Genomic DNA, 57,671 nt, shown 5'->3' on the forward strand with positions numbered 1-57,671 from the left:
TGATCCAGCGCTACCAGCTTAAAGAAGCAGACTTCCGCGGCGAACGCTTTAAAAACCATTCTTGCGACCTGCAAGGTAATAATGACTTACTTAACATTTCGCGGCCCGACATTATCAAAGCCATTCACACGGAATATTTCAAGGCGGGCGCGGATATCATCGAAACTAACACTTTCAGCACACAACGTATTTCCCTGGCCGATTACCAGATGGAAGAGTTGGCCTATGAACTCAGCTTCGAGGGCGCACGTTTAGCTAAGGAGGCTGCTGCAGAATTTATGTCAACTAATCCGGGCGTACCGAAATTTGTCGCCGGAGCAATTGGCCCAACCAATCGTACGGCATCTTTGTCGCCGGATGTAAATGATCCTGGTTTTCGTGCGGTTATATTCGACGACCTTGTTGAGGCTTATTACGACCAGGTTCGTGGTTTAGTTGATGGAGGTGTCGACTTACTTTTGATAGAAACAATTTTTGATACGCTTAATGCCAAAGCGGCGATTTTTGCGATTAAGAAATATGAAAACGAACTGAATTCAGAATCCGGCGATAAGCGAAAGCTGGAAATCATGATTTCGGGCACTATTACCGATGCGTCCGGAAGAACACTTTCCGGGCAAACTGTCGAAGCTTTTCTGAACTCAGTGAACCACGGCGATCTGTTAAGCATCGGTTTAAATTGTGCGCTGGGAGCTAAAGAAATGCGTCCTCACATAGAGGAGCTTGCCGCAAAAGCTGGCTGCTATATTTCAGCCTATCCCAACGCGGGTTTGCCAAATGAATTCGGTGCATATGACGAAGTTCCTCATGAAACAGCGCATTTGGTCGAAGACTTTATTGCAAGCGGTTTTGTAAATATTGTTGGTGGGTGCTGCGGAACTACACCGGATCACATCCAGTGCATTGCGGAAAAAGCTGCAAAATACCCGCCAAGATCAATTCCGTTTATCGAGCCTTATCTTCGCTTAAGCGGACTGGAACCGGTGACCATCACTCCGGAAAGTTTCTTCGTTAATATTGGTGAACGTACTAACGTTACCGGTTCGCCAAAATTTGCGAAGCTGATTCTCAATGGAAATTTCGAAGAGGCTTTAGCTGTCGCACGTCAGCAGGTTGAAGGCGGTGCACAGGTGATCGACATCAACATGGACGAAGGCATGCTTGATTCGGAGGCCGCAATGACGCGTTTCCTCAATCTCGTAGCTTCTGAACCCGACATATCAAAGCTGCCGATCATGGTCGATTCCTCGAAATGGACAGTAATAGAAACCGGGCTAAAATGCATCCAGGGAAAGGGAATTGTAAACTCTATTTCCTTAAAAGAAGGCGAGGAAAAATTTAAAGAATACGCCCGAAAGATCATGCAATACGGTGCAGCAACTGTTGTGATGGCATTCGACGAAACCGGCCAGGCAGATAACTACCAGCGACGTATTGAAATATGTAAAAGATCTTACGATATTCTTGTAAACGAAGTTGGTTTTCCTCCGCAGGACATAATTTTCGATCCGAACATCTTAACGGTTGCAACCGGGCTCGAAGAACACAATAACTATGCAGTAGATTTTATTGAGGCCACCAGATGGATTAAACAAAACCTCCCTTACGCAAAGGTAAGCGGCGGCGTTTCCAACATTTCTTTTTCTTTCAGGGGAAACAATGTGGTCCGTGAGGCAATGCACTCGGCATTTTTGTATCACGCCATTAAAGCGGGACTGGATATGGGCATTGTTAATGCCGGTATGCTGGAAGTTTATGAAGAAATACCAAAGGATTTACTCGAGCGCGTGGAAGACGTTCTTTTAAATCGTCGACAAGACGCAACTGAACGGTTAGTTGATTTCGCCGAAACAGTAAAAAGCAAAGGAAAAGAAATTATAAAGGATGAAGAATGGCGCAAAGGATCGGTCCAGGAACGCCTGTCTCATGCCCTGGTAAAAGGCATTATAGAATACCTGGATGCCGATGTTGAAGAGGCAAGGCAGCAATACGCCAGGCCACTTGAAGTAATTGAAGGTCCGTTAATGGACGGAATGAACATTGTGGGCGATTTATTCGGCGCAGGAAAGATGTTCCTGCCGCAGGTTGTAAAATCTGCACGTGTGATGAAGAAGGCGGTTGCCTATTTACTGCCTTTTATTGAAGAAGAAAAAGCGAACAACGCTGATGCTGATCAGCGGAAAAATGCCGGCAAAGTTCTGATGGCAACCGTAAAGGGCGACGTTCACGACATTGGTAAAAACATTGTCGGCGTGGTATTAGCATGCAACAACTTCGAGGTTATCGATCTTGGAGTAATGGTTCCTGCACAAAAAATCCTTGATGAAGCCAAAAAACACAACGTTGATATCATTGGATTAAGTGGATTGATCACGCCGTCACTTGACGAAATGGTTCACTTCGCTAAAGAAATGGAACGGGAAGGTTTGAAAACTCCCCTGATTGTAGGCGGAGCAACCACTTCCCGAATACATGCTGCCGTTAAAATTGCGCCTTGCTATTCAGGACCAATGGTTCACGTGCTGGATGCATCCAGAAGTGTGGGTGTTTGTAGCAGCTTATTGCAAGCTGACCAAAAAGATGAATATGCCGCGAAAATCCGCCAGGAGTATGATGCCGCACGAGAAGCGCATTTGAATAAACGATCCGACAAACGTTTTAAATCTATTTCCGAGGCTCGCGAAAACCGATTTCAAATTAACTTAAACGGATCTATTGCACCGAAACCTAAGTTTTTAGGCACAAAGGTATTTACTGATTATCCGCTGGAAGAGCTGGTTCCTTATATAGACTGGACACCGTTTTTTCATACATGGGAACTGCGGGGTAGCTATCCTAAGATTTTCGACGATCAATATGTTGGCGTTGAAGCAAAAAAATTATTTGACGATGCTCAGGCGATGCTGCAAAATGTTGTTTCCAACAAATTGCTGAAAGCAAACGGCGTAATTGGATTCTGGCCGGCAAACTCTATAGGTGATGACATTGAATTGCAAGTCGCAGGTTTAGATACAGTTACCATTCATACGCTTCGTCAGCAAGCCGAAAAGCCTGCAGGAGAACCATATTATGCCCTTTCTGATTTCATCGCGCCAAAAGAAACCGGTATAAGTGATTACTTCGGAGGATTTGCCGTAACAACCGGCATCGGCATTGATGAACTGGTTGCTGAGTTTGAAAAAAATCATGACGATTACAGCAGCATCATGATTAAGGCAATTGCCGACAGGCTTGCAGAAGCCTTCGCAGAAAAGATGCATGAGCTGGTTCGTAAAGAATATTGGAGCTATGCACAGGATGAAACGTTAAGCAATGATGAGCTGATCAAGGAAAAATATGCTGGTATCCGTCCCGCGCCAGGTTACCCTGCCTGCCCGGATCATACCGAAAAAGCAACGTTGTTTAGCTTACTCGATGCCGAAAAAACAACTGGTATTCACCTGACCGAAAGCTTCGCAATGTTCCCGACAGCTGCTGTAAGTGGATTCTATTTCGCTCATCCTCAGTCGCGTTACTTTGGCCTTGGCAAAATAAACAAGGACCAGGTTGAAAACTACGCGGTCCGAAAGAATATGCTAGTAGAAGAAGTTGAAAGATGGCTGGGACCGAATTTGGCGTATTAAAATATCGTCATTTTGGGCACGAAGGATCCCCAGCGATGCAAACTGGCGATAACCAAATACAGCAATAATTAATTATTCATATTATTAAGAACTAATATGCAACAGGAAAAGGATGCTTCGTTCCTCAGCATGACAGAATAGTGGACAAACAATGAAAATAACCGAACATATCTCCAACGCTAAAGGAAAAACACTCTTCTCTTTCGAGCTGCTGCCGCCGATAAAAGGTCAGAGCATCCAGGGAATTTATGACGCGATTGATCCGCTTATGGAATTTAATCCGCCATTTATTGACGTCACCTCTCTTCGCGAGGACTATATTTATAAAGAAAAGGAGAATGGCTTACTGGAAAAAGTTGCTTACCGCAAGCGCCCCGGAACTATCGCTATTTGTGCGGCCATCATCAATAAGTATAAGGTTGACGCCGTGCCGCATCTGATCTGCGGAGGGTTTACCAAGGAGGAAACCGAGAACGCTTTAATCGATCTCCAATTTCTAGGGATAGACAATGTGCTGGTTTTGAGAGGAGATGCACGCAGAGCCGATTCGGCCTTCATTCCAACTCCCGGCGGCCACTGCTATGCTACCGACCTTTTGCAGCATGTTAAGAATCACAACAACGGAAAATTCCTGCATGAAGATGTGGAAGTTGCTTATAAAAGCGATTTCTGTATCGGCGTAGCAGCCTATCCGGAGAAACATTTCGAATCGCCGAACTTGAAAACCGACTTCAGATATCTTAAACAGAAAGTCGATATGGGAGCTGATTTCATCGTCACCCAAATGTTTTTCGACAATACTAAATACAAAGAATTTGTAAACCTTTGCCGTGAGAATGGAATCAACGTTCCGATCATACCGGGATTGAAACCAATCACCTCGTCTAAACAATTGGTTAGTCTGCCGAAAGTTTTTCATATCGACATTCCCGAAGATTTAAGTGAAGCCGTACTGGCCTGTAAATCGGAAAAAGATGTAAAAGAAGTTGGGATAGAATGGATGATCAACCAATGTAAAGAACTGGTAGATTTTGCGGCTCCGGTACTTCATTTTTACACAATGGGTAATCCTGAACCAACCAAAAGGATCGCAAGAGCTGTATTTTAAGTTGTGTAATCTAATTAATACAAAACCGGTTTAAACATTTTAGGCTCATCTGAGTTTGTGGTTAAATTAAATACCTCAAATAGATACTATGAATATTAAGAACCTATTAGTCCTTTTCGTATTTTTTGCTCTTAGCGGAAATTTAGCGTTCTCACAATCCAGAGGAGGCTCATCTTACAGCACAGCGGCTGGTCTGCGTGTTGACTTTGGAACAGGCTGGACAGGCGTTGGACCAAACATCAAACATTTCTTCAATTCGCATGACGCTATCGACGCATCGTTATTGTTTTACGATCATGCGATTGGCATTGGCGGGGAATATCAATACAACGGCCCGATAACTGGTGCCGCAGGTTTAAAATGGTATGCAGGTCTTGGCCCGCAGATAGTTTTTGCAACCTGGGAAAACGGACCAACCTACTTATACCTAAATCCTGTCGTTGGTTTGGATTACAAAATTACCGGTGCTCCTATTGATCTCGCTTTCGATTGGCGCCCGGCTTTCAGATTAACACAAGGCACTGACTTTACTGCCGGCAGGTTCGGATTGAGTGCCAGGTTTACCTTTTAAATAGTATTATTGCATACAAAGGCTCGGTTTATCCGGGCTTTTTTTTTGCTTTTCAAAAAAGTTGTTACAATTTATTCCTTCCAATCGCAGTTTCTAAAATTTATATAATTTAGCCGGACCAATTGTATTATCGTATGCCCAGTTAAAGGAAAGATGTCCTTCTTATCCTAATATTAATCTATTGTTCAATTTACATGTATAAATATTTACTGCTCGTTGCAGGCCTTTTCCCTTTTATTACACTTAGTCAGACCAGAACGGATAGTATTCGCGCAAAAAAGCTGGACAGCGTTGTCGTTAAAGCGTGGATGCAAAATGATATCTCCCGCCTTAGCGACGAACATAATGGCTTTTTAATTGCCGGTAAGAAAAACGAGGTGATCAACCTCAGTGAAACAAATGCAAATATTGCCGTTAAAACAGCCAGGCAGGTATTTGCTAAAGTTCCGGGAGTTTTTGTGTACGATATGGATGGTACAGGTAACCAGGTAAACATTTCGACACGCGGCCTTGATCCGCACCGCGGCTGGGAGTTCAACATCCGGCAGAATGGAGTGCTAACCAACTCGGATATGTACGGTTACCCTGCCAGCCACTACAGCGCTCCAATGGAGAGCTACGAGAATATCGAACTGTTAAGAGGTGCCGGCTCCTTACAATACGGTGCCGAATTCGGCGGTATGTTAAACTACGTAACCAAGAAACCCGACGGCCTGAAGAGCTTTTCGTTCGAAAGCATCAATACGGCAGGTTCGTTCGGTTTGTTGAGTACTTATAACGCTATCAGCGGAACAATCAAAAAGTTCAGCTACTACGCTTACTATTACAAACGCCATTCAAACGGTTACCGCGACAATAGTGAAACAGATGCAGACGCCCAGTTTGTGAGCCTTCAGTATAATTTCACAAGAAATATATCGCTGAAGGCTGAATTCGGCCGTACTGACTATAATTACCAAATCCCTGGGCCATTAACCGACAGTATGTTTCATGCCGACCCAGCGATGAGCACCCGCAGCCGAAACTACTTCGATCCGGCGATCTATGTTCCGTCGCTTACTTTCAACTGGCAGTTAGCGCCAAAAATCAAATTGATGGCGATTGCCTCAGGTGTTTATGGGCAACGGAGCAGCGTTCAGTTAGATGCGTTCGCGACCGTGCCGGACGCTATCGATCCCGCCACGCTTGCATACAAAAACCGGCAGGTGGATATCGACAATTTCCACAGCAACACCATTGAGGTTCGGTTAATGCAGGACTATAACCTCGGATCAGTAAAAAGCAAGCTCTCCGCCGGAGTGATTTATATGAACAATGATCTTCACCGCAGGCAGTTGGGAAAAGGTACAACTGGCAGTGATTACGACCTGACGTTGGTAGGTCTGTTCCAGCGCGACCTGCATTTCAAAACCGGAAACATCGCGTTTTATGTTGAAGACGCATTTAAAGTAACTTCCAAATGGACCATATCTCCCGGAATCCGTTACGAGAACGGGGCGTCAGACCTTGGCGGATCGATCACCTATTACCCGGAAGAAAGTCTTCCAAATACCATCGCCCATAAATTTGCCCTGCTTGGTGTAAGCACTCAATATGTACTGAACACCAACAACAATATTTACGGAGGTATTTCGCAGGCATACCGTCCCGTTGTGTTGAAGGACATAATCCCGGCAACGGCTTACGAGCAGGTCAACAAGGATCTTAAAGATGCATACGGCTATAATGCAGAGGTCGGTATTCGCGGCAGCTTGTTTAGCCGGCTATACTACGACCTTAATTACTTCCATATGCTTTATAAAAACAGGCTTGGCAGTGTAGTGCTCCAGGATGCATCGAACAATACTTATATATACCGTACGAATATCGGGAATAGCGTAAACGACGGACTGGAAGCCTTTATCCAATATAAGTTTCCGATAAGCCGTAATTTCTTTGCCGGCATATTTACGTCGACATCGTTCATGAACGATCGTTACGTTACCGGACAGGTGGCCAGCGGAACAACTAACCAGTCGGTTGTTGGCAACAAGGTTGAATCGGCGCCGCAGTGGATCAGCCGCAACGGACTAGAGTTTTTATCGAAAGGTTTCAGTGCAACTATTTTGTACAGCTATACCGCTTCCTCATATGCAGATGCTTTAAATACTGTGACCCCGACGCCAAACGGAGCGAAGGGAATTGTTCCGTCGTACTCCATATGGGATGTAAATGCATCATTCAAAATCAATAAAGTATTTAACGTTCGCGCCGGAATAAGCAATTTGTTTGATGCTCACTACTTCACCAAACGGCCAACTTTCTATCCCGGTCCTGGTGTATGGCCAAGTGATGGAAGGAATGCGTCGATTACGTTGGGGATCAAGATATAACGACATTAAGATGTTTGTCCTGAGCTGCTAGTCATTTGAAGCGGACCTGAGTATGCTATCCTAAGAAACTAAGGCTCTGAAAGTACGGGGATTGGAAAGAAGTTTATCGGTGCATTCCCTATAGGCATTTTTGGGAACGGTAAAAAGTGCCTTTAGAATAGTATAAAGGCACTTTTGAGATTCGTAAATATTAGAAGATAAATGCCGGTAACAATGGATCGGCGGAAGCCAGGGTGTTAACCAAAGTTAATAAGGCTACTGAAAACCACAACGTTACAGCTCAAACGGCTAGATAGCAGTCAGCAAATAATCTTTAAACCCCGCGTAATCTGCCGCTAAGCTGGCCACTTGTTTCTGCTTGCCTTCCAGGTCGCGAACCTGTGAGGGTATCTTGATCTCCGCTGCGATCTCTTCAGGAAATATCTCAGGGAACTTGCATGGATGTGCCGTCGACAAAAACACATACCTCGCAGTTTCGTCGGGATTGCTTTTTTTATATTCATTCACTCCCAACCAGGCTACCGCCGTATGCGGACAAACAACGTAATTGTTCTCTTTGTACAGTTGCTTAATTGCATCAAGAGTTTGCTCGTCAGTATATTTATAACCGATTATTATCTTCTTAAGCTCTTCACGGCTTCCTCCAAACATTTGCATAATTCGTACCCAATTGCTTGGATCGCCTACATCCATCGCGTTAGAATAGGTTTGAATAGATGCCTTTGGAATATAGTTCCCTGTTTCCAGGAACAAGGGAACGGTGTCGTTCATGTTCGTTGCGGCAATGAACTGTTTAACCGGCAAACCCATTTTCCAGGCAAGAATTCCAGCGCCGATGTTGCCGAAATTACCGCTCGGAACAGAAAAGATCACCTCGCTTACGCCGCGTTTCAGTAACTGGGCGTAGGCGTTGAAATAGTAAAATGTTTGAGGTATCAGTCGCGCGATATTGATAGAATTAGCCGAAGTAAGGCGGTATTTTTCATTAAGCTCAGGATCAATAAATGCCTGCTTAACCAGTTTTTGGCAGTCATCAAATGTCCCGTCGATTTCTATTGCCCGAATATTTTCAGCATTGGTAGTAAGCTGTAACTCCTGGATCGGGCTTACTTTTCCCTTTGGATAAAGAATGGTGACACGTGTATTCGAAACTCGTAAAAAGCCTAAAGCCACAGCGCCGCCGGTATCACCAGATGTTGCCACCAGGACATCGAGTTTTTTCTCGCCCTGCTCAATGAAATACCCCATGATCCTGCTCATAAAACGTGCGCCGAAATCCTTGAAAGCCAGTGAAGGGCCATGAAAAAGTTCCAAGGCGAAGGTTTCATCGGCAAGTTCTACAACCGGGGCCTTAAAATTAATCGCCTCGAAGATGATCTGCATTAACTCATCTGCCGGAATTGTATCCTTTAAAAAAGCTTTGGCGATATCAAATGCGATTTCCTGGAAGGAGAGATCTTTCATGTTTTGAATAAATGAATCACTCATCCTGGGAATCTCGAGGGGCATATACAGCCCTTTATCCTGGGGTAAACTGTTAAAAATCGCTTCCTCGAAGTCGACGATGTTATCTTTATTGTTAGTGCTGTATAATTTCATGTTGGCAGTGTTTTGTTAGCCGATTACTTTAGGCCCCTGGTTGTTAACAGCCGAAACATAAGTCTGGCTGCCAATATTCAATTTATTTAAATGCTGCTGAAGTTTGGCCACAATTTTAGCTGCGGTTTCTTCCTCCTTTGTAAACGCAAAAACAGATGGCCCCGAACCTGAAATTCCAAAGCTAAGTGCACCTTCCGCAAGCGCTATTTCTTTGAGTTTGTAAAAGTCGGGGATTAATATTGAACGGGTTGGTTCAACCAGGACATCAGTCATGCTGCGACCTATCAGGTCGTAATCTTTCATAAATAGTCCGCTCACCAGTCCGGCGATATTCCCCCATTGTGTAACGGCATCTTTTAAAAACACTTTGCTGCGAATCATCTGTCGCGCGTCGCGGGTAGGCACATCCACTTCCGGGAAAACAATCGCGGCATGCAGGTTATCCGGATGTGGTAACTTGATAATGTCTAATGGATTATAACTGCGAATGAGCACAAAACCGCCCAGCAATGCCGGTGCAACATTATCGGCATGGCCGTAACCGCAGGCAAGCTCCTCTCCTTTCATAGCAAAAGGAACGAGCTCTTTGACGGTTAGCAAATCGTCTAAAAGCGTGTTAATAGCAAATAAACCCGCAACAGTACTTGCCGAACTCGAGCCAAGGCCACTGCCAATGGGCATCTTTTTATGCAGTTCAATCTCAACACCAACGTCGTTTCTTTTTACGTGATCAAGATAATGCTGTACGCTGGCACTTACCGTATTCCTCGAAGCGTCGAGCGGAAGGCGGCCATCGTCGCCAGTAATTTTTGATATGCGTACTCCGGGTTTATCAACCAGATTCATGGTTACTTCGTCGCCGGGCGCATTAACGGCAAACCCTAAAACATCGTAGCCGCAAACAACATTGGCAACAGTGGCTGGTGCAAAAACTTTAATTGACTTCATATTTAATGGGCTCCAACGTTAACCAGATCAGCAAATACGCCTGCGGCCGTTACTTCCGCGCCAGCTCCCGGCCCTTTCACCACCATTGGGCGATCTTTATACCTGTCTGTTGTAAATGAAATTATATTATCGCTTCCTGAAAGCATATAAAAAGGATGATTCTCATCTACCATTTCGAGTGCGATCGAGGCTTTTCCTTCTTCCAGTTTGCCTATATAGCGCAGTACCTTTCCCTGGCTTTCCGCCTGATTTTTCAAGTTGGCGAAATGAGCTTCGTTTAGCTTAAGCTGCCGATAGAACTCTTCTACAGTAGAAGCGTCCAGGCAAGGCTGCGGTAACATGTTTTCTATCTTAACGTCTTCAGGTTCGAATTCGTAGCCGGCATCACGAGCCAGGATCAGCATTTTACGCATAAAGTCCGTACCGCGAAGATCGTCTCGCGGATCGGGTTCGGTAAAACCTTTTTCCTGTGCAAGTTTTACAACGTCGTGAAAACTTGCATCGCCTTTAAAGTTGTTGAAGATGAATGAAATAGTACCGGAGAGGATCGCTTCAATCCGCTGAACACGGTCGCCGCTCATCATCAGATCCTTCAATGTCCGTACTATCGGTAAGCCTGCCCCAACGTTAGTTTCATAGTAAAAATCAACGCCATGCCTTCTGGCCGTATCCCGGAAGGTTTTGTACTGGGCGAATGTTCCAGAGTTGCCTATTTTATTGCAGGTTACGATGGAGATGTTTGACCGCAATACTTCTTCGTAAAAATCAATTGGTTTGGGGCTTGCGGTGTTATCAATGAATACGCAATTTGGCATATTCATCTCTTTCATTACGCTTACAAACTCAGCAAGGTTTGCCGTTTGTGATGATTCATCCAGCTGTTCTCTCCAGCTTTCGAGCGAGATGCCTCCATCATTGAATACCATCTTCCGGCTGTTGCTGATACCTGCAATGTTAACCTGTATACCATTGCTTTTCTGTAAGAAATCCCGGTGTTGCAATAACTGACGAAACAGCGTACTGCCGATGTTACCGGTTCCGAGACAAAACACATTCAGAGTTTTCTTCAGTTCGGTAAAAAAGGAATCGTGAACAGCATTTAATGCTTTCGCTAAATCCGGTTTAGAGATGATCACCGAAATATTATACTCAGAAGAACCCTGAGCAATTGCCCGCACATTGATACCGTTACGGCCCAATGCATGAAACAGCTTGCCGGAAATGCCCGGTGAATGCTTCATATTTTCTCCGACTATCGCCAGTATAGAGAGATCGCTTTCAATTTCGGGATAGTCGATTTTTTGCGCATGTAGCTCCAGTTCGAATTCAAGTTCAATAATTGCCTTTGCTTTTAATGCATCATGAGGATTGACAGCAAAAGTGATACTATGCTCTGATGAAGATTGTGTGATGAGAATCACGTTTATCTGCTCCCTTGCCAGCAATGAAAACAGTCGCCCGCTAAAGCCTGACTTACCTACCATGCCGCTACCCTGCAGGTTGATAATGCTTATGTCATTAATAGACGAGATGCCCTTAATCGGAAGGTTTGAATTTGCACAATCGTGCCGTATGTATGTTCCTGCAAACTCGGTATCGAACGTATTCTTAATTACTATCGGGATCTTTTTCAGAAAAGCAGGAATCATAGTCGGCGGATAAATTACTTTCGCACCGAAAAATGAAAGCTCCATCGCTTCTGTGTAGCTAAGCTCGGGAAGCGCAAATGCCTTGGTTACCATTCGCGGGTCGGCTGTCATCATGCCATTTACATCTGTCCATATCTGTATTTCGGAAGCGTTTAAAGCAGATCCTAAAATAGCTGCTGTATAATCGCTTCCTCCTCTTCCCAAAGTAGTAGTACGACCCTGCATGTTGCTTGCGATGAATCCCGTTACAAAAATCGTGTAATCCTTCTTTTCATCGTAATATGACCTGATTAAACGATCCGTTAAATCCGTTTGAACACGCGCGTTCCCGAAATTATCGTCTGTTTTAATTACCTCGGATGCATCCAGGAAACATACTTGCTGCCAGTGCTGCTCGGCAATTTTACTTATCATAAGTGTTGAACAGCGTTCGCCGAAGCTAAGCACCATGTCACGCGTACGTGGTGTTAGCTCACGTAAACTGTAAACACCTTGCAACAAGTCTTCCAGTTCATTGAAGTAAAGTTTAAGCTTTGTAAAAACAGGATTTTGCCGTTGAACTTCAAGCAAGGCCTTAACAGTATCAAAATGACGTTTTTCAAGTTCATTCAATTGCTCTGAGAAACCTTCACCAGCTGCAGCGGCTTCAGCCATTGACGCGAGAAGGTTTGTTACACCGCTCATTGCCGAAAGTACCACAACCGGTTTTTCATTGCCTTCAGCTTCACTTTTGACAATGTTAAGCAGGGTCAGAATACTTTGTACCGAGCCAACTGAAGTACCTCCGAATTTTAAAACTTTCATACTTTGATGTTAAAAAAAAGGCCTTCCTCTTTTGGAGGAAGGCCTTTTTGGTTTTATGCTTTGTCTTTCACTTTACCATAAGTTATCCTTCCTCGCCGTGGTTACGGGTGGTGGTTGTTGTGGTAATAGTTGTCGACGAAATAAGAATCATTTAATTAGTTGGCAGTCGTTTAACTGCGCCGTAAAATAAAGCCTTTGTTCTTTCATTCGCAAATAAAAGTTTACAAAAATGATTCAGTCAAAATTTATGTACTTTTGGTATATACTAATTTGATATATGAAAAGTATATTATTAAAAGTTGACGACAAGCTGTTTGAGGAAACCGAAGCTCATGCAAAGGAGTTGAAAACCAGCAGAAACGGGTATATTAAGAAAGCACTGGAAGTTTATAACAAGTGGGCGGAAAAGAAACAAATTGAGGATCAGCTAAGGCGAGAGGTTTTGCTTTTAAAAAAATCTGACACTGATGCTGCGCTATCAGCTGAGTTTGAAGAAGCTTCTTTAACGGATTTAGAGAAATACCTTGATGATTAGTATTTCACCAAAGCAATATGAAATCTGGACTGCTGATCTCGATCCTTCTTTCGGAAGTGAGCCGGGAAAAGTCAGGCCGGTTGTCATCTTACAAGCGGATGCAATTCACCAGGCAGGCCATAGTTCAACGATTATGTGCCCGGTTTTGTCAAAAGTGAGATCCGAATTCTCATTACTCCGATTGATGATAAATGCAAGTGATGATAATGGTTTAAAAACATCGTCATTTATCTTGGCCGATCAAATACGGGCAATTGACCTAAATCGCTTGCGCGAACGAATTGGATATCTCGATGAGGAAAGTATCATACGCTTACAAAAAAGCATTAAAGCAATCTTAGCGCTTCATTAAATGCAGGGACTAGTAACAAAATCTACCGGCAGCTGGTACCAGGTGCAAACATCGGATGGTGATGTGGTTGACTGCCGTATTAAGGGTAAATTCAGGATAAAAGGGCTTACAACGACCAATCCGGTTGCGGTTGGCGATATTGTTGACTTCGAGTTAGAACCTGAGCAAAAAACGGGACTAATTGTAAAACTACACGACCGGAAGAATTACATCATCCGCAAGTCGATAAATTTATCAAAGCAGGCGCAGGTTATTGCGGCCAATCTCGATCAGGCCTTTTTAGTGGTAACATTGGCGTCTCCGCGCACATCGCTTGGTTTTATCGACAGGTTTTTAGTTACTGCAGAAGCGTATGACATTCCTGCTGCATTAATTTTTAACAAACTCGATCTTTTCAGCGATGAGGGGCTTGAAATTTTAGCGGACTATAAAGCGATTTATGAGGACATTGGCTATCCGTGTTTTGAAGTTTCAGCGCTTCAAAATCACAATATTGGGCAGGTAAAAGATGCGTTGAAAGATAAGGTGACGCTTTTCTCCGGTCATTCAGGCGTAGGAAAATCAAGTTTGATCAACCGCATTCTTCCGGAACTAGAGTTGCGCACAGGCGATATTTCCGACTGGAGCGATAAAGGAATGCATACGACAACATTCGCCGAGATGTTCGAGTTGCCTTTCGGCGGATTTTTAATTGATACCCCCGGAATACGTGAACTGGGGATTATCGACATCGAAAAACAGGAACTAAGTCATTTTTTCCCTGAAATGAGGGAACGGTTAAATGACTGCAAATTTTATAACTGCCGGCATATTAATGAACCCGGCTGTGCGGTACTGGAAGCTGTAGAGAATGGCGAAATTGACGAATCCAGATATAGCAGCTATTTAAGTATATACCATGGGCAAGACACTCGTGCTTAAACCATTAAAATTTAACAATTCATTATGAGAGCCGTAATTCAACGGGTAAGCGAAGCGTCAGTTATTATAAACGAACTGGCTACAGGTGAAATTAAAACCGGCCTATTGGTTTTATTGGGAATTGAGGAAGCCGACACGTCGGCGGACGTGGCATGGCTGGCACAAAAGATTGCAAATCTTAGGATCTTCGCTGACGAAAACGACCTGATGAATAAAGCATTGCAAGACGTAGATGGAAAAATACTCCTGATTTCGCAGTTTACTTTATTTGCCCAGACAAAAAAAGGAAACAGGCCTTCATTTATCCGCGCTGCGAAACCTGACGTTGCCATTCCACTATATGAACAAATGATAAAAGAACTCGAATCGCTAACAAAAACAAATCTTTCCACCGGGATTTTCGGCGCAGACATGAAGGTAAAGCTTATCAATGACGGCCCCGTAACAATTATAATTGACTCAAAAAACAGGGAATAATGACTCTCCAAGAAGCACAGGAAACAGTCGACAAGTGGATCATAACAACGGGCGTCCGCTATTTTAACGAGCTAACCAACACAGCCATATTGATGGAAGAAGTTGGTGAAGTAGCGCGAATTATGTCAAGAAAGTATGGCGAACAATCCTTCAAAGAGTCTGATAAAAAAATCGACCTGGGCGATGAAATGGCCGACGTATTGTTTGTGCTTATTTGCCTGGCAAATCAAACAGGTATCGACTTAACGGCAGCATTGGAGAAAAACCTGGTTAAGAAAACTATTCGCGACGCAGACAGGCATCAAAATAACAAGAAACTTCGATAAGAAATTAACAAGTCATTTTCACCAAGCGGTCACCTTTCAAAACCGGGATTGACGTCGTAATATCTACGTTAAGACAAAAGGCAATGTCTTTTTCGATACCCAGTTTTTTCAAACGCTCGCTATGCGATGTCTTGCTCAGGTAAGCTGCAAGATCGGGTTTGGCAAGTTCGTAAAGATCTTCCGCTGCAATAGCCGAATCATCGAGTTTATGTTTACTGCTTTTAATTTTAGAAATAACAGCTCCCGCAAAAACTGTATCCTCCAGGTTGAACTTGTTTTTCCAGCCCGCACAAACCAATAAAATATCATCGTTCTGCACTTTTAACCACTCAGATAGCGCACTCAGATTGAGAAATGAACCAACGACAATCTTTTTAGCTTTGAGGGACAGGTGGAGCGCGTGCGTGCCATTTGTCGTGGTAAGTACTACTGTTTTATCTTTTACTTTTTCTGCTGTATAAGCAAATGGCGAATTACCAAAATCAAAACCTATAACGACCTCCCCATTTCTTTCCGCTGCCAGCAAATAATTCAAGCCTTTATCCCGATAAGCGGCACACTCTTCGACCTGCGAAACCGGAATTATGGCTTCTGCGCCATTCTCAATGCCGTAACAGATTGACGACGTCGCCCTGAAAATATCGATAATTACAACAATGCTGCTCTCAACATTATACATCGGCAACAAGGCCGGCGTCAAACAAACTTCAAGCTGATTCATAAATTCTATCGTTTGTTTACGCTTTATAAAACGGCATTTTTACAACTTTTGCCTTTACCTTATTGTCTCTGATCTTTATAAAAATTTCAGTACCATCTTTAGCAGCAACAGTATCGATGTAGCCCATTCCAATAGCCTTTTGAAGCGACGGAGATTGCGTTCCGGATGTTACCTTGCCGATTACTTTTCCCGTTTCATCAACAATTTCATAATCATGACGGGGGATGCCGCGATCAATCATTTCGAAACCAACCAGCTTTCTACTTACTCCTTCCTGCTTTTGCTTTTCGAGAGTCTCTGAATTTGTGAAGCTTTTCGAAAACTTGGTTATCCAACCCAGCCCGGCCTCTAATGGCGAAGTCTGATCGTCGATATCATTCCCGTACAGACAAAAACCCATTTCCAATCGCAATGTATCACGCGCGCCTAAGCCAATCGGTTTAATTCCAAATGGCTCACCAGCTTTAAAAATCGCGTCCCATATCTGTTCCGCATATTGATTATCAAAATAGATTTCGAATCCACCGGCGCCGGTATATCCGGTAGCAGAGACTACAACATTATCAACTCCGGCAAACGTTCCCTTCTTAAACGAATAATATTCCATAGCCGCCAGATCAATATCTGTTAAGCTTTGTAATGAATCAGCGGCTTTAGGCCCTTGTACAGCGAGTAACGATGTCCGATCAGAAATATTTTTCATCTCAACGTGCTCGTCGTTAAAACCAGCTATCCAATTCCAGTCTTTTTCAATGTTTGATGCATTTACAACGAGCATATAAGTTTCATCATCGATACGATAAACCAACAAATCATCAACGATGCCGCCATCTCTGTTCGTAAGACATGAATACTGAACTTTTCCATCATACAACTTCGACGCATCGTTAGACGTTACTTTCTGAATCAAAGCAAGAGCGCCCTCTCCTTTAAGGATAAATTCGCCCATATGACTTACATCAAATACTCCCACGCTTTTACGAACCGTTTCGTGTTCGGCATTAATACCAACGTATTGAACCGGCATATTATAGCCTGCAAACGGAACCATTTTGGCGCCAAGATCTATGTGCTTTTCTGTCAGAGCTGTATTCTTCATCAACTTGTCCTATATAATTATTTTGAAATCACATTGATTTTATGGACCGGGGCCTATAAAATTCAGTTGCGCAAAGGTATAAAAAGAATGTTTTGGCAGGTATTAATTTACCTCAGATTTAGCTGATAAACTGGCATAAAAATCCATTAGCAAAGCGCCTCCCGATTCGAGGTTATGCTGTTTTTCAATAAGCCTGCGAGCGTTTTCACCAATTTTTTCAGCAAATTTTCTGTCAGTAATACATTGCAGGATATATTTATAAAACTCATTAGGCGTATCCGCGATAAGGATATTTTTACCATGCTGATAATCAATACCTTCCGCGCCAAGCGATGTCGAGATAATGCATTTTTTAAGCGCCATCCCTTCTATAATTCTTATTCGCAAACCACTGGAGGTTCTAAGCGGAACTATCATGATCGATTTAGAATTTATAAACTGATGTGCATCTCCCACATCCTTATACAGTATAACATCTTCGTTTTCATACTGGTAAAAACTGTCAGGAATATCGCGCGACGCGATGTGAAAGCGCAACCCGGAATTGAGGTTTTTTAAATCGCTCCATACATTCCTTATAAACCACTCCAGATTCTCCACGTTACTGGCAGATGCAAGCGAGCCGATATGAAAAATACTTGGAAATTCACATCTTGTATCATCGGCGATATATTCAGACAAATCAATCGAAGCAGGAAAGTTTTGCATTAAAACCGTACAACCTAAATTGCGGAGCTGACTTTCGTCAGCTTTACTGATCGTAATAACCGCATCTGGCTTATTCAGATTTTCCAGTTCAAAACGATTGAGGCGTTGGGCAAGTTTCCGAAAATAGATCCGCATGAAAGGCGAACGTGTAGCATTTGCCATCCCTTCTGTTACCTGGTGTTCCAGATTATGAGCGCGGTAAACAACCTTTGCTTTACTTATCTGCTTAATAATCGAGAGATAAGGCATTACGAACAGTCCTTCTATTTGGATGACGTCAAACTCGTTATGCTTCAGGAAATTCCTAAACTTCGATGCCGGCGCTGATTGATAAAACCGGGCCAGATCAATACTTTTCCGGCCAAAAAAATTCATCATCAGCCTAAACCAATTTAAATCGGGATTAATCGTAGCAGTTACAAATTGTATTTTGGAAAGTATGGGATCCTGCGCATCGACCTGCGTTCGTGCATTTTTCAAACTAAAAACAGTCACGTCGGCACCCCGGGCAAGCAAGCCTTTAATAGTGTTATATACCACGATCGGGTAACCGCTGACAGGGGGAAACGGAACCTGGTTAGTTAGAATTAGGATTTTCATAATTGGCTGCTACAAAAGTACTTTCCTTCAACTACTGATCAAAGTTCATCTTCGAACAAAATGCTCAGTTGCGGATCTGTAACGCGGAATGTCTTTCGGTGGAAAGGTGTAAAACCTAAGTCGAGTACAGCCTGCCTGTGTTTTATGGTAGGATAGCCTTTATTATTTATCCAATCGTATTCGGGATGAAGATGTGCGACACTCTGCATAAAATCATCGCGATAAGTTTTAGCAAGTATGGAAGCCGCAGCGATTGAAAAGTACTTCCCATCTCCTTTTACGATACACGAATGCGGCACCTCTGCATATTTTTTAAACCGGTTACCATCGACAAGGATATATTGCGGACGAATATTTAGCATATCCAACGCTTTATGCATAGCCAAAAAGGAGGCGTTTAAAATATTGATACGGTCGATTTCCTCATGATCAACACTTGCTACGGCAAAAGCGACGGCTTCCTTTTCAATGATCTCACGCAGTTTATACCTGTCTTCCGCAGATAGCTGTTTCGAATCAGTCAATACCTCATTGTGAAATTCTCTCGGCAAAATTACTGCTGCTGCATAAACCGGTCCGGCAAGACATCCCCGACCTGCTTCATCACACCCTGCTTCTACAAAATCCTCCTGATAAAATGACAACAGCATATAAAATTTATAAACAGCAAAAATAAAAATTCATTACTTATGGTCTAAGAAATTTTGATCGTCAGCAAGGTAACATCGTCAGTATTCATTCTTACCTCGTGCTTATTCTGAATACTATTTAAAACGGATTTATTAAGCTTCCCGGCCGCTAGTTTACGATGGTTTACCACAAAAGCGGCAAGCTCGTCATCATCAATAAAAACATTTTCTGTTGAATTTTCGACCAGGCCGTCAGTATAGTTAAAGATCAGAGCATCTTCCTGCAAAACAAGATTTCCGGGATTAATGAAAGGAAGTTCGTCAAACGCACCGATAACCGTTGTGCCACTTTTAAGAAACTGGATTTTGTTTCCCATTACAAGGATTGGCGGATTATGTCCGGCATTCAAAAAGTGAAGCTGCCTGGTTTTTAAGTTGTACCTCGCCAGGAACATGGTGATAAAACGCTCGCCGTTTGTGTTTTCAATTATAACCTTATTAAGTTGTTTGATGATAACGGCAAGATTAGTATCTACGGAGGCCCAGGCGCGGAGACTCGCTTGCAAGTTTGCCATTAAAAGCGCTGCTGATATTCCCTTACCGGAAACATCGGCAATGCACCACAAAAACTCATCATCATTTAACTTAATGTAGTCAAAATAGTCGCCGCCAATATTCTGATGAGGCATGTAAAGGGCTTCCATCTTAACCTGATCATTGTTTGGCAACGAGGAAGGAAACATCATGTTCTGCACTTCGCTGGCAAGCTCAACTTCGCGCTGCAAGCGTTCACGCTGTATCCGGTCTTTGAAAAGCTTCTTATTTTCAAGCGCTACAACAATTACGTTGATCATTGTCTGCATGAAATTAAGATCATTACTCAGCAGCTCCGGTGATGTTTCAAAATCTCCAATCAATACAAAAGCGAGCATCGCACTCTTATGGTGCACCGGCACAAAATAGTTGTATTCGCGCAGCAACTCATTATGACTGGTGGCCAGGTTAGTTATCGTTTTGAGGGAATTTAACAGCTTACATATTTGCTGAAGCGTAGTCGAGCTTTCGTTATCACCGCCATACCTGCTTGTACAACCAAACTGGTTGCCATCTTTAACCAGAAGTCGCATTTTACCCACTTTCATATGTACGCGCATAATCAGTTCCAGCATTTCGAAAAGTACAGATGCCGGCGCGTTTTTATTAATCGCGTTAGTAATTTCCAGTAAAGAGTTTAATTCTGACTGGCGTTTAAGCAAAAGCTGAATCAGCTCATTTTCAGCAGAATGTTCTGACTTTTGATCTAAAAGGGTCAAGTGTGTATTTCCTTTGGTTAAGACGCCAATAAAAATATAAATATTTATTGGTTCAGGTAGAGAAATTAAAATCTTACCGAACCATTCGGCCTTTCCAATGATATTTGCCAGAATTACCTGCAACACCTATATATACCATATAAACAACATGTAAACAGGTAAGAAACGGAAGATACCAAAGCAATTGTTTCCGTTTTACGAAACTGGTGACTTCTCGCAAAAAAAACAACTCAGCCAGGAACTTAAGCACGACTGTTGCGGCAGCTAATTCGAGAAAATATCTGCTGTAAAGCCCAAGAGCGACGTTTAACAAAATTAAAAGATTAAAAAGCCAGATACATACACCTAAAACGATGATCAACTTATTTTTATAACGTGTGCTTTTCGACGCCCAGCGTTTACGCTGACGGATGAACTCTTTCAAAGTCGGCTTCGCATGCGTGTAAACAATCGCTTTACTTGATTTACAAAAACCGATTCCGTCTTTATATTTCGATGCTACTTTGTGCAAAAAAAGCTCGTCGTCGCCAGAAGCCAGATCATCTATCCCCTGAAAACCCTTTAATTCAAAAAAGACGTCTTTCTCGTAAGCCAAGTTGGCGCCATTACATGTTGAAGGCATTTTATTTCCAATGGCCGAAGCACCCAATCCGATAAGGTACAAAAACTCTAGCGTCTGCAATTCTTCAAACCTGGTCTTTTCCTCGAAATAACTCACCGGCGACGAGATCATCTTTTTACCGGTTGTTTCGTAAAACTGAATGACCGTCCTCAACCAATCCGGTCCCATCCGGCAATCGGCATCGGTGGCGACAATAAGTTTACCTGTAGCTATTTTTATAGCTTCGGTAATCGCCTTTTTCTTATAGGAATTTAAAGCTTGATCTTCGTTTAATTTAATTAATGTAACTCCTTTTGCTGCATAGGACAGTACAATCTCTGCAGTCCGGTCCGTAGAATGGTCGTCAACAATAATAACTTCCAGGAGGTGTTTAGGATAGTTCTGTCTGAGGATATCTTCGATCGTCAGATGAATTTTCTCTTCTTCGTTACGTGCGGCAATCAACACGCTCACAGCTGTCGACGGTTCATGAATACCATTAAACGGCAGAATTTTCGCCCATCCGCGTTTAAAGGAAATGACCATCACAACATAACAGCATGTTAATAGGCCTGTTAGAATACTACTGATTATTATTGCCAAAGAAGTTAAGTTTAAAAACGAATACAGAACCCAGGACCGCTGGAAGAATAAGATTAACAAACCAGATACATGATGTTGCAGCCATTACCGCGACATGCTGGTTGGTTATGTATCCAAAGAAATAAGTCGCCGTCATTCCCCGAACACCAACATCCAGCAAATCCAGTGACGGTAACGCCGACTGAATAAAAAAAAGAATAAAAATCATCCCACACATTTCAAATCCATTTATTTCGGGGATAAGCAAATGAATGATGAGGTAATATTGAAAAGTAAACACAACGAAACGCGCCGCACTGTATCCAAAAACTTTGAAGAGGTCTTTCAGTCGATATTTTGCCAAAATGGAAAAAAACTTCCGCAAAGGCTTGAGAAAACTAATGCCACCAATGAGGCTATCTACCCAACGTATGTTAAAAAAGAACAAAATAAAAAATCCTGAAAAAACGGCGGCAAGGAAACCGACACCGTAAAGCAAAGAAATATCGAGGTGCATAAACTTCGCCAAAAACCAAAACATTGCCCAGGCACCTATGACGTTAGTTATAACCATTTGCCCGACCGCTCCCACTCCCATAGCAATCGCTCCGAAAACGCGTTTCCTCGACCGTAAAAACATAATTCGGCCACCATATTCCCCAATTCGGTTTGGCGTAAAAACCGCCCAGGTTAAACCGCAAAAAACTGATTCGACAGATTTCCAGATCGTAATCCGTTCGATATTTTTAACCAGAAATTTCCACTTCAACGCTTCAAGAAACCAATTCAAAAGCATCATCAAAAAAATTACAGCTAAAACGGCCTTCACTTCCCGTATGGAAAGCTGGTGGATCAGTTCCCTAAAATCCCGAAGATTCCTGTTATTAGTTAATTGCCGGTAAATGAAAACCGTGGCCATTACCAAAATGGACATCTTCAGAATAATACTGATAAACTTTTTCCCCTTCGGACTCAATCTGATATTTTTTGCTGCAATGTTACCAAAACGGATACTGACAGGCAATGTTTGCGCCTCAGTTTTTAGCTAATCATAAAAACTGTAATATTGCCTCCATGCAAAATGACAAATCTGCTGAGCGCATAATTTTAGGAATTGATCCGGGCACAGCAGTTATGGGCTATGGCCTTGTGAAGGAGATAAAGACTAAGATCGAATTGATCAGCCTGGGCGTAGTAAGCATGCAGCATCTCGACGATCATCCTCTGAAATTAAAGCGGATCTTTGAGAAAACCGTTGCACTGATTGATCAGTATAATCCTGATTGCCTGGCTATAGAAGCTCCGTTTTACGGTAAAAATATCCAGGTTATGCTGAAACTTGGAAGAGCGCAAGGCGTCGCAATGGCAGCAGCTTTATCCAGAAGTTTGCCAATCTTCGAATACTCACCGCGAAAGATAAAACAGTCGATAACAGGAAACGGAAGTGCCACCAAAGAACAGGTCGCTGCTATGCTTCAAAGTTTACTCGGATTCAAAGAAACGCCCGAATTTCTAGATGCAACTGACGGATTAGCTGTTTCTGTATGTCATTCATTCCAGCGGGTAACGGCTGGTAAAACATCAAAAAGCTATTCTGGCTGGGAAGCTTTTGCTCAGGACAATAAAAAAAGGATTAAATAACAATTCAGACAACCGCTTTGATTTTTTCGGCGGTAATTGCTAGCTCCTCGTTAGTGACCTTCATTTTTGGCCTGCTAAAGTTAATATCATCCATTTGATTTAAGGGAACCAGATGTACATGAGCGTGTGGTACCTCTAAACCGATAACAGCTACGCCGATACGTTTACATGGTATGGCCGTTTTTAGCTGACGTGCTACTTTCTTCGCAAAAAGCAGCAAACCTGTATAAAGCTCATCATCAAGGTCAAAAATATAGTCGACCTCCTTTTTAGGAATTACTAAAACATGGCCTTCAACCAATGGTGTGATGTCCAAAAATGCAAGGTAGTTTTCGTCCTCAACAATTTTGTGGGAAGGAATTTCGCCGTTAACAATTTTTGAAAAAATACTTGCCATGGATTTACTAAAAAAAATCAGGATACTAATTAAAAAGATTTAACCAGTATCCTGAGCTGTTTGTTTAATTACCTTGATATTTCGAGTATCTCGAATTCGATTTTTCCGGCCGGAACTTCGATCTCTGCTTTATCACCCACCGATTTTCCAAGCAATCCTTTTGCAATAGGAGATTTTACCGAAATTTTACCCGACTTCAAATCTGCTTCAGTTTCAGAAACAAGCTGATAACTCATCGTCGCCCCGTTCTTCGTATTCTTTATTTTAACAAATGACAAAGCAAGAACTTTAGTTGAATCAAGCTTCGATTCATCAATCAGTCGTGCATGAGCAAGTGTATCTTCCAGCTTGGCAATTTTTGCTTCGTGTAAGCCCTGAGCCTCTTTTGCTGCGTCATATTCAGCATTTTCAGACAAATCACCTTTATCACGTGCTTCAGCTATAGCCTTGGCAATGTTGGAACGGCCTTCTGTTTTTAAATGGTGTAATTCTTCCTTAAGTTTTTCTAAACCTTCTTTGGTGTAATAGGTAACTTCTGCCATTTCACAAATTTTAATCAATCTACAATAAAAAGAAGCAAGACTATACCGGACAGAGCTGATATAATCTTGCTTCAACAATTACGAAGGTAATATTTTCGGTTTTAGATTTCCAAATTTTTATATTCAGATTTTAGCTGCCATAATTTTTCAGCCAAAACTTCGCTGATCTTTCGGTATGAATCAAACGTCCAGCCTGCGATATGTGGACTTAGCAGAACCTTTCCACTTTCTGCCAGCTCGTTAAACCACGATTGCTCTTTCAGTTTTGGAAACTTTTCTACTTCGAGTACGTCCAGGCCAGCGCCTAAGATTTTACCCGAACGAATTGCATTTAGCACCGCCTGGGTGTTAACGATTTCGCCCCTTGCCGAGTTGATAAAAAATATAGGCTTACGAAAATGGAGTAGATATTCATCGTTTACCAGCTGTCGCGTTTCCTTAGTCAGGGGAATATGAAGGCTTAACACATCCGAAAATTTAACAATTTCTTCCATGCTTACTTCCCTGGCATACTCATCGCTGAACCCGGTTTTATATTTGTCATAAGCAATTACCCGTACTTCGAAGCCCTTTAGCTTTTTTGCCAGGCTGCGGCCGTTGTTGCCATAACCAATTATTCCGACAACTTTACCCTTTAGTTCGTAGCCACGATTGCTTTCACGATCCCAAATTCCGTTTCTTATCTCGATATCAGCATTGCGAAAATTATTCATCAGCGATAAAAGCATCCCAATAGCATGCTCGCCTACCGCGTCGCGATTCCCTTCCGGTGCATTGATACAGATGATGCCCCTTTCCCGTGCGGCTTCTTCGTCGATATTATCCATTCCCGATCCCGCCCTTGCAATAAATTTAAGGTTTGTGGCGGCGTCAAGAACTTCCTTGTCAATATTAAATTTTGAACGTATCGCCAGGCCTGCATAGGCCGAAAGATTTTCTAATGCTTCTTGTCGCGTGATTAACGGCAGGTCGTCTACGTCAAATCCAAACGATTGCACAGCTTCCTTAAATGCCGGATGCAAATCATCGGCTATCAAAAATTTAGGTGGATTATTTTCTTGCAAGTTCAATGGCATTAGTTAGTTCAATAAAATCATTTACGGTGAGCCTCTCTGCCCGCAATTCTAAAAAAGCGTTATCTGCCATTTTCTCTTTGTTGATTAATGCAGACAATGCATTTCTAAGTGTTTTTCGTCGCTGGTTGAATCCGGCCTTTACAACCTGCCAGAATAGTTTTTCATCACAAGACAATGTAGTTACACCGTTTCTGGTAAGGCGGATAACCGCCGATAATACCTTTGGCGGCGGGTTAAATACCCCGGCTTTAACAGTAAACAAATATTCCACTTGGTAGTAGGCCTGTAGGAACACACTCAGGATACCATATTCCTTACTGCCGGCTTTAGCGGTACATCGTTCGGCAACTTCCTTTTGAAACATGCCTACTACTTCTGTTACCTGATCACGGTTGTCGAGCACTTTAAACAAGATCTGCGAAGAGATGTTATAAGGAAAGTTCCCGATGATTGCCAACGGACCATTAAAATTCGCTTTAAAATCCAGTTTCAGGAAATCGCCGTTTATGAGTTTTTCACCAAGCTGCGGATACTTGCCTTCCAGGTAGCTGATTGACTCATTGTCGAGGTCGATTAAATAAGTTTGAAAACTTTCCTTTTTCAGCAAAAAGTCCGAAAGAACGCCCATGCCGGGCCCAACTTCTAAAACTTGCTTATAGCCGCTAATGCCCTGTAAACTGTTAACGATTTTTTCCGCGATATTTTTATCGGTTAAAAAATGCTGACCAAGGTGTTTTTTAGCCCGTACTAAACTCATTATGCAAAAGTAACAAAAGGTTTCAGGTTAAAGATGCAGGGTTTAGCTAGCCGTATGCTACGCAAATTCTCAAAACCAGGAATAAAGTGTTTATTTTGCAGGCATTATATCAGTTATCATTATATGAGCGACAAAGTTAAAATTGGAATATCGATCGGCGATGTAAATGGAATCGGACTGGAAGTGATCATTAAGTCACTTGCCGACACCCGTGTACTGGATTACTTCACTCCGATAGTTTACGGACATACGAAAGTCGCGTCCTTTCACCGCAAAACTTTAGGAATCAACGAATTCAATTTTAACGTAATTAATCAAGCATCGCAAGCCCATACAAAACGGGCAAACATGATAAATTGCTGGGAAGAAGACGTCAAGATCGAGCTTGGCCTTGCAAACGAAACCGGGGGAAAATATGCTTTCTTATCTCTCGACAGAGCGGTAAACGATCTAATTACAGGCCAAATCGATGCATTGGTAACTGCGCCAATAAACAAACATAACATACAAAGCGATCAGTTCAGTTTTCCCGGACATACTGAATACATCCAGGATAAAGCTAAAGGCGCTGATTCGCTGATGTTTTTAGTGAGCGACGATATTCGCGTGGGAGTTGTTACCGGACATGTTCCGGTTAAAGAGGTACCTGAAAAAATTACCAAGGAAGCGATCCTTTCAAAGCTGAAACTTATGCACGAGAGCCTTAAACTCGATTTCTGGATACAAAAACCCAAAATCGCTGTTCTCGGACTTAATCCTCACGCCGGCGACAATGGCCTGATCGGCAATGAAGAGAATGAAACGATTATTCCTGCAATAAGAGAAGCGAACGAAAAAGGAATCTTCGCTTTTGGGCCGTATCCGGCCGATGGCTTTTTCGCCAACGAGGCCTATAAAAAATTCGATGCAGTTTTAGCGATGTATCACGATCAGGGTTTGATTCCGTTTAAGCAGATTTCATTTCACAATGGCGTAAACTTTACAGCAGGACTACCGGTGGTTCGTACATCGCCTGATCACGGCACCGGATACGATATTGCAGGAAAGAATCTCGCCTCGCCAGCATCATTCCTCGAAGCAATATTTTATGCGGTCAACATCGTCGAAAGACGCAAAGAGATGGCGGAATTAACCTCGAACCCTCTGAAAATCACCAAACTTTCGAGGGACAGGGATTAAATTTTAAATCAAGTTGTGGCAATTTGTATTTGCAGAGAAACGCTCTGGCCCAAACACCAATAAGATCTTCAGGCTTTCAACCTGGCCATGATGGAAGCAGCACCCGAACGACGGGCTTGATTGAGCGTCGGCGTATGGGTACAGCAAGAACAAACGTTAATATATAATAAGCTTTGCGCTTCAAAATCTTAAAAATCCCTTTAAATTACATCCAGAATATACTCTTGGAAACCCAGACTTGAAAGAGGCTAAATATCTTTTCGCTATCGAATCATTTGACGCATTGCCATTCAATGTTAACTCTGTAATAACCATCAGACAATCAAACTGAAAAAACTTTTTCCGCAATGCAAAAATTCCCTATCTTTGCAGGCTCAATTGTCGTGCTTTGAAATCGTTACAACAATATCGCGTCCCTTTCTCAGGGTTAAAGCTTGGCAAACATCAGTTTGAATTTGATGTTGACGAGTCTTTTTTTAGGGAATTTGAATATTCGCTTGTTAAAAACGGAACGGTTAAAGTTGACATGGAACTTGACAAGCAGGAAACCATGTTATTACTTACCTTTCATATTAAAGGTGATATATTTTTAGACTGCGATGTTTGCTTATCCGGCTTTCCGGTAGCTATTGATTTCAATGAAAAACAGATCGTAAAATTTGGCGAAGACGATCTGGAAGAAAACACCGAGGAGATTATGGTGTTGAACCGTAACGAACATGAAATTGATATTGCGCCTTTAGTATACGAGTACATTAATTTATCTGTACCTTATATTAACCGTTGCAACGACGTTGGAAACACCGAATGGTGCGACAAAGAGATGATAAATAAATTGAACGATTTATCTATCGAAAATAATGAAACACACAGTGATGACCCACGCTGGGAAGCGCTGAAAAAGATAAAAAATAATTAATAATCAGGAGAGATGGCACATCCAAAACGCAAATTATCAAAATCAAGAAGAGATAAAAGAAGAACTCATTACAAAGCTGAGGCTCCTTCTTTAACCACTTGCCAAACTACCGGTGCAGTGCATTTACCTCACCGCGCATACAATGTTGATGGCAACTTGTATTACAACGGAAAACTAGTTATCGAAAATACTGCTATAGCCTAAGGTAATTTTCACTGAATGAAAATCGGCTTAGATATTATGGGCGGAGATTACGCTCCCAAAGCAACCGTTTTGGGAGCAATTTCAGCCTACAAAGCTTTACCAGAAGATCAAAAAATCATTTTGATCGGCGATAAAGAACAAGCACTTCCCTTTTTTTCTGAACAGGATTTCAACCCTGATGTCTTTGAGTTCATTCACACCACCGAAGTAATCGGCATGGGTGAACATCCTACAAAGGCTATTGTACAAAAACCAAATTCTAGTATTAGTATCGGATTTCAATTGCTGAAAGAAGGCAAATTGGATTCTTTTGCATCTGCGGGAAATACCGGAGCCATGATGGTTGGCGCTATGTTTAGCGTTAAAACGATTCCTGGCGTTGTGCGGCCTGCTATAGCTAGCATTGTGCCTAAACTTAAGGGTGGTTACGGAATTATGCTGGATGTTGGCGCCAATGCCGACTGCAAGCCCGATACGCTATTACAATTTGGTATTCTCGGTAAACTTTTTGTCGAGAATGTTTACGGCATAGACAATCCAAAAGTTGGTTTAATGAACATCGGAGAAGAAGAGGAAAAAGGCAATCTGGCAACCCAGGCAACTTACCCTTTGATGAAAGAAACCAACCTGTTTAATTTTGTTGGAAACCTCGAAGGAAGAGACCTGTTTAATGACAAAGCGGACGTTATTGTCTGCGATGGTTTTACCGGAAATATTATTCTGAAATTAGCCGAAACATTTTATATCCTAACCTTAAAGAAAGGCTTCAAAGATGAATTTTTTGACCGTTTTAATTACGAACAATATGGCGGCAGCCCCTTTTTAGGTGTCAACGCCCCGGTAATTATCGGCCATGGAATTTCAACACCTGAAGCAATTAAGAACATGGTGCTGTTATCAAAAACCATGATTGAATCGAAATTGATTGACAAAATCAAATCAGTATTTAAATAATCACAATTTAAAATCAGCATGCAAAAAATACATGCCGCTATTACTGCGGTGGGTGGTTATGTACCGGAATATGTTTTAACAAACCATGAGCTTGAAACCATGGTTGAAACAAACGACGAATGGATAACGTCCAGAACCGGCATTAAAGAACGCCGTATTTTAAAAGGCGCGGGTTTAGCGACTTCCGATATGGCTGTTCCAGCCGTTAATGATCTCTTACAAAAACGCGGGATAACCGCTGAAGAAATTGATCTGATCATATTTTGCACCGTAACACCAGACATGACGTTTCCGGCAACGGCGAATATCCTGGCTGATAAAGTTGGCGCAAAAAATGCCTGGGGCTTCGACCTAAGTGCCGCTTGCTCCGGTTTTGTTTTCGGGTTAACTACGGCTGCCCAATTCATTGAGTCGGGTATGCACAAAAAAGTTTTGCTCGTAGCGGGAGATAAAATGTCGGCAATTGTGGATTATCAGGACCGCAAAAACTGCATTATCTTCGGAGACGGTTGCGGCGCTGTTTTGCTCGAGCCTAACACCGACGGTTTTGGAGTGATAGATTCTGTCTTGAAAAGCGACGGATCAGGAAAAAATCTGCTTCATATGAAAGCAGGCGGTTCCTTAAAGCCAGCTTCTCATGAAAGCGTCGATGCCCGCGAACATTTTATATTCCAGGAAGGCCAATCAGTGTTTAAATTCGCGGTAACAAATATGGCAGATGTTGCCGCAGAAGTAATGGATCGCAACGGCCTTACATCAAATGATATTGCCTGGCTTGTTCCTCATCAAGCTAATAAACGGATCATCGACGCAACGGCAAACCGCTGCGGAGTTAGTTCCGATAAAGTGATGATAAACATTGACAGATTCGGAAATACGACCAATGGAACTATTCCGCTATGTTTATGGGAATGGGAAAAGAGGTTAAAAAAAGGCGACAATCTGATACTTGCAGCCTTTGGTGGCGGCTTTACCTGGGGATCGATATACCTCAAGTGGGCCTATTAATTTTTAAGCTCAAAAGTTTAAATTAGATCAGGTATTTAGTTTGAATTTTTAATTTTGATTAAACAAACACACAAAAACCATACTGATGGATATTAAACAAATTCAGGAACTAATCAAGTTTGTTTCTAAATCTGGCGTAAATGAAGTTTCAATTGAACAGGAAGCCTTCAAAATCACTATAAAAACTAATCAGCAACCAACTTACGTAACAGCCTCTGTTCCGGTTGCTCCCGCTCCTATTCAGGCCGCAGTTCAGCAACCAGCGCAGCAACAGCCTGCGGTTCAGCAAGCTTCTGCTCCTGCAGCTGAAAACACTAACTACCTTACTATAAAATCTCCGATGATCGGAACATTTTATCTTTCTGCAAGCCCTGATAAACCCGCGTTTATAAATGTGGGTGATGATGTGAAAGCCGGGCAGGTAGTATGTATTGTTGAGGCAATGAAGCTCTTTAACGAAATTGAGTCAGAAATTTCAGGACGTGTTGTTAAAGTCCTGGTAGATAATGCAAGTCCTGTTGAGTACGACCAGCCTTTATTCCTGGTTGAACCCAATTAATTTACTCACATGAAACCTGATGAGGACAGAGCTTTTGCTCATTCTCATTACTATCTATTGCTATTAAACGTATGTTTAAAAAAATACTGATTGCAAACAGAGGCGAAATTGCCCTGCGTATTATTCGCACCTGTAAAGAAATGGGCATTAAAACGGTTGCCGTTTATTCAACCGCCGATAGAGAAAGTCTTCATGTGCGTTTTGCCGATGAAGCTGTATGTATCGGGCCGCCTCCAAGTAAAGATTCTTATTTAAGTATTCCTAATATAATTTCTGCCGCCGAGTTAACTAATGCGGACGCAATCCATCCGGGTTACGGCTTTTTATCTGAAAATTCTAAATTTTCCGCTATTTGCCGCGATTACGGGATTAAATTTATCGGCGCAACGCCGGAGCAGATTAATGGAATGGGAGATAAAGCGTCTGCCAAGGAAACCATGAAAATAGCCGGAGTTCCAACAATTCCTGGCTCTGATGGATTGCTGAGCGATGTAAAAGAGGGCATTAAAATCGCTAACGAAATTGGTTACCCTGTTATTCTGAAAGCAACTGCCGGTGGTGGTGGCCGTGGAATGCGCATCGTTTGGGAAGATGCAGCTTTTGAACCAGCCTGGGATTCAGCACGCCAGGAAGCAGGCGCAGCGTTTGGAAATGACGGAATTTATCTTGAAAAATTCGTTGAGGATCCGCGTCACATCGAGATTCAGATCGTAGGCGATCAATACGGGAACGTTTCTCACCTTTCGGAAAGGGATTGTTCTATTCAACGCCGCCACCAGAAACTGGTTGAAGAATCACCTTCGCCTTTTATGACCGATGAGCTTCGTCAGCGCATGGGAGATGCTGCTGTTGCCGGTGCAAAAGCTGTGAATTATGAGGGGGCCGGAACCATAGAATTTTTGGTCGACAAACACCGTAATTTCTATTTCATGGAAATGAATACGCGTATCCAGGTTGAACATCCGGTTACCGAAGAAGTAATTAATTTCGACCTGATCAAAGAGCAAATAAAAGTTGCTGCCGGAATTCCGGTTTCGGGAAAAAATTACATGCCAACCATGCACGCTATCGAATGCCGCATAAACGCAGAAGATCCGTTCAACGGATTCAGGCCTTCACCGGGAAAGATCACTAATTTCCATTCGCCGGGTGGTCATGGTGTTCGGGTAGATACACACGTTTATTCGGGCTACCAAATCCCTCCTAATTACGATTCCATGATCGCCAAGCTGATCTGTGTTGCTCAAACACGTGAAGAGGCAATCTCGACAATGGAACGGGCTTTAAGTGAATTTGTAATTGAAGGTGTAAAAACTACGATCCCGTTTCACCTTAAACTGATGAAAGACCCTAATTTCAGGGCCGGAAACTTCACAACGAAATTCATGGAAACCTTTGAATTTGAAGAAGAAGCAGTTTAAATAATCCGAAATTGAAAATAAACCGTAAATACCATTCCTATTCAAACAGAATGGTATTTTCATTTTAATGCAATGAGCGAAAGATCAGATAACTTAATAAAGACGATAAAAGAAAAAGGAAAAAACCTGCAGGCCGAAATGTCCTTTTTCGATCACCTGGAGGTTTTGCGCTGGCACTTAATACGCTCAGCGATTGCGGTTTGTATATTTACCGGGCTAGCCTTCGCTTATTACGATTTTATTTTCGATAAGATTATTATGGGCCCTAAAACGCCTTCGTTCTGGACTTACAGGATGATGTGTTTGCTGGGAGCTCGGTTTAACCTTGGTCCAGACTTTTGCATCACTAAAATTCCGATAGAAATCGTCAATAATGAAGTTGCGGGACAGTTTACCTTGCAGATGAATTCGTCGTTAATGATCGGTATCGTTATTGGTGTGCCGTATTTATTGTATGAAATCTGGCGGTTTGTGAAACCAGGGCTCACAGACCTGGAAAGAAAATCAGCTAGCGGTTTTGTTTTTTATGCCAGCATGTTATTTATTGTTGGTGTATTATTCGGGTTTTTTATCATCACCCCGATGTCGATCAATTTCCTCGCTAATTATACTGTCAGCCCGGAGATTAAAAACCTTGTTACGATCGATTCATACCTGTCATCTGTTGCGACTTTAACACTTGGAACAGGAGTAGTATTTGAATTACCGATCATCATTTTTATCCTGTCGAAAATGGGAATTATGACACCTAAGTTCATGCGCTCAACAAGGCGATATGCCGTGGTGATCATATTGATCATCGCAGCCGTTGTTACTCCAACACCGGATATTATCACCATGATGACTGTTAGTTTTCCATTATTCTTACTTTACGAAGTAAGTATCATCATCTCTTCGAAAGTTGAAAAAAACAAGCTTAAAGCCGAAAAGGGATTACGGACTTATTAATACTTAACAGGATTAATACATTTAATAAAGTACTTATTGAGTAGATTTGTGCTTGCAGCAAAATATTATTTGAAAATCCCGATAAAATGGAAAAACTTATCGTTGCAATAGGCGCAGACCATGCCGGCTTTGATTATAAAGAGATGTTAAAAAGCCATCTTTCCGGTTTGGAGTTTAAAGACTTTGGAACTTACAGTGCCGATTCTGTTGATTATCCGGATTTTGCTCATCCAGTAGCAAACGTGGTAGAAACGGGAGAGTTCCCCCTGGGGATTTTAGTTTGCGGGAGTGCCAACGGCGTAGCTATCACTGCCAATAAGCACCATGGTATTCGCGCAGCGATCTGCTGGTCTGTGGAAATTGCTGAACTTGCCCGTTTACACAATAACGCTAATATCGTATGCATTCCGGCCCGGTTCGTTTCTGAGGAAACGGCAGTCAACATCGTTCAAAAATTTATCGCAACTAAATTCGAAGGCGGCCGACACCAAAACCGCGTAGCCAAAATATCTTGTTAATCTAATTAATTACCCTCAATGAATAAAAAAAATCTATTGTTTTTAGCGCTGGGATTAAGTCTTCAGACTTTCGCTCAAAGTCCAGTCGCACAAAAATATGCCGGTTATATTACCGCCGAAGATGCCAGAAAGCATTTAACCATTTTAGCTTCAGATGAATTTGAAGGTCGTGAAACCGGTAAACCCGGTGCTGAAAAAGCCGCAAAATATATTGCAGGTGAATTTCAAAAAATGGGGCTTACTGCGCCGGTAAAAGGCTCATACTTTCAGGACATTCCTTTAATTGAAACAACTTTCGAGGTTAAAAACTTCATCGCTAATCAAAAGCCTTTTACGTATGGAACCGACTTTTATTTTTCCGGTTCTCCGGATGCTAACAGTATAACTACCAAAGAAATAGTTTTTGTGGGTTACGGTATAACTGATTCTGCTTACAACGATCTTAAAAATATAGATATCACGAATAAAATCGTGTTAGTTATCAATACAGGTGAGCCGGTAAAAAATGGAACTTATCTGATCACAAAATCCGACAAACCGTCTGACTGGTCAATCACCAGAAACAAACGTATTAAATTCCTTCAAAGCAAAAATCCAGCGCTGATATTAGCTGTAAATCCGGCCGTTGCGGCAATCTTGAAAACTAACGCGTCGTATTTTACTTCGGGACGTTTATCAATTAAACAAGATGCTGCAAAACCAAAACAGACTTTGCCACCGGTTATTAACATCACCGCTGATATTGCAGACCAGCTATTGCAAAAATCCGGCAAGACATATACAGCTTTTAAAAATCTTATCGATAGTACTTCTGCGCCTCAAACCCAGGTTGTAAAAGCAGATCTATCGACTTCATTCGGGCAAAAGTTCAAGGATGTGCACGCAGTAAATGTATTAGGCTACCTTGAAGGTTCTGATTTGAAAAATGAAGTGGTTGTATTTTCCGCACATTACGATCATATTGGCCTGAATCCAACCGGTCCTGATAAAGTTAATAACGGTGCTGACGACGACGGATCCGGAACAACCGGCATACTCGAAATCGCTCGCGCTTACACGAAGGCAAAAAAAGAAGGCCACGGACCACGCCGTAGCATCCTGTTTCTAGGCAATGTTGGTGAAGAAAAAGGTTTACTGGGTTCGGAATATTATACCGATCATCCGGTTATTCCGCTAGAGAGAACTATCACCGATTTAAATATCGATATGATCGGCCGAGTTGATCCTGCTCATAAGGATAATCCGAACTACTGTTACTTAATCGGATCTGACAAGTTGAGTACAACTTTGCATAAAATCAGCGAAACAGCTAACAGTACTTATACAAAACTTGCGATAGATTATAAGTACAATGATCCAAAAGATCCTGAACAGATTTATTACCGTTCAGATCATTACAATTTTGCGAAACACAACATTCCAATTATCTTCTATTTTAACGGTGTTCACGAAGATTATCACAAACCAGGTGATGAAGTGAGCAAAATTAACTTCGACTTACTTGTAAAGCGCGCCCAACTGGTATTTTATACAGGTTGGGATTTACTTAACCGCGACCAAAAACCGGTGGTTGATGTAAAAAACAATATGCCTGCTTCGAGATAATTAAAACTTATTCCAATTAAAATCCTTCATCATTCGGTGAGGGATTTTTTTATTGTCAATATTTTTACAAGCTTTCCCCCGCTTTATAAAATTTTTAAGTTTGCAACATGTCTGAATACGTAGAGGAATTTATTGAGCAATCGGAAATAAAAGCATTCGACCACGAACACCGCAGGATTATTAACTTCAACATGGGAAGGTATGAAACCGCTGTAGAACGTGGCCTTTCCAGGTTAAGTAATCTGGAAAATTCCAAACGCAAAGCTCATTCCATCAAATGGAAAGTGATGGAGAATCTAGACAAATTACTGCCCGAATTCGAGTCGAACTTTCAGAAAAAAGGCGGCAAGGTTATCTGGGCAAATGATGCAGAGGAAGCGCGGCAAGAGATTCTGAATATTATCCGTAAAACAGGAGCAAAAAGTGTCATTAAATCCAAATCGATGACAACCGAAGAGCTCCATCTTAACGATTTTCTTTCTGAAAATCAGATCGAAGCTGTCGAAAGCGATTTAGGAGAATACATCGTACAGTTACTCGGACAACGGCCGTACCACATCGTTACGCCGGCAATGCATTTAAGCAAGGAAGACATAGCACGGCTGTTCCATAAAAAATTTAAAACACCCGTTGATGCTACCCCTGAGCAGCTTACTCTAAAAGCCCGTGAACTTCTTCGTGAAAAATATACAACCGCAGATATCGGCATAACAGGCGCGAATTTCCTGATAGCAGATTCCGGAAGTATTGCGCTTACAGAGAATGAAGGTAACGCCCGTTTAACTACAACGTTTCCTAAAATTCATATCGCTATAGCTGGCATAGAAAAGATCATTCCGTCTATGGCTGATCTTGACCTATTTTGGCCATTGCTTGCCACTCATGGAACCGGCCAGAACTTGACGGTTTATAATACAATAATCGGCGGACCGCGACAGCCATCAGAAACTGACGGCCCGGAAGAAATGTACCTCATCCTGCTCGATAATGGCCGTACTAACCTTCTGGCTAATAAGGAAGAACGCCAGGGATTATATTGTATCCGCTGCGGAGCCTGCCTGAACGCCTGTCCGGTTTATAAAAACATTGGCGGCCATACTTATGAAACTACATATAGCGGACCCATCGGATCAATTATCACTCCGCATATGCAGGGGATGGAAGAGTTTAAGCATTTGAGCTATGCTTCAAGCTTATGTGGAAAGTGCTCGGAAGTTTGCCCGGCTAAAATTGATATTCACAAAATGCTTTTGCTTAACAGGCAGCAGTCTGTTAAAAATGGTCTTTCCACCAGCAAAGAATCATTTGGATGGAAACAATGGAAAAAGGCAATGCTTAATCGGTCGTGGATGGATTTTTTTAGCGGCAAATGGAAAAACTTTTTCTTAAAGACATTTTTTAGAAAAAGCTGGGGAAACTATCGCGAATTACCCAAAGTCGCAAAAAAATCATTCAACGCCCAATGGCGGGAGGAAAACAAGACAGACAGCTAAACAATTATATTTTTTTATTGTTAGCAGTACAATTTACGTAACCGATAAGGTTATGTATAAGGGTTAAGCAAGCGGCATTTACAACTGTATTGCCGCTTTTTTTAGTCTTTCTTTTCAGGAACACAGTTGGGCACCTTTTTCCCGTTCTTTTTTTTCATTCCAACTTGTTCATAATCTTTCCAGCATGGATCCTTTGTTTTTCGTTTTGATGTTTTTGCAGGCATAATATTTTTTATTTATTAATAATGACAATGCGACCAGAGAAAAGTTGGAAATCTTTTAAAAAGTTTTGCAACTTTAATTAATCAAATTAAAACACATGAAAACTCTCGTGCTTCTGTTGTCAATTTTTATGGCATCGCCATCCATCTACACCTTCAAGGTCCAATCTATTGACGGACAAAAACTTGACCTAAAAAAATACAAAGGAAAAAAGATATTGATTGTTAATACCGCGTCGAAGTGCGGATTTACGCCTCAATATGCTGACCTAGAAAAATTATCTGAGCAGTACAAAGACAAACTTGTAGTGATCGGCTTTCCGGCAAACAATTTTGCAGAACAGGAACCAGGAGAAAATTCTTCGATAAAAGAATTTTGCCAGAAAAATTATGGCGTCACCTTCCCATTAAGCGAAAAGGTTAGCGTGAAAGGCGATGATATTGATCCGTTGTTTAAATATCTGACATCAGCATCGAATCCTGATTTTACAGGTGAAATTAAATGGAATTTTGAAAAATTCCTTATCGACGAAAATGGCAACCTGATCCATCGCTTCCGTTCAAATGTTAAACCGCTGTCTGATGACATTACCAAATATCTATAGTCCAATCGGCTTAGGATTTAACTTGTAAATTGCTATTTTTGCGCTTATTAATTTTGATCAACTAATGAAATTTCTGAATAAAAAAATCACTCTGGCATTTTTAATCACCTTGTTATCAACTGCAGTCTCTTTTGCAAAAAATTACGTTGACAGTGATTTGAGTAACAGCGCAGGCTCGAACTCGGGTAAAGATCATTTAGGTCTTTTCGTTGCGATCTGCCTTTTCCTTGTACTCGCTATTGTGGTTGCTTTTACTTCTAAGAAAAGCAAGACTTTATAATAAATTTCAGTTAAACGGATTCTGTGTTAAGCAGGATCCGTTTAGTTACGGATCAGTTCCAAAATTTCTTCTACAAATTTCCGCTCATTTGCCAGGCGCGGAACTTTATGCTGGCCACCCAGCTTACCCCTCGACTTCATCCACTTATAAAATGTTTCGTCTGGAGCAGTATGTAGTTTTGGGCGCATTAATGCCATATCTTTATGCCGTTTAGCGTCATAATCCGAATTAATTTCCCGGAGCGTATTGTCCAGAACGTCGGTAAATAACTCCACGTTGTGAGGGTGCTTTTCAAATTCAATAATCCATTCGTGGCCGCCTGCATTCTTCCCCTCAAAATATATCGGGCAAGCTGTATAATCCCTGATAATTGCACCGGTAGCCATACAGGCTTCCTTCAGGGCTTTCTCCGCGTTATCAATGATTACTTCCTCGCCGAAAGCGTTTATAAAATGTTTTGTGCGGCCAGTAACCTGTATTCTGAAGGGCGAAAGCGACGTAAATCGGATCGTGTCGCCAATCATATATCGCCACAAGCCAGCATTTGTCGATATAACCAGGGCATAATTTTTACCGAGTTCGACTTCACTTAATTCGATTGTTGGCGGATTTTCTGTTCCAATAAACTCAGCCGGAATAAACTCATAATAGACACCATAATCCAGCATTAACAGCATCTCATCTGAATTTGCCTGATCCTGAATGCCAAAGAAGCCTTCTGAGGCATTATAGGTCTCCAGATAATACATACTATCAGATGGAATAAGCGCTTTAAATTGCTCGCGGTATGGCGAAAAACTGACGGCGCCGTGAAAATAGAATTCGAGATTCGGCCATACCTCCAGCAGATTATTTTTCCCGGTGATTTCAAGAATGCGTTTTGCCAGTACAATATTCCATGTAGGAACTCCCGAAATATTAGTAACGTTTTCATGAATGGTGCCACGCGCGATTCGTTCTATCTTCTCCTCAAAATTATCCATCAGAGTCGTCGCCTTATCCGGAATACGATAAAACTCAGCCCAAAACGGCAAATTTTCTATAAGAACCGCCGAAAGATCGCCGTAATAAATCGTTTCGTTAAACTGATTAACCTGATGGCTGCCCCCTAAAACTAAGCCTTTTCCTGTAAAAATTTTGGCGTCTGGTCGGTTGTTGCAATAAATTGAAAGCAGGTCTTTCCCACCTTTATAATGACATTCTTCGAGAGATTCGTCCGTAACCGGGATAAACTTGCTCCTGGAATTAGTCGTACCGGAAGACTTGGCGAACCACTTCACATCCGACGGCCACAGGATATTTTGTTCGCCTTTGAGCATACGTTCAATGTAGGGAAACAAGCTTTCGTACGTTTGCACAGGAACGCGTTCGCGAAATTCGCGAAAAGTATAAATCGAATCGTAATGGTGGCGCCTGCCCCATTCAGTATGCTGGGCAGTTGCAATCAGCGTTTGAAACCACTCTTCCTGAACTTCGTGTGGATACTTTACGAAAAGCTCGATCTGATGAATCCGCTTTTTCATGATCCAGTGGAAGATGGAATTTACAATTGTCATATATCAGGTTAGTTTTTTCCTTCGCAATTCAAAGTGCTGGCCGAGGTAAAACTTACGCGCCATCTCGTTATCGGCAATTTCAACAGGAGTGCCTGTCAACATAATTTTTCCTTCCGTTAACAAATATGCCCGATCGGTTATCGACAAAGTTTCCTGCACATTATGGTCTGTAATCAGAATTCCGATATTACGTAACTTCAATTTGGCGACAATAGTTTGAATTTCTTCAACCGCAATTGGATCTACTCCTGCAAAAGGCTCATCAAGCAAAATAAAATTCGGTTCGGCCGCCAACGCGCGTGCAATCTCTGTACGTCTGCGTTCACCACCAGATAATAAATCTCCACGATTTTTTCTGACCCTGCCTAAGCTGAATTCGTTGATAAGTTCTTCGAGTTTGTCTTTCTGTTCGATTTTTGATTTATTCGACATTTCCAGTACAGCGCGTATATTGTCTTCGACAGAAAGCTTACGAAAAACAGATGCCTCCTGGGCCAGGTAGCCGATTCCTTTTTGTGCACGACGATACATTGGATCGTCGGTTATCTCTTCATCTTCTAAATAGACATGGCCATCATTGGGCTTAATCAAGCCAACAATCATATAAAAGGAAGTGGTTTTACCCGCTCCGTTCGGACCCAATAAACCAACAATTTCGCCTTGTTCAACATGAAACGAAACGTCGTTTACCACGGTTCGCTGTTTATATTTTTTTACGAGATGTTCTGCTTTTAGTATCATTTAATCTAAAATGTCGTACGTTCGGATGTCCTTTATATTTAATTGAATCGAGCGTTTTTCTTTCCAAACCCGTTCTTCAATGGTATAACAAATATCAAACGGAATCCCTTTTTCAATGCTTTTTAAATGTTTGCCTAAACCAAAAGCTATGCATTCAAATATCGGTGAATCTTCCTGAGTGACATTCATTTTTAAATGATTCGTGCCTACTATTCCTGCCTGTCCGCACACAACTGATACTCCCTTACTTCTGAAAACGGGAGCCATATTGCCCGGACCAAACGGTGCAAACTGGTTCAGTATCCTAAAAAATTTTGATGAGATCTGCTTTAGCTTAATAGTCGCGTCAATTCGTATTTCCTGTATCAGTAATTCATCTGCGATCGTCTGCGAAACTACTTCCTCAAAACGCTGTATGAAAGCTGTTACGTTTTCCGGCTTCATGGTTAAGCCGGCAGCATATTTATGGCCACCAAACTGCTCCAAAAGATCGCTGCATGAACTTAAAGCTTCATAAAGATCAAATCCCATCACGGATCGGGCCGAACCCGCAACGTGCTCATTTGATTTTGTTAGTACAACGGTAGGTCTGTAGTATTTTTCAGTCAAGCGAGACGCAACGATACCAATCACACCTTTGTGCCATGTTTCATGATACACGACTGTCGTTTTACGGCCAGCTGACGTATCATCTGTTGCAATCATCTCCAGAGCATGTTCAGTAATATTTAAATCATGCTCTTTTCGCTCAGTATTTTTAAGATTGATCAGGAAACCTTTGTCGCGTGCTGCCTGCTGGGTATCGGCGATAAGAAGATTCACCGCATGCTTAGCGTCATCAATTCGACCCGCTGCGTTAATCCTGGGACCGATAGCAAAAACAATATCAGTGATGGTATATGAATCTGTTTTGCCGGCCACTTCCATCAATGCCTGCAACCCATTACATGGCTCGGAATTAATTTTCTTAAGCCCATGAGCGGCCAATACCCTGTTTTCACCTGTTATCGGAACAATATCTGACGCAATGCTCACAGCCACCAAATCAAGGTAACAACTTATATCGTCAAAAGGAATGTCATTCTTTTGAGAGTAAGCCTCGATAAGTTTAAAACCGATTCCGCAACCGGACAATTCTTTAAACGGATATTCGCAATCCTTCCGTTTTGGGTCAAGAACCGCAACGGCATCAGGAATACTTTCGCCGGGTAAATGGTGATCACAGATAATAAAATCGACACCAAGGGATTTTGCGTAATCGACCTTGTCATTTGACTTTATCCCGCAGTCAAGCGCAATAATTAACGAGAAATTATTAGCCGCCGCGTAATCGATTCCAATTGTGGAAATACCGTACCCTTCTTTATAACGATCGGGAATATAGAAATTAATATTCCGAAGATATTTTCTAAAAAAACTAAATACCAGAGCAACCGAAGTTGTTCCGTCCACATCGTAATCTCCGTATATTAAAACTCGTTCACCTGTATTAATTGCTTGTTCAATTCTAACAATCGCCTTTTCCATATCTTTCATAAGAAACGGATCGTGCAGATGTGTTAATTCGGGACGAAAATATGTTTTGGCTTCCTCAAAATCTGTAATTGCACGTTGAGCCAGTAACGTTGCAAGCACTTCATCTATATGTAGCGATTCAATTAAATGTTCAACGGTTTGCTTATCGGGCACATCCTGTTCCACCCACCTTTTTTGCATATATTTGCAATGTTTAATCCGTAAATATAATATTTTGTTCAGCATTTGCCAGTCAGCAGGCCGTAAGAAGCTATGGCTCAGCCGAATGTTTTAATCATACATTTTTGTGAAAATCAGTGTACTTCCTGAAGGATCTTACTCAGTAGACAGTTCAAAAAAATTCATTCCATTTGATCCTGAAAAAGATGACCCGAAAAGCAGACCGGCCTCGCTTTTTATCCATGTAAATCCTTTCCTCGTAAAAACAGAAAAAGAACTTATTTTATTCGATTGCGGACTTGGTTTTGCGGCGGAAAATGGAAAACCGTTAATCCACGAAAACATCCGTAGAGCGGGCTACAGTCCTGAAGACGTTAGCCTGGTACTAATGTCTCATCTTCATTTTGATCACTCAGGAGGAATGGTCTTTGAGGAGCATGGACTTAAGCAAGTATCTTTTCCAAATGCAACCTATGTGGTTCAACGAGGAGAATGGGAGGCTGCCTACAGCGGCAAATCGTCATCCTATCACACCGATATATTTGATGTTTTGCAACGAAGCGGGCACATACATTTCGTAGACGGCAGTGGTGAACTAGCAAACGGAATTAATTATGAGCTAACCGGGGGTCATTGCCAATACCACCAGGCCTTTTTAATTAAAGAAAACAATGAGACGTGTTTTTATGGCGGAGACATCTTACCGGAACCGGAGCAACTGCTTAGAAAATTTGCAGCCAAATACGATTTCGATGGAAGAAAGTCAATGGAGTTAAGGGAACATTACGGAAAACTGGCCGCTGAAAACAACTGGAGCTGCCTGTACTATCATGCACGAAACAGAACCATTACTAAAGTTGCGATAGAAGAAAACGGATTTAAAATTATTTTCCCGGCATAAAAAAAGGAGCGTCGATTGATGCTCCTTTTTTATGTCTGTCGTTCTTTTCTTATTTTGTAGCCAGTAGGTTTATTGCTAACTCGAAATCGTTATCAATCGCCTTGTCGCCAATGCTTTCAAAAAAGCTTTTTGAACCATAACGAATATCATATAAAGTACGGTCAACTTTTACCCCTTTAGCTACAGCTACCACTGCGTTTCCTTCTTTTTTAACAGTTGCAGGAAAAGTAACTGGTTTAGTTATTCCTTTGATAGTTAAGTCGCCAGTAACATTTACCACGTTTGGACCTGCAGGCGCAACCTTTGTGATCACAAAACGTGAAACCGGGTTTTTAGCTGTTGAAAAGAAATCATCTGACTGCAAATGGCCGATTAATTTCTGTGCATATTCGCCTTGCAGATCCGTTGTAGTGATCGAGTTCATGTTTATATCAAACATTCCGCTTTTCAAGCTACCGCCGTTTAATACCAAAGTTCCGCCAGCCAGTTTGATAGTTCCTGTGTGCTCGCCGGTAACTTTTCTTCCGATCCACGTAACCGTTGATTTTTGTGTATCAACAGTAAATTTCTCGTCTGCGGGTTTGTTTGTAAATGCCATCAGACTTACTGAGGCCGCAAATACTAAGATTGCTAATGTCTTTTTCATTTTGTTTTTCTAATCTATGGAACAAATATAGTTGGATAAAATAGATGTTTAAACATCTATTTGAAATCTTACAATCTTATGATAGTGTCAGGCATTTCGGAAATACAAATTGAATACAGTTCCTTTACCCACTTCACTATCTATCGTAATTTTTCCATCCAAGGATTCTATTTGCGATTTTGTAATATATAAGCCCAGCCCCTTGCCATCGGTATCGTGATGAAATCGCTGATATAAGCCGAATAACTTTGCTCCGAATTTACTCAGGTCAATTCCCCTGCCATTATCCGAAAATGAAATCACAGTAAAGCCATCATCCTTGAACGACCTGATCAAAATTTTCAATTCCCCATTGGGCAGGCGATACTTAAACGCATTCGTTAAAAGATTCAGAAAGATGCTATGGAAATATTGCCTGGAGAAGTAAACGGATGGTGCATTTAAATCCCAGTCAATTCCTGCCCCCGATTCTTTTAATTGACTATCTATAGATCTCAACACACGGCTTAGTTCTTTCTCAATATTTAGAATTTCGCGTTGAACATTATGATTTGATTTGCTTGATATGATCTCGCTTAAATCGTTCAAGGTCTCATCCAGATTATCGATACTGCTACGTATATTATCAAATAGACTTTCTTTTGTTTCAGCATCTAAATCGCTCTCGTCGTAAAGTTTTACGAGGCTTTTTAAATTAGCAACCGGCGCCCTGAAATTATGCGACGTAATGAAAGCAAACGTTTCAAGTTCCGCGTTCTTTTTTAACAGCTCTTTAGTTAATTCGTTAAGCTCTGTCTCCCTGTTTTTTAAACTTGACACATCGACATGGATACCGGTGATAGTCAATGGTAAATGCTGTTCATTATAACTGGCTATTTTACTGACAGATAACACCCACTTCCACCCTTCTTTGACATCAAGCAAGCGATACGTAATAGAACCTGAGCTAGATAATCCCCGCTGTATCTCTTCTTCAGCTTTGTTAACCCTTTCCAAATCATCCGGATGAATGATTTTATGCCAATCGGCGAGGTTTCTTGGCTTAACATCCGGACCATAACCCATTTTCGCGATATGTCCCTTGTATCTGATTTGCGAAGTTTCCAGATTCCATTCCCAAAATGCCAGCCCGGCGGCATCGACAGCAAGTTCCATGCTTTGCTCAGTTGCATAACGCTGTTCGATCTCACGGATCAACTCGTCTGTGCGGAGCTTAACCTGCTTGCGCAGCTGGCTATTCCAGACAATTGCGATTATAGATGCAGCCGAGATCGCGATTATTATATAGAGAAGCAATTTGAAAATTTCCTCGCGCTGGTAAGCGGAATCATATACAAAACCGTCGAGCCGTACATTTTTGTTAACCAGATTCAATTTAACCAATGTGTTAAGCATCTCCTGCCATCTCGAGTTGTTAACATGTCCTATTTCAACCAGGTTTGGAAGTATGTGTTGATTTACCTGATCAGCTTCCTTACGCAAGTCTGCTGCAGTAATACCACGCTGTTTAATTCCGGGCAGCGTTAATATATATTCAATTATTTCCTCCCGATGAGACAAAGCGTACTGCCATCCATCCAAAGAAGCTTTAACGAATTTTTCAGCGACTTTTGGATTGTTCTGAAGCATGCTCTCTGACGTAAATATCAAGTCGCCGTAAAAGTCGATTTTATTATTTACGGGCTTAATAACGTTTAAACCGATTCCCTTCGCCAGCAGTTTCTTGCTGTCCACATCGAAAGATAAGATAGCATCACCCTCGCCGCGATTCAAACTCATGTTATTCCAGGAACTAACACTAATACCGACATTTTTTGCGGAAACGGAATCTTGAAGAAAAATTGCTTTTAGAAATAATGCCTCATCTGCCTGCGAGATTATAACTCGTTTACCGGCCATATCTTTCATTTTTTTGATTCCGCTCGACTGAAGAGCAAAAAAACGGGCAGGCGAATGTTGAAAAATCACAGACAAGACGATAACCGGCTTGCCCGAGATTCGTGCAGGAAGTATATCTGAACCTGTAATACCGAAGTCTGCGCGTGTACTGATAACCTCATCTATGGGAGACCGGCCCGAGCGCTCTTGTATAAGTGTTACCTGGAGGTCTTCTCTTTTGTAAAATCCCTTTTTTAGTGCAGCATAATATCCGGCAAATTCAAATCCGTGCTTGTTATTTAATTGAAGAACTACGGGCAGAGAAGCCGAAACAACTGTAACCGAAGAAAAAAAGATAAGCAGGAAGAAAAGCCAGATAACTCTCAAATTCAATTTTATTTCGAAATATAAACTTAAGATTTGAAGAATAAAAAAGCAATTTCGACGAAAACAAAAAAGCCCGGCGATGAACGCCGGGCTACAACTTTTTCTTGAAAGTTAATTATACAATTTCCTCTTCCATATACGCTTCCAAAGGAGGGCAGGCACAGATGAGTGTACGATCGCCGTATGTATCATTAACCCGGCCGACTGAAGGCCAAAACTTAAACTCATGCACATATGGTAACGGAAATGCTGCCTGCTCTCTTGTGTAAGGCTTATCCCAGTCGTTAGCTGTTACAAGACGGGCAGTATGAGGAGCATTTTTTAATGGATTTGAAGCTTTATCCATTTCGCCGGCTTCAATCTTACCAATTTCTTTACGGATACTGATCATCGCATCACAGAACCTGTCTAATTCATGCTTTGGCTCGGATTCTGTCGGCTCGACCATTAAAGTTCCCGCTACCGGGAACGAAACCGTTGGCGCATGAAAACCATAATCCATTAATCTTTTTGCGATATCAGCAACCTCAATACCCAAAGCCTTAAAAGAACGGCAGTCAAGTATCATTTCGTGTGCACAACGCCCTTTAGCTCCCGCATACAGAACAGGATAATGGTTCTCCAAACGTGATTTGATATAGTTAGCGTTTAGTATGGCATACTTTGTGGCGTTTGTTAATCCTTCCGCGCCCATCATCGCGATGTACGCGTGGGAGATTACAAGGATTGAGGCCGAACCCCAGGGAGCGGATGATACGGCATGAATTGACTTACCCTGGTTAATGTCTACAACACTGTGTCCCGGCAGATAAGAAACCAAATGTTTCGCTACGCCGATGGGTCCCATACCGGGTCCGCCGCCGCCATGCGGAATGCAGAACGTCTTATGGAGGTTCAAATGGCATACATCAGCACCAATCGTTGCAGGGCTGGTAAGGCCTACCTGAGCATTCATATTAGCACCGTCCATGTAAACCTGTCCACCATTTTGATGAATAATCTCGCAAACCTCGATAATAGACTCTTCGTAAACACCGTGTGTTGACGGATATGTCACCATCAGGCAGGAAAGATCATCCTTGTGCTCCTCGGCTTTTATCTTCAAATCATCAACATCGATGTTTCCTTTTTCATCACACTTAACTACTACGATTTTCATACCTGCCATAGCAGCTGAAGCCGGGTTAGTTCCATGCGCCGAAGCAGGGATTAGAGCGATATTCCGGTGTCCGTTGCCCATATCTTCGTGATAAGCACGAATAACCATTAAGCCCGCATATTCGCCTTGCGCACCTGCGTTAGGTTGTAAACTCATTGCCGCGAAACCGGTGATCTCGCTCAGCCAATCATTTAACTCACTGAATAGCTGCATATAGCCCCCGGTTTGGTCGACAGGCGCAAAAGGGTGCATCTTACTGAACTCAGGCCATGTAACAGGAATCATCTCAGTTGTCGCATTAAGCTTCATAGTACACGAGCCGAGTGCGATCATCGAATGGCATAAAGACAAATCTTTTGCTTCGAGGGACTTAATATACCGAAGCATTTCATGCTCCGAGTGATGCGTGTTAAACAAAGGGTGCGACAAATACTCGGACCTGCGAATCAACTGCTGCGGAATGGATGTAGCTATCGTTGACAATAAGCCATCAAAATCAATGTCCGCAAGTTTTTTCGCTTTCACTTTTGCAAAAACCCGGACTATTTCTTTCACCTCGTTAACAGAAGTGGTTTCGTCAAGTGAGATGGTGATAGTGTTACCAGAATAATGAAAGTTAAGTTCGTTATCAATAGCTTCCGCGTGAACCGACTTGCATAGCTCGCCAAGATCGACCTTTACAGTATCAAAATAAGCAGTATTCAATTGCTCATAGCCTAGCTTTTTCAAGGCATCTGATAACAATACCGCCAAACCATGTGTACGTTCGGCAATTGCTTTTATTCCTTTAGGGCCATGATAAACGGCATACATGCTAGCCATAATAGCCAAAAGGGCTTGAGCTGTACAAATATTAGATGTGGCTTTGTCTCTGCGGATATGCTGCTCGCGTGTTTGCAAGGCCATACGCAAGGCATAATCACCTGCGGAGTCAATCGTTACGCCAATTATGCGGCCCGGCATCGACCGTTTATATTCTTCCTTAGTTGCAAAAAAAGCTGCATGCGGCCCACCAAAGCCCATGGGCACACCAAAGCGCTGGCTATTGCCGACCACAATGTCTGCGCCCCATTCTCCCGGAGGAGTCAAAATTGACAAGCTTAGAAGATCTGCGACTACTGTTAATTTGATACCCTTTTCATGTGCGGCTGACGCAAAATCCTGATAATCATAAACGCTGCCATCGCCTGCCGGATATTGAACAATCGCACCGAACATATTTTCGCCCAGTTCCACTGTCTCGTGATTTCCGATCAGCAGTTTTATTCCGTAAGGAACAGAACGTGTTTTTAAAATATCGATAGTTTGCGGAAACAACTTTTCTGACACGAAAAAAGTATCTGCCTGCGAGTTCTTACGCAAACTGTATTGCATAAACATCGCTTCAGCAGCAGCTGTACCTTCATCAAGTAACGAAGCATTTGCAATCTCCATACCGGTTAAATCAATAACCATTGTCTGGAAATTTAACAACGCCTGTAAACGCCCTTGCGCAATTTCAGCCTGATAAGGTGTGTACTGGGTATACCATCCCGGATTTTCGAGAATATTCCGCTGTATTACGCCGGGTACAATTACATCATAATATCCCTGGCCAATGTATGACTTGAATACTTTGTTTTTTGAAGCAACCTGTTTCAGATTATTGAGATAATCGAATTCGCTTTTTGGATCCGGTAAATTCAACGAATTTTTGAGTCCGATTTTCTCGGGCAGGGTTTGAGCAATCAGTTCATCAATTGAATCAACTCCGATAACTTTAAGCATTTCTGCAGCATCTTTCCCATCAGGAGCAATGTGGCGGTCTTCAAATTTCTCTTTAAAATTGATGTTTAAGTCCATTTACAGGGATAATGATTTTAAATAATCCGCAAAGGTAAAAAAAGGCTGTTAACCAGCCAATTTAAGCGCAAACGTTTGACTTAATTTTGATGGGAAAAAAGCTAAAAATTCAGCCGTTCCAAATATTCACCGATCGTCTTTTCTAAACCAAGATACAAAGCGTCCGAAATCAATGCATGTCCGATACTAACCTCCAGCAGTCCAGGGACATTCTGAGCGAAGTATTTCAGATTATCCAGGTCAAGATCGTGCCCGGCATTTAATCCAAGCCCCAGTTTCTTTGCAGCTTTAGCGGCTTCAACGTATGGAGCGATTGCCATTTCTTTGTTGTGATGATAACCTGAAGCATACGCTTCGGTATAAAGCTCAATTCTGTCTGTTCCCGTAGTTGCTGCAGCCTCAACCATTTCAACTATCGGATCAACAAAAATGGAAACCCTGATTCCGGCATCCTGAAACTTTTCGATAATTTCTTTCAGGTATTCCTGGTGTTTAATAGTATTCCAACCATGATTGGAAGTTATCTGACCTTCGGCATCCGGAACGAGCGTAACTTGTGCAGGTTTATTATTCAAAACCAGCTCAACGAAACGCGGCTCGGTAGAGTTTCCTTCAATATTAAATTCGGTGTGAATGACTTTCTTAAGATCGTAAACATCCTGATAGCGAATATGCCGTTCGTCTGGCCGTGGATGAACAGTAATTCCCTGTGCGCCAAAACGCTCACAGTCAAGCGCTACTTTTATCAGATCGGGATTATTGCCGCCACGTGAATTGCGCAGCGTGGCTATTTTATTGATATTTACCGATAATTTTGTCATAAGGTAAAATTACAAATATTCAAATGACGGGCGATCTCAAATTTCTCAAATATGCTTTCAGAGCGTTTTTTGTTTTGTTTTTGAGTGCCCTTTCCTCAATCCTGTTTGCTCAAACACTGGTAATGAATTATAAGGTTTACTACGCACGTACCGAATCGGGCGGCCATGAACTATTAATTTTAAGAAAGTTTGAAAGCGAAGGCAAAACCACTTTCCTGGCTGTCGATCCTGTCGATCTAAGTACTATGGTGACCGAAATTCCGGAGAACCGATTACAAAAATTAAGCTGGCCGCAGGCAAAAAGCCACTTTTCTAAAACACCTTTCATAAAATCGCTTCAGCTAGCAGGGAGACAGGCGATTCCTTTACAAAATGCCGGCATCGACCACGCCATACCAAAAGAAAAAGGAATTGCATTGACCGTTGATCTCTGTCCGTCGCATAAACCGCTCGACCGGTTACTGTTCACTGATATTTTCACCGAGTTCCGGAAAATCGAAGAGCCCGCTCCTGTCGCGGTTTCTGTTTCTGGCCTGTGGATGATCAAGCACCAGGACGATCTAAACTGGTTGAAAAGCCTCGTCCAAAAAAAGGAGCTCGAAATAACATGGATCAATCATTCATACCATCATGAAGTAAACCGTTTGCCCTTATCGGAAAATTTCATGCTGGCAAGAAACACCGATTTAGACGTAGAAATTTTAGAGAACGAAAAACTGATGCTTACAAACGGGTTGGTGCTTCGGTGTTCTTTCGTTTCCCGGGACTGGTTTCCGACCAGCAGATAGTTGATAAAGTTCTTTCTTACGGTTTAATTCCTGTGGGCAGCGATGCCTGGCTGGCAAAAGGAGAGCAGGCAAAAACCGGAAGTATTGTACTGATACATGGAAACGGCAATGAAGAAATCGGAGTTCAGGATTTTATTCAGTTATTGAAAAAAGAACAAGTGGATATAAAAAATAAACAATGGCTTTTGTATGATCTGCGGCAGGGACTTGAAAGAGAGTTCAATTGAGCAATACGAACGCCCTCAGTCTAACTTCCTTCTAGTGCATTCCGATTGCTTAAATAATTTTCATTTTATATATTTAACTAATCGAAAACTAAATATATGAAATTCAAAATTACTTTTCTAATCCTGACAGCTGCAATTCTTGGCTGCGAGAAAAATGAACAAAAAGAGTTTGTCGAAGAGATTAACGGGAACTATTATATTGCTTCAATCACCTTGTCAAAGTCAGATCTAACAACTGATTCCATAACACTTACAAATGTCGGTGAATTTGTTTTTGATGGCTGCCCGATTCAAAAAAACAAATCAAAAGGTTTTTGTCCCGGCTACTATATCTTTAACGGTGAACCAAAAGTCAAGTTTGGATACAACCAAGCCGATGAATTGACACCCTATGGGTTAAGAATCCAACCTAATAATACCATCGTTATAACGGGTTTAAATTTACTAAGCGTTTACAACTTTGAACGGTCTTCTGCAAATCAAATTAAGCTGTCGACTAATCAGCTAGTCACCAATAAGCAAGCGAGAATTGCTGTAAAAATGATCCTTAGTAAGAAATAATTATTTTCCAGCGACTTTGGAACCGATAAAATAAAAGATGACCAGCCAGATCAGTCCTTTAATCAGGAAGAACATAAACCCTGCGAAACCCAGACGTTTAAACCATAATACGAGTTTTTCTTTATTGATGGCCATTTTGGTAAATATATAAATTGTGATTTAACCAAAAAACAGTCAAAAGAACTTGCTGTCGTAAAGAACGGAAATAGCCGAAACTTGTCAGGTCAATGAAAGTGAAATTTTTGTGCAATGAAACATGATCGCGTGAAAAGCTTTTTTGGTGTAAAACTGCAAAACAAACTTTTTCATTTACAAAAACTTGTAACAACGGCAAAACTGCAATTGCATATAGACTACAGCAATTCGTTTCAATATATGAACATACATACCACCCTTATTTCGGTAAGCTAATTGGCTTAATGAATATCTTGTTAGTCGGGAAATGCTTTAACTATTTTGAAAACGTATAATTCCATCACGTAAATACAAGACTAGGATTGCGGGAAAATTTACAATTTAAGCCTACGCGCCAAATTGCTTCAAATGATGATCGGAATGCTTATATACAAGATAACCCGTTTGCTCCTTCGTCATCACACCAAAAAAAGGATGAATGATCCCATTACCTGAAAAGGTTTGATACTCAGCGAGGAGTTTTATCCATTTCTCTTTTTCTTCAGCGACATCTGTATTTTCCCTTATCTTAAAAGAATGAACAGTTGGCATGTTTTTCTTCATAGGTTCATCTTTCATTATGTCTTTCAGTGCCATCTTCCCAAAAAGCTTGCCAAGGAATGACTGCTTATATTTTGTTTTATTCAGGGCCATTTCCTCCCACTGCGTGCAATGTTTCAACATTTGCGAAACATTCATTTTACCCCATTGAGCTTTACTGTTATCATTTAGCGAACTAATTCGATTTATTAATTCATCCCGTGTAGTTTTATCAAATATTGTTTTCATGACGATCAATATAATAGATAAAAATACGGCATCTGATATCTGTTAGTGAGTCGTAAAAGCGTCAATAAGCATTGTTAAATACGACAAAGTTGATCGGTAACTTATTGTTTTCCGATGATTTAGAACGCACTGTTACGTTTTAATCGATTCTGATAGCCCCGTCAATGCTGTAAGCTTGAAATGAAAGGTAAAACGTTATGAAATGCTTCTAGGGCTTCAAGGCTTTACGCGTATGCCGGGTTTACAATCGTTACTGCATAGCTGCTATTTAACTGTGAAAGATGGCCAACAAAAAAGGGACATGCATTTGCACATCCCTTTTCAAATAAATATAAATTGCTTTGTACCTCGCAATAATGGTAATCAGCAATTCGCAGATTCTTCATTCCTCATAGTCGCCCTCAGGCATTCCATTCAGAATTACAGCACTGATTAATACCGGTAATGCTCTGGTTTGAACGGACCTTCAACCGGCACACCGATATATTCAGCCTGGTGTGCATCCAAAACATCCAGTTCAACACCGATTTTCGCTAGGTGCAAACGGGCAACTTTCTCATCCAGATGCTTAGGCAAAGTGTAAACTTTGTTTTCGTATTTGCCATGATTTGTCCAAAGCTCCAATTGCGCCAACGTTTGATTGGTGAACGAGTTCGACATCACAAATGATGGGTGGCCAGTTGCACAACCAAGGTTAACCAAACGGCCTTCTGCCAGCACGATTACATCTTTACCGTCGATAGTGTATTTATCAACCTGTGGTTTGATTTCGATTTTGGTGTGACCATAGTTTTGGTTCAACCACGCCATGTCAATTTCGTTATCGAAGTGACCGATGTTACAAACGATCGCTTTATCTTTTAACGCTTTAAAGTGCTCTGCACGAACGATATCACAGTTTCCTGTCGTAGTTACAACGATGTCAGCTTCTTTAACTGCGGTAGCAAATTTCTTTACTTCGTAACCTTCCATTGCTGCCTGAAGCGCACAGATCGGGTCGATTTCAGTAACGATAACACGAACGCCTTGTGAGCTTAGCGATTCTGCCGAACCTTTACCCACATCTCCATAACCCGCAACAACAGCAACTTTACCAGCCATCATTACGTCGGTAGCGCGACGGATCGCGTCAACCAGTGACTCGCGGCAGCCATACTTGTTGTCGAATTTTGACTTGGTAACTGAATCGTTTACGTTGATAGCCGGCAAGTGTAATGTTCCGTTTTTCATGCGCTCGTATAAACGGTGAACACCGGTAGTGGTTTCTTCAGATAAACCACGGATCTCAGCGATCAGCTCAGGATATTTGTCGAATACCATGTTAGTCAAATCACCACCGTCATCCAGGATCATGTTTAACGGTTTGCGATCTTCGCCGAAATGCAAAGTTTGCTCGATGCACCAATCAAACTCTTCAGCATTCATACCTTTCCAGGCATAAACCTGGATACCTGCAGCAGCAATTGCAGCAGCAGCATGATCCTGCGTTGAAAAAATGTTGCATGACGACCAGGTTACTTCGGCACCCAGTTCAACCAGCGTTTCAATTAAAACCGCTGTCTGAATGGTCATGTGCAAACATCCTGCGACGCGTGCGCCTTTAAGAGGTTTTGATGGACCAAACTCCTCGCGCAGGGACATTAGTCCGGGCATTTCTGCTTCTGCAAGTTCAATCTCTTTGCGGCCCCATTCCGCCAGTGAAATGTCCTTCACTTTGTAAGGAACATAAGAAGTCTCTACTGATGACATAAAATTTATTTTAGATGAGCTGCAAAAGTACCGCATTGGCGGATGATTATCAAACTTTTAAGGGCGTGTAATGAATAATTGACTGGATATTGGGAAATAGATTTGCTCGTTGTTTTCAAAGCATTAACAAAAAATTGCGCTAGACAACCTTTCTTAAAATGGAGCAACTATTTAAATGATTAATTTTTATTAGAAAAGCAAGGCTTTACTCTCAATCAAAGTCAGTCCCGTGATCCGCTCATACGCCTTCAGGCATTACGCTCTTGCCGGTATCCGCTGCTCCCGAATTTAAAGTGGGAGGCCATTCGCTAGAATGTTGCAGCCTTAACGCACGATTTAACGCAGACAGCGTTTAAACACTGTCTGCGTTATCGCTATGACGCGCTTTGAAGCAATTCTTGCTTTTTTCTGCTTGATTCCATAGATAAGGCGCCGTTGTAAACTGCCCCCGGATCAACCTGTAACTGCTGCGTTTGCAGGTCACCGGTTACGTTACCAGTGCTTTTAATTTCAATGGATTGAGCTTTAACGTTTCCAATGACAGTGCCGTAAATTACGAAGTCCTTTGTATGAATGTCACCGGTTATCAAACCCTTTTCGCCAAGGATCAGGCCCTGTTCAATGGTAACGTTGCCTTGAACCGTTCCGTCTATGCGGGCAACGGCCGGAGCTTTAACCTGGCCTTCAATAGTACATCCTTCGCTGATAAGTGTGGAAATATTTTGCTCGCTTAAATCAAGCTTCTTTTTTTGAAACATATCGTGTGATTAATTCAGGCGGAGATAATTTACTGGGTTAACCAGTTTACCGTTTTTACGAACTTCATAATGAAGGTGATTTCCTGTGGAGCGCCCGGTCGATCCAACCAGGCCAATATTATCCCCCACTTTCACCTTTTCCCCTTCGGAAACATTGATTTTTGATAAATGCCCGTAAAGTGTTTCGTAATTATTCGCATGACGGATTCGGACGCAGTTACCATAACCGTTGGACCATCCCGCACTTACAACCGTTCCGTTGGCAGTGCAGGTAACTTTATCACCCTTGTTCCCGCGAAAATCTATACCCGGGTGAAATTCGGCATGGCCGCCGTTAAAAGGATCACTCCGATAACCGAAAAAGGAAGTCAGGTCACTCACTTTGGGATAACCCATCGGCGTTGAAGCGACGTCCTTTAATATTCTCGACAAATAATCGTCGTACATAGCGAACGATTGCTCTTCAGAAAGTGCAGTATCAATTTTCGGTCCGCCGATCGATTTATGAGAGAAGCCCTTTAAACCGCGCTTTGCCAGGTATGAATTGATATTTTTTAGCTTTGATTCGATGCCTTCTATATATTGCTGAGCCCGGCTCTGAGTTTCTTTAACAGTATCAGCTTTCGGAATTTGGCCCTGCAATCTATATACTTCGGCAATTAGCTTTTGACGCTCCTCGGCATTCCGTTTATTTTCTTTTTTGAGATAAATAACCGAAACAACCAACGATAAAACAACAAGAACCGCAAACACCGCATAGTGCTTTAACCGGTAAATGTGTTTAGTTTTAATGCGCAGCGATTGTGTTTGCTGCTGATTTTTATTAACAATAATGACGGTGCTTACGTCATTTTTTATTTTCCCCATTCTTTGTAAAACCCCCTTTTACGAAAACTCAAAAAAAATCGAAGTGTAAATATAATAGTGAGTTTGATATTTACAATACGAAAGTAGCTGAATAAGAATAAGTCAGCAAAATGTTATTATTACGTTATTAAAAACTTTTGAGTAGTCGATTTATTATTTTTGCGTAAAGAAAACAAAGAACATATGTATCCAGAATATTTAGTAGCTCCAATGCGCCAGGAGTTGACAAGTGTAGGTTTCCAGGAATTAAAAACCACAGAAGAAGTAGATCAGGCGATCAAATCAGAAGGAACTGTTTTTGTGGTTGTCAATTCAGTTTGTGGCTGCGCTGCTGCCAATGCTCGTCCTGCTGCTAAAATGGCTACTCAAAATGAGAAACGCCCGAATAAGCTGGTAACTGTTTTTGCCGGCATGGAAAAAGATGCGGTTGATCAGGCACGTTCGCTAATGCTACCTTATCCTCCATCATCTCCTTCAATGGCTTTATTTAAAGATGGCAAATTAGTTCATATGATCGAGCGCCATCAAATCGAGGGTCGCCCGGCACAAATGATTGCCGACAACCTGGTTAACGCGTTCGACCAATACTGCTAAACAGCGTTAAACGATATCAAAAAAGCTCTGCCCCATGGCGGGGCTTTTTTATTTTCTTGCGTACATTCACGTTTTAAAATGTCGCAAATGAATTTAAAATTTATCAAAAACACCTCTTTTGTGTGCATGATTGCCTCGGCGATTACTCTGCATGCACAACCCGAAAAGGATAGCACACTTTCAGTCTACCGCGCAACGGCCACAAAACTCAATGCGTTAGTGCATACTAAGCTTGACGTTCGCTTTGATTACGCGAAACGGTATCTATACGGCAAAGAATGGGTAACCTTAAAACCTTATGCCTACGCAACAGATTCGTTAACACTTGATGCAAAAGGGATGGATCTAAAAACGATATCATTAGTAAACGGCAGTTCGCTAAAGCCTCTCAAATACGCCTATAATGGCGATCAAATAAAGATAAAACTTGATCGTACTTATGCTCCTGCAGAGAGTTACACCGTATTTCTGGATTACACCGCCAAACCAAATGAATTAAAAGTAAAAGGCAGCTCGGCTATAAACGATGCAAAAGGCCTGTACTTTATTAATCCTGACAGCGCAATTGCAGGCAAACCTGTTCAGATATGGACTCAAGGCGAGTCAGAATCATCCTCAGCCTGGTTCCCGACAATTGATAAACCTAACCAGAAAACCACATCAGAAATCAACATTACCTATCCTGCAAAATATGTAAGTCTTTCAAATGGCAAGCTGGTTAAGCAAGTGAAAAACGCAAACGGAACGCGCACGGATACCTGGAAAATGGATCTGCCGCACTCGCCTTACCTATTCATGATGGCGGTAGGGAACTTTAAAATTTACCACGACAAATGGAAAGACAAAGAAGTTAGTTATTACCTGGAACCCGCCTTTGCACCTTATGCAAAACAAATTTTCGGACTGACTCCTGAGATGATCGGGTTCTTTTCCAAAAAGTTAGGTGTCGATTATCCGTGGAATAAATACAGCCAGGTCGTTGTACGTGATTACGTTAGTGGTGCAATGGAGAATACGACCGCCACACTACATGGCGATTTTGTTCAGCAGACGCCGCGCGAACTGGCTGACCAATATTATGGTACAGGAGAAAGTGTCATTGCACATGAGTTATTTCACCAATGGTTTGGCGATTACGTCACAACCGAAAGCTGGAGTAACTTAACTGTAAACGAATCGTTCGCGGATTTTAGCGAAACTATTTGGGCTGAATATAAATATGGAAAAGATGCAGCCGATGCTTATAACCATCGGTCGATGCTTGCATATTTACGGACGCCCGGCAATGATACCAAAGATCTTGTCCGTTTTCATTACGACGACAAGGAAGATGTTTTTGATGCTGTGACCTATCAGAAAGGTGGTCGGATTTTAATGATGCTTCGTAATTATCTCGGAGACGCTGTCTTTTTCAAGGGATTGAATATCTATCTCAAACAAAATGCTTTGAATAATGGCGAAGCACAGCAGCTTCGCCTTGCTTTAGAGCAGGCTAGCGGAAAAGACCTTAACTGGTTTTTCAACCAATGGTATTACTATCACGGCCATCCAAAATTAACCATCGATTACAATTGGGATGATGCATCAAAAAAGCAGCAGGTTACTATCAAACAAACACAGAACGGTACACCATTTATAATACCTATGGCTATCGACGTTTATTCAGGAGGCAA

General features: G+C 41.9%; 55 protein-coding genes (2 of these 55 only partly in view). 28 read left to right on the plus strand and 27 right to left on the minus strand.

The window, feature by feature from the left end; all coding sequences use genetic code 11:
* The 4 genes from metH to GS399_RS08685 all read left to right on the plus strand — a co-directional run.
* On the plus strand, positions 1-3,623 hold the 3' portion of the coding sequence (gene metH / locus GS399_RS08670; RefSeq protein ID WP_160844214.1) for a methionine synthase. Its footprint begins 61 nt before the window's first position; the window shows 3,623 of its 3,684 coding nt (coding positions 62-3,684); its start codon lies off the left edge, out of view; the stop codon is at positions 3,621-3,623.
* A 151-nt stretch (positions 3,624-3,774) separates the two neighbouring features.
* A complete protein-coding gene (locus tag GS399_RS08675) occupies positions 3,775-4,731 on the plus strand; it encodes a methylenetetrahydrofolate reductase (protein ID WP_160844215.1) in 957 nt (318 codons plus the stop codon).
* Positions 4,732-4,819: 88 nt separating this feature from the next.
* Positions 4,820-5,302: a hypothetical protein gene (locus GS399_RS08680; protein ID WP_202409411.1), complete on the plus strand. Its 483-nt coding sequence runs from the start codon at positions 4,820-4,822 to the stop codon at positions 5,300-5,302.
* Between the two features lie 194 nt (positions 5,303-5,496).
* Positions 5,497-7,674 carry a TonB-dependent receptor family protein gene (locus tag GS399_RS08685; protein ID WP_160844216.1) on the plus strand — a complete coding sequence of 726 codons (2,178 nt, stop codon included), beginning with the start codon at positions 5,497-5,499 and terminating at the stop codon, positions 7,672-7,674.
* 288 nt (positions 7,675-7,962) lie between these two features.
* On the opposite strand, the gene thrC is transcribed toward GS399_RS08685, so the two are convergent.
* Genes thrC through thrA form a run of 3 tightly spaced genes read right to left on the minus strand, consistent with a single transcriptional unit; the run spans position 7,963 to position 12,674 of the window.
* The gene (thrC, locus tag GS399_RS08690; RefSeq protein ID WP_160844217.1) at positions 7,963-9,273 is read right to left on the minus strand and encodes a threonine synthase; all 1,311 of its coding nucleotides are present in this window, start codon (positions 9,271-9,273) and stop codon (positions 7,963-7,965) included.
* A gap of 15 nt (positions 9,274-9,288) precedes the next feature.
* On the minus strand, positions 9,289-10,221 hold the full coding sequence (locus GS399_RS08695; protein WP_160844218.1) for a homoserine kinase: 933 nt from the start codon (positions 10,219-10,221) through the stop codon (positions 9,289-9,291).
* Positions 10,222-10,223: 2 nt separating this feature from the next.
* The gene (gene thrA / locus GS399_RS08700; protein WP_160844219.1) at positions 10,224-12,674 is read right to left on the minus strand and encodes a bifunctional aspartate kinase/homoserine dehydrogenase I; all 2,451 of its coding nucleotides are present in this window, start codon (positions 12,672-12,674) and stop codon (positions 10,224-10,226) included.
* A gap of 277 nt (positions 12,675-12,951) precedes the next feature.
* Between thrA and GS399_RS08705 the strand changes: the two genes are divergently transcribed.
* The 5 genes from GS399_RS08705 to GS399_RS08725 are packed head-to-tail and all read left to right on the plus strand — an operon-like array spanning position 12,952 to position 15,285.
* Entirely contained in the window at positions 12,952-13,209 is a 258-nt protein-coding gene (locus GS399_RS08705; protein WP_160844220.1) for a hypothetical protein, read from the plus strand.
* Positions 13,202-13,561: a type II toxin-antitoxin system PemK/MazF family toxin gene (locus tag GS399_RS08710; RefSeq protein ID WP_160844221.1), complete on the plus strand. Its 360-nt coding sequence runs from the start codon at positions 13,202-13,204 to the stop codon at positions 13,559-13,561. The genes GS399_RS08705 and GS399_RS08710 overlap by 8 nt, the downstream gene beginning before the upstream one ends.
* Complete coding sequence (gene rsgA / locus GS399_RS08715) at positions 13,562-14,482, plus strand: ribosome small subunit-dependent GTPase A (protein WP_160844222.1); 921 nt, start codon at positions 13,562-13,564, stop codon at positions 14,480-14,482.
* Between the two features lie 24 nt (positions 14,483-14,506).
* Positions 14,507-14,959, plus strand: coding sequence for a D-aminoacyl-tRNA deacylase (gene dtd, locus GS399_RS08720; protein WP_160844223.1), 453 nt, complete (start codon positions 14,507-14,509; stop codon positions 14,957-14,959).
* A complete protein-coding gene (locus GS399_RS08725; protein ID WP_160844224.1) occupies positions 14,959-15,285 on the plus strand; it encodes a nucleotide pyrophosphohydrolase in 327 nt (108 codons plus the stop codon). The genes dtd and GS399_RS08725 overlap by 1 nt, the downstream gene beginning before the upstream one ends.
* A 4-nt stretch (positions 15,286-15,289) precedes the next feature.
* Here the strand turns inward: GS399_RS08725 and GS399_RS08730 are convergent, their stop codons facing one another.
* The 7 genes from GS399_RS08730 to GS399_RS08760 all read right to left on the minus strand — a co-directional run bounded on the left by GS399_RS08730 (position 15,290) and on the right by GS399_RS08760 (position 22,472).
* Entirely contained in the window at positions 15,290-16,006 is a 717-nt protein-coding gene (locus tag GS399_RS08730; protein WP_160844225.1) for a 2-phosphosulfolactate phosphatase, read from the minus strand.
* Positions 16,007-16,022: 16 nt separating this feature from the next.
* Positions 16,023-17,105, minus strand: coding sequence for a glycine cleavage system aminomethyltransferase GcvT (gene gcvT / locus GS399_RS08735; RefSeq protein WP_160844226.1), 1,083 nt, complete (start codon positions 17,103-17,105; stop codon positions 16,023-16,025).
* A 102-nt stretch (positions 17,106-17,207) separates the two neighbouring features.
* On the minus strand, positions 17,208-18,413 hold the full coding sequence (locus GS399_RS08740; protein WP_160844227.1) for a glycosyltransferase family 4 protein: 1,206 nt from the start codon (positions 18,411-18,413) through the stop codon (positions 17,208-17,210).
* Between the two features lie 38 nt (positions 18,414-18,451).
* Positions 18,452-19,063, minus strand: a complete 612-nt coding sequence (gene rnhB / locus GS399_RS08745; protein ID WP_160844228.1) for a ribonuclease HII — start codon at positions 19,061-19,063, stop codon at positions 18,452-18,454.
* Positions 19,064-19,107: 44 nt separating this feature from the next.
* A complete protein-coding gene (locus GS399_RS08750) occupies positions 19,108-20,481 on the minus strand; it encodes a SpoIIE family protein phosphatase (RefSeq protein ID WP_369410108.1) in 1,374 nt (457 codons plus the stop codon).
* A complete protein-coding gene (locus GS399_RS08755; RefSeq protein ID WP_500778607.1) occupies positions 20,429-21,550 on the minus strand; it encodes a glycosyltransferase family 2 protein in 1,122 nt (373 codons plus the stop codon). The genes GS399_RS08750 and GS399_RS08755 overlap by 53 nt, the downstream gene beginning before the upstream one ends.
* Positions 21,540-22,472, minus strand: coding sequence for a lysylphosphatidylglycerol synthase transmembrane domain-containing protein (locus GS399_RS08760; RefSeq protein ID WP_202409412.1), 933 nt, complete (start codon positions 22,470-22,472; stop codon positions 21,540-21,542). The genes GS399_RS08755 and GS399_RS08760 overlap by 11 nt, the downstream gene beginning before the upstream one ends.
* Positions 22,473-22,612: 140 nt before the next feature.
* Here GS399_RS08760 and ruvC point away from each other — a divergent pair, with 140 nt between their 5' ends.
* Positions 22,613-23,179 carry a crossover junction endodeoxyribonuclease RuvC gene (gene ruvC, locus GS399_RS08765; protein WP_160844229.1) on the plus strand — a complete coding sequence of 189 codons (567 nt, stop codon included), beginning with the start codon at positions 22,613-22,615 and terminating at the stop codon, positions 23,177-23,179.
* Positions 23,180-23,183: 4 nt separating this feature from the next.
* Here the strand turns inward: ruvC and GS399_RS08770 are convergent, their stop codons facing one another.
* From GS399_RS08770 to rsmA, 4 genes are all read right to left on the minus strand, one after another.
* On the minus strand, positions 23,184-23,576 hold the full coding sequence (locus tag GS399_RS08770) for an HIT family protein (RefSeq protein ID WP_160844230.1): 393 nt from the start codon (positions 23,574-23,576) through the stop codon (positions 23,184-23,186).
* Between the two features lie 68 nt (positions 23,577-23,644).
* Positions 23,645-24,118: a transcription elongation factor GreA gene (gene greA, locus GS399_RS08775; protein ID WP_160844231.1), complete on the minus strand. Its 474-nt coding sequence runs from the start codon at positions 24,116-24,118 to the stop codon at positions 23,645-23,647.
* A 101-nt stretch (positions 24,119-24,219) separates the two neighbouring features.
* Positions 24,220-25,188 carry an NAD(P)-dependent oxidoreductase gene (locus GS399_RS08780; RefSeq protein ID WP_237487909.1) on the minus strand — a complete coding sequence of 323 codons (969 nt, stop codon included), beginning with the start codon at positions 25,186-25,188 and terminating at the stop codon, positions 24,220-24,222.
* Positions 25,169-25,951: a 16S rRNA (adenine(1518)-N(6)/adenine(1519)-N(6))-dimethyltransferase RsmA gene (rsmA, locus tag GS399_RS08785; RefSeq protein WP_160844233.1), complete on the minus strand. Its 783-nt coding sequence runs from the start codon at positions 25,949-25,951 to the stop codon at positions 25,169-25,171. The genes GS399_RS08780 and rsmA overlap by 20 nt, the downstream gene beginning before the upstream one ends.
* A 123-nt stretch (positions 25,952-26,074) precedes the next feature.
* Between rsmA and pdxA the strand changes: the two genes are divergently transcribed.
* From pdxA to GS399_RS08840, 11 genes are all read left to right on the plus strand, one after another.
* Positions 26,075-27,130: a 4-hydroxythreonine-4-phosphate dehydrogenase PdxA gene (gene pdxA, locus GS399_RS08790; RefSeq protein ID WP_160844234.1), complete on the plus strand. Its 1,056-nt coding sequence runs from the start codon at positions 26,075-26,077 to the stop codon at positions 27,128-27,130.
* A 388-nt stretch (positions 27,131-27,518) separates the two neighbouring features.
* Complete coding sequence (locus GS399_RS08795; protein ID WP_160844235.1) at positions 27,519-28,049, plus strand: YceD family protein; 531 nt, start codon at positions 27,519-27,521, stop codon at positions 28,047-28,049.
* 12 nt (positions 28,050-28,061) lie between these two features.
* On the plus strand, positions 28,062-28,253 hold the full coding sequence (gene rpmF / locus GS399_RS08800) for a 50S ribosomal protein L32 (protein ID WP_160844236.1): 192 nt from the start codon (positions 28,062-28,064) through the stop codon (positions 28,251-28,253).
* Positions 28,254-28,268: 15 nt separating this feature from the next.
* Complete coding sequence (gene plsX / locus GS399_RS08805) at positions 28,269-29,207, plus strand: phosphate acyltransferase PlsX (RefSeq protein WP_160844237.1); 939 nt, start codon at positions 28,269-28,271, stop codon at positions 29,205-29,207.
* An 18-nt stretch (positions 29,208-29,225) separates the two neighbouring features.
* Positions 29,226-30,215: a beta-ketoacyl-ACP synthase III gene (locus GS399_RS08810; RefSeq protein ID WP_160844238.1), complete on the plus strand. Its 990-nt coding sequence runs from the start codon at positions 29,226-29,228 to the stop codon at positions 30,213-30,215.
* A gap of 85 nt (positions 30,216-30,300) precedes the next feature.
* A complete protein-coding gene (gene accB / locus GS399_RS08815; protein WP_202409413.1) occupies positions 30,301-30,774 on the plus strand; it encodes an acetyl-CoA carboxylase biotin carboxyl carrier protein in 474 nt (157 codons plus the stop codon).
* Between the two features lie 71 nt (positions 30,775-30,845).
* Entirely contained in the window at positions 30,846-32,195 is a 1,350-nt protein-coding gene (gene accC / locus GS399_RS08820; protein WP_160844239.1) for an acetyl-CoA carboxylase biotin carboxylase subunit, read from the plus strand.
* A 72-nt stretch (positions 32,196-32,267) separates the two neighbouring features.
* Entirely contained in the window at positions 32,268-33,143 is an 876-nt protein-coding gene (gene tatC, locus GS399_RS08825; protein ID WP_160844240.1) for a twin-arginine translocase subunit TatC, read from the plus strand.
* 86 nt (positions 33,144-33,229) lie between these two features.
* The gene (rpiB, locus tag GS399_RS08830) at positions 33,230-33,661 is read left to right on the plus strand and encodes a ribose 5-phosphate isomerase B (protein WP_160844241.1); all 432 of its coding nucleotides are present in this window, start codon (positions 33,230-33,232) and stop codon (positions 33,659-33,661) included.
* Between the two features lie 18 nt (positions 33,662-33,679).
* Positions 33,680-35,266, plus strand: a complete 1,587-nt coding sequence (locus GS399_RS08835; protein ID WP_160844242.1) for a M28 family peptidase — start codon at positions 33,680-33,682, stop codon at positions 35,264-35,266.
* Between the two features lie 107 nt (positions 35,267-35,373).
* On the plus strand, positions 35,374-36,759 hold the full coding sequence (locus GS399_RS08840; protein ID WP_160844243.1) for a LutB/LldF family L-lactate oxidation iron-sulfur protein: 1,386 nt from the start codon (positions 35,374-35,376) through the stop codon (positions 36,757-36,759).
* A 101-nt stretch (positions 36,760-36,860) separates the two neighbouring features.
* Here the strand turns inward: GS399_RS08840 and GS399_RS20970 are convergent, their stop codons facing one another.
* Positions 36,861-36,983, minus strand: coding sequence for a hypothetical protein (locus tag GS399_RS20970; RefSeq protein ID WP_255491607.1), 123 nt, complete (start codon positions 36,981-36,983; stop codon positions 36,861-36,863).
* 95 nt (positions 36,984-37,078) lie between these two features.
* Here GS399_RS20970 and GS399_RS08845 point away from each other — a divergent pair, with 95 nt between their 5' ends.
* On the plus strand, positions 37,079-37,585 hold the full coding sequence (locus tag GS399_RS08845) for a glutathione peroxidase (RefSeq protein ID WP_160844244.1): 507 nt from the start codon (positions 37,079-37,081) through the stop codon (positions 37,583-37,585).
* Positions 37,586-37,906: 321 nt separating this feature from the next.
* Here GS399_RS08845 and GS399_RS08850 read toward each other — a convergent pair whose 3' ends face one another.
* From GS399_RS08850 to recJ, 3 genes are read right to left on the minus strand one after another with little or no spacing between them, the layout of a single operon-like run.
* Entirely contained in the window at positions 37,907-39,421 is a 1,515-nt protein-coding gene (locus GS399_RS08850; RefSeq protein WP_160844245.1) for a GH3 auxin-responsive promoter family protein, read from the minus strand.
* 3 nt (positions 39,422-39,424) lie between these two features.
* Positions 39,425-40,162 (minus strand): LPS export ABC transporter ATP-binding protein, encoded by a 738-nt coding sequence (lptB, locus tag GS399_RS08855; RefSeq protein ID WP_160844246.1) that lies wholly within the window; start codon positions 40,160-40,162, stop codon positions 39,425-39,427.
* Entirely contained in the window at positions 40,163-41,878 is a 1,716-nt protein-coding gene (gene recJ, locus GS399_RS08860; protein WP_160844247.1) for a single-stranded-DNA-specific exonuclease RecJ, read from the minus strand. It abuts the gene before it with no gap.
* 106 nt (positions 41,879-41,984) lie between these two features.
* Between recJ and GS399_RS08865 the strand changes: the two genes are divergently transcribed.
* Positions 41,985-42,758 carry an MBL fold metallo-hydrolase gene (locus GS399_RS08865; RefSeq protein ID WP_160844248.1) on the plus strand — a complete coding sequence of 258 codons (774 nt, stop codon included), beginning with the start codon at positions 41,985-41,987 and terminating at the stop codon, positions 42,756-42,758.
* A gap of 49 nt (positions 42,759-42,807) precedes the next feature.
* Here the strand turns inward: GS399_RS08865 and GS399_RS08870 are convergent, their stop codons facing one another.
* The 4 genes from GS399_RS08870 to GS399_RS08885 form a co-directional block, all read right to left on the minus strand.
* Positions 42,808-43,404: a YceI family protein gene (locus tag GS399_RS08870; RefSeq protein WP_160844249.1), complete on the minus strand. Its 597-nt coding sequence runs from the start codon at positions 43,402-43,404 to the stop codon at positions 42,808-42,810.
* 87 nt (positions 43,405-43,491) lie between these two features.
* Positions 43,492-45,675, minus strand: a complete 2,184-nt coding sequence (locus GS399_RS08875; RefSeq protein ID WP_160844250.1) for an ABC transporter substrate-binding protein — start codon at positions 45,673-45,675, stop codon at positions 43,492-43,494.
* Positions 45,676-45,784: 109 nt separating this feature from the next.
* Entirely contained in the window at positions 45,785-48,670 is a 2,886-nt protein-coding gene (gene gcvP, locus GS399_RS08880; RefSeq protein WP_160844251.1) for an aminomethyl-transferring glycine dehydrogenase, read from the minus strand.
* Between the two features lie 101 nt (positions 48,671-48,771).
* A complete protein-coding gene (locus tag GS399_RS08885; protein ID WP_160844252.1) occupies positions 48,772-49,491 on the minus strand; it encodes a pyridoxine 5'-phosphate synthase in 720 nt (239 codons plus the stop codon).
* A 122-nt stretch (positions 49,492-49,613) separates the two neighbouring features.
* Here GS399_RS08885 and GS399_RS08890 point away from each other — a divergent pair, with 122 nt between their 5' ends.
* The 3 genes from GS399_RS08890 (at position 49,614) to GS399_RS08900 (ending at position 51,067) form a co-directional block, all read left to right on the plus strand.
* Positions 49,614-50,279 carry a polysaccharide deacetylase family protein gene (locus GS399_RS08890; RefSeq protein ID WP_160844253.1) on the plus strand — a complete coding sequence of 222 codons (666 nt, stop codon included), beginning with the start codon at positions 49,614-49,616 and terminating at the stop codon, positions 50,277-50,279.
* Positions 50,237-50,506, plus strand: coding sequence for a polysaccharide deacetylase family protein (locus GS399_RS08895; protein ID WP_160844254.1), 270 nt, complete (start codon positions 50,237-50,239; stop codon positions 50,504-50,506). Before GS399_RS08890 ends, GS399_RS08895 begins: the two co-directional genes overlap by 43 nt.
* A gap of 96 nt (positions 50,507-50,602) precedes the next feature.
* A complete protein-coding gene (locus tag GS399_RS08900; protein WP_160844255.1) occupies positions 50,603-51,067 on the plus strand; it encodes a hypothetical protein in 465 nt (154 codons plus the stop codon).
* Here the strand turns inward: GS399_RS08900 and GS399_RS20975 are convergent, their stop codons facing one another.
* The 5 genes from GS399_RS20975 to GS399_RS08920 form a co-directional block, all read right to left on the minus strand.
* Positions 51,068-51,202: a hypothetical protein gene (locus GS399_RS20975; protein WP_255491609.1), complete on the minus strand. Its 135-nt coding sequence runs from the start codon at positions 51,200-51,202 to the stop codon at positions 51,068-51,070.
* Between the two features lie 387 nt (positions 51,203-51,589).
* Positions 51,590-52,030 carry a DUF1569 domain-containing protein gene (locus GS399_RS08905; protein WP_160844256.1) on the minus strand — a complete coding sequence of 147 codons (441 nt, stop codon included), beginning with the start codon at positions 52,028-52,030 and terminating at the stop codon, positions 51,590-51,592.
* A 432-nt stretch (positions 52,031-52,462) separates the two neighbouring features.
* On the minus strand, positions 52,463-53,779 hold the full coding sequence (ahcY, locus tag GS399_RS08910) for an adenosylhomocysteinase (RefSeq protein WP_160844257.1): 1,317 nt from the start codon (positions 53,777-53,779) through the stop codon (positions 52,463-52,465).
* A gap of 374 nt (positions 53,780-54,153) precedes the next feature.
* Complete coding sequence (locus GS399_RS08915; protein WP_160844258.1) at positions 54,154-54,537, minus strand: bactofilin family protein; 384 nt, start codon at positions 54,535-54,537, stop codon at positions 54,154-54,156.
* Positions 54,538-54,546: 9 nt separating this feature from the next.
* Positions 54,547-55,404 (minus strand): M23 family metallopeptidase, encoded by an 858-nt coding sequence (locus tag GS399_RS08920; protein ID WP_160844259.1) that lies wholly within the window; start codon positions 55,402-55,404, stop codon positions 54,547-54,549.
* A 183-nt stretch (positions 55,405-55,587) separates the two neighbouring features.
* Here GS399_RS08920 and GS399_RS08925 point away from each other — a divergent pair, with 183 nt between their 5' ends.
* Together GS399_RS08925 and GS399_RS08930 are read left to right on the plus strand one after the other, a co-directional pair.
* On the plus strand, positions 55,588-55,998 hold the full coding sequence (locus GS399_RS08925) for a BrxA/BrxB family bacilliredoxin (protein ID WP_160844260.1): 411 nt from the start codon (positions 55,588-55,590) through the stop codon (positions 55,996-55,998).
* 87 nt (positions 55,999-56,085) lie between these two features.
* On the plus strand, positions 56,086-57,671 hold the 5' portion of the coding sequence (locus GS399_RS08930; protein WP_160844261.1) for a M1 family aminopeptidase. 874 nt of this gene lie beyond the right edge of the window; the window shows 1,586 of its 2,460 coding nt (coding positions 1-1,586); it begins with the start codon at positions 56,086-56,088; its stop codon lies beyond the right edge, outside the window.

Origin of the sequence: Hufsiella arboris, from assembly GCF_009834875.1 — a bacterium.
GTDB classification, from domain to species: Bacteria; Bacteroidota; Bacteroidia; order Sphingobacteriales; family Sphingobacteriaceae; genus Hufsiella_A; species Hufsiella_A arboris.

Bases quoted from the DNA above. Each gene is read 5' to 3' on its own strand.
- GS399_RS08675 (WP_160844215.1), top strand. From the start codon at position 3,775: ATGAAAATAACCGAACATATCTCCAACGCTAAAGGAAAAACACTCTTC.
- GS399_RS08680 (WP_202409411.1), top strand. From the start codon at position 4,820: ATGAATATTAAGAACCTATTAGTCCTTTTCGTATTTTTTGCTCTTAGC.
- GS399_RS08685 (WP_160844216.1), top strand. From the start codon at position 5,497: ATGTATAAATATTTACTGCTCGTTGCAGGCCTTTTCCCTTTTATTACA.
- thrC (WP_160844217.1), bottom strand. From the start codon at position 9,273: ATGAAATTATACAGCACTAACAATAAAGATAACATCGTCGACTTCGAG.
- GS399_RS08695 (WP_160844218.1), bottom strand. From the start codon at position 10,221: ATGAAGTCAATTAAAGTTTTTGCACCAGCCACTGTTGCCAATGTTGTT.
- thrA (WP_160844219.1), bottom strand. From the start codon at position 12,674: ATGAAAGTTTTAAAATTCGGAGGTACTTCAGTTGGCTCGGTACAAAGT.
- GS399_RS08705 (WP_160844220.1), top strand. From the start codon at position 12,952: ATGAAAAGTATATTATTAAAAGTTGACGACAAGCTGTTTGAGGAAACC.
- GS399_RS08710 (WP_160844221.1), top strand. From the start codon at position 13,202: ATGATTAGTATTTCACCAAAGCAATATGAAATCTGGACTGCTGATCTC.
- rsgA (WP_160844222.1), top strand. From the start codon at position 13,562: ATGCAGGGACTAGTAACAAAATCTACCGGCAGCTGGTACCAGGTGCAA.
- dtd (WP_160844223.1), top strand. From the start codon at position 14,507: ATGAGAGCCGTAATTCAACGGGTAAGCGAAGCGTCAGTTATTATAAAC.
- GS399_RS08725 (WP_160844224.1), top strand. From the start codon at position 14,959: ATGACTCTCCAAGAAGCACAGGAAACAGTCGACAAGTGGATCATAACA.
- GS399_RS08730 (WP_160844225.1), bottom strand. From the start codon at position 16,006: ATGAATCAGCTTGAAGTTTGTTTGACGCCGGCCTTGTTGCCGATGTAT.
- gcvT (WP_160844226.1), bottom strand. From the start codon at position 17,105: ATGAAGAATACAGCTCTGACAGAAAAGCACATAGATCTTGGCGCCAAA.
- GS399_RS08740 (WP_160844227.1), bottom strand. From the start codon at position 18,413: ATGAAAATCCTAATTCTAACTAACCAGGTTCCGTTTCCCCCTGTCAGC.
- rnhB (WP_160844228.1), bottom strand. From the start codon at position 19,063: ATGCTGTTGTCATTTTATCAGGAGGATTTTGTAGAAGCAGGGTGTGAT.
- GS399_RS08760 (WP_202409412.1), bottom strand. From the start codon at position 22,472: ATGTCCATTTTGGTAATGGCCACGGTTTTCATTTACCGGCAATTAACT.
- ruvC (WP_160844229.1), top strand. From the start codon at position 22,613: ATGCAAAATGACAAATCTGCTGAGCGCATAATTTTAGGAATTGATCCG.
- GS399_RS08770 (WP_160844230.1), bottom strand. From the start codon at position 23,576: ATGGCAAGTATTTTTTCAAAAATTGTTAACGGCGAAATTCCTTCCCAC.
- greA (WP_160844231.1), bottom strand. From the start codon at position 24,118: ATGGCAGAAGTTACCTATTACACCAAAGAAGGTTTAGAAAAACTTAAG.
- rsmA (WP_160844233.1), bottom strand. From the start codon at position 25,951: ATGAGTTTAGTACGGGCTAAAAAACACCTTGGTCAGCATTTTTTAACC.
- pdxA (WP_160844234.1), top strand. From the start codon at position 26,075: ATGAGCGACAAAGTTAAAATTGGAATATCGATCGGCGATGTAAATGGA.
- rpmF (WP_160844236.1), top strand. From the start codon at position 28,062: ATGGCACATCCAAAACGCAAATTATCAAAATCAAGAAGAGATAAAAGA.
- plsX (WP_160844237.1), top strand. From the start codon at position 28,269: ATGAAAATCGGCTTAGATATTATGGGCGGAGATTACGCTCCCAAAGCA.
- GS399_RS08810 (WP_160844238.1), top strand. From the start codon at position 29,226: ATGCAAAAAATACATGCCGCTATTACTGCGGTGGGTGGTTATGTACCG.
- accB (WP_202409413.1), top strand. From the start codon at position 30,301: ATGGATATTAAACAAATTCAGGAACTAATCAAGTTTGTTTCTAAATCT.
- accC (WP_160844239.1), top strand. From the start codon at position 30,846: ATGTTTAAAAAAATACTGATTGCAAACAGAGGCGAAATTGCCCTGCGT.
- tatC (WP_160844240.1), top strand. From the start codon at position 32,268: ATGAGCGAAAGATCAGATAACTTAATAAAGACGATAAAAGAAAAAGGA.
- rpiB (WP_160844241.1), top strand. From the start codon at position 33,230: ATGGAAAAACTTATCGTTGCAATAGGCGCAGACCATGCCGGCTTTGAT.
- GS399_RS08835 (WP_160844242.1), top strand. From the start codon at position 33,680: ATGAATAAAAAAAATCTATTGTTTTTAGCGCTGGGATTAAGTCTTCAG.
- GS399_RS08840 (WP_160844243.1), top strand. From the start codon at position 35,374: ATGTCTGAATACGTAGAGGAATTTATTGAGCAATCGGAAATAAAAGCA.
- GS399_RS20970 (WP_255491607.1), bottom strand. From the start codon at position 36,983: ATGCCTGCAAAAACATCAAAACGAAAAACAAAGGATCCATGCTGGAAA.
- GS399_RS08845 (WP_160844244.1), top strand. From the start codon at position 37,079: ATGAAAACTCTCGTGCTTCTGTTGTCAATTTTTATGGCATCGCCATCC.
- GS399_RS08850 (WP_160844245.1), bottom strand. From the start codon at position 39,421: ATGACAATTGTAAATTCCATCTTCCACTGGATCATGAAAAAGCGGATT.
- lptB (WP_160844246.1), bottom strand. From the start codon at position 40,162: ATGATACTAAAAGCAGAACATCTCGTAAAAAAATATAAACAGCGAACC.
- recJ (WP_160844247.1), bottom strand. From the start codon at position 41,878: ATGCAAAAAAGGTGGGTGGAACAGGATGTGCCCGATAAGCAAACCGTT.
- GS399_RS08870 (WP_160844249.1), bottom strand. From the start codon at position 43,404: ATGAAAAAGACATTAGCAATCTTAGTATTTGCGGCCTCAGTAAGTCTG.
- gcvP (WP_160844251.1), bottom strand. From the start codon at position 48,670: ATGGACTTAAACATCAATTTTAAAGAGAAATTTGAAGACCGCCACATT.
- GS399_RS08885 (WP_160844252.1), bottom strand. From the start codon at position 49,491: ATGACAAAATTATCGGTAAATATCAATAAAATAGCCACGCTGCGCAAT.
- GS399_RS08890 (WP_160844253.1), top strand. From the start codon at position 49,614: ATGAATTATAAGGTTTACTACGCACGTACCGAATCGGGCGGCCATGAA.
- GS399_RS08900 (WP_160844255.1), top strand. From the start codon at position 50,603: ATGAAATTCAAAATTACTTTTCTAATCCTGACAGCTGCAATTCTTGGC.
- GS399_RS20975 (WP_255491609.1), bottom strand. From the start codon at position 51,202: ATGGCCATCAATAAAGAAAAACTCGTATTATGGTTTAAACGTCTGGGT.
- GS399_RS08905 (WP_160844256.1), bottom strand. From the start codon at position 52,030: ATGAAAACAATATTTGATAAAACTACACGGGATGAATTAATAAATCGA.
- ahcY (WP_160844257.1), bottom strand. From the start codon at position 53,779: ATGTCATCAGTAGAGACTTCTTATGTTCCTTACAAAGTGAAGGACATT.
- GS399_RS08915 (WP_160844258.1), bottom strand. From the start codon at position 54,537: ATGTTTCAAAAAAAGAAGCTTGATTTAAGCGAGCAAAATATTTCCACA.
- GS399_RS08920 (WP_160844259.1), bottom strand. From the start codon at position 55,404: ATGGGGAAAATAAAAAATGACGTAAGCACCGTCATTATTGTTAATAAA.
- GS399_RS08925 (WP_160844260.1), top strand. From the start codon at position 55,588: ATGTATCCAGAATATTTAGTAGCTCCAATGCGCCAGGAGTTGACAAGT.